The sequence below is a fragment of the Nocardia sp. Root136 genome (genome assembly GCF_001427185.1).
Classification (GTDB): domain Bacteria; phylum Actinomycetota; class Actinomycetes; order Mycobacteriales; family Mycobacteriaceae; genus Nocardia; species Nocardia salmonicida.
Map to the genome: position 1 here is coordinate 402,646 of NZ_LMFE01000007.1, position 57,671 is coordinate 460,316.

The window sequence follows — 57,671 nt, forward strand, 5'->3', positions numbered from 1 at the left end:
AGCCGGGCGACCCGCTCGACGCCACCGTGCTCGGCTCGGACTTCCAACTGCCCGAGCAGACACCCAGCGAGTACATCATCTTCGGCGATACCGCCTCCCTGCCTGCCATCAACTCGCTGCTCGACGCCATCGGCGACACCCCGGCGCGAGTCTGGCTGGAATGGCAGTACGAGTCCGACCAGACCATCCCGGTCAACAACAAGCCCCACCACACCCTCACCTGGGTCCAGCGCATCGACGACGGCCGCCTGCTGCGCGAGGCCGCTCAGGAAATCACCTGCGTACCGGGCACTTACGGATGGGTCACCTGCGACGGGCACACCACCCGCTCGATCGTGAAGACCCTCAAGACCCAGCACGCCCTGCCCAAGACCTCGATCAAGGCGCAGGCCTACTGGAAGTAAGCCCCGCGAGGCGGGTAGCGACGCGGCGGGATTTCGGCAAGGGTGGGCCGAAAGTTGTCCCCTGCCTGCGAGGAGAGCACCGTGTCCATTCTCGACGCCGCCACCCCCTTCGGCGAAGAAGTCGGCAAGCGGCTGGCTGAGGAACACGTGATCTGGTTGACCACCGTCGGTGCGGACAGCACTCCGCAGCCGAACCCGGTGTGGTTCCACTGGGAGAACGACGAGTTCCTCATCTTCACCATGCCCGCGGCGAAGAGGCTGCGCCACCTCGCACACAATCCGCGGGTCGCGCTGAATTTCAATGCCACCGAGTCCGGCGGCGAGGTGGCTGTCTTCACCGGCACGGCGCGAGTGGACGAACCTCCCACCGAGGACGAGATCGCTCACTACGCACGGAAATACACCAAGGGTTTCGTCGACATCAAGATGACCCGATCGGAATTCTTCGAGACCTACTCGGTGCCGATCCGCATCGCCCCGGACCGCCTGCGCGGCTTCTGAACTGCCGCGGTGCGTGCGCGGGATCCCGGCGAGTACTGTGGCGATCTCCGTCCGTATCACGGTGGGGAGCCGACATGCAGTTCAAACAGTCGAGCAAGCTCGCGAACGTTTCCTATGAAATCCGCGGCCCGATAGCCGAGCACGCCGCTCGACTAGAGGTCGAGGGACACCGGGTGATCAAACTCAATACCGGTAACCCGATGCAGTTCGGGTTCGACGCACCGTCGGAGCTGCTGCGCGACATCATCGCCAACCTGCCTGCGTCGGCGGGTTACGCGACCTCGAAGGGGTTGCTGCCCGCTCGGCGCGCGGTGGTGCAGTACTACGAGGACCGCGGCGTGGACGACCTCGATATCGAGAACGTCTTCCTCGGCAACGGCGCGTCCGAACTCATCATGATGGCGATGACCGCGCTCATCGAGAACGGCGACGAAGTCCTCGTCCCCGCACCGGATTTCCCGCTGTGGACCGCCGCGGTGCACCTCAACGGCGGCAGAGCGGTGCACTACCTCTGCGATGAGGGCGCCGACTGGTACCCCGACATCGCCGATATCGCGGCCAAGATCACCGACCGCACGCGGGCCATCGTGATCATCAACCCGAACAACCCGACCGGCGCGGTGTATCCGACCGAGGTGCTCGAGCAGATGCTCGAGCTCGCCCGCCAGCACAATCTGATCGTCTGTTCCGACGAGATCTACGACAAGATCCTCTACGACGACGTGGCCCACACCGTCACCGCCTCGCTCGCGCCCGACCTGCTGTGTCTGACGTTCAACGGCTTGTCCAAGGCCTATCGGCTCGCCGGGTTCCGGTCCGGCTGGCTCACCGTCTCCGGGCCGACGCGTCATGCCGAAAGTTACCTCGAGGGTCTGACGATGCTGTCCGGGTTGCGGCTGTGCGCGAATGTCCCAGCGCAGCAGGCTGTTCAGGCGGCGCTGGGCGGACATCAGAGCATCCACGAACTCACCCTGCCCGGCGGGCGACTACTCGAACAGCGTGACCGTGCGTGGTCGGCACTCAACGCGATTCCGGGTGTGTCGTGCGTGAAGCCCAAGGGCGCGCTGTACGCCTTCCCCAAGCTCGACCGCGCGACCTACCGGATCGACAACGACGAGAAGTTCGTCCTCGATCTGTTGCTGGCCACCAAGATTCACGTCGTCCAAGGCACCGGCTTCAACTGGCCCACACCCGACCACTTCCGCATCGTCACCCTGCCGCACGCCGACGAGCTCGACCAGATCATCGGCCGGATCGGCGAATTCCTCTCCACCTACCAGCAGTAATATCGGCGGCTGGCGCCGCGGTTCTCGGCGCTTGACTCCACCTCTTCCCTCCCTACGGGCACTCCTTCGTCGCACCCTTCGGTCAGTCCATCGGCGGAGGCGCGCCGAGAACACCTCGGCGGTCTCGCTGGACCGCCGAGGTGCTCCCGGTCAGGCGGAGACCGGCTCCAGGCGCCAGCCGGTTGCCCGCTCGCGCTCGTTCCAGAACGCGGCGTAGCGGCCGTTCAGTGCGAGAAGCTCGGCGTGCGTACCGCGTTCGGCGATGCGGCCCTTGTCCAGGAACAGGATCTGGTCGGCGTGGGCGATCGTCGAGAGACGGTGCGCGACGACGAGAACCGTTTTGTCCCTGGTGAGTTGGTGGATGCCACGGACCACGACGGCCTCGCTGTGCGGGTCGAGCGCGCTGGTGGCCTCGTCGAGCAGCACGATCGGGGCGTCCTTGAGCAGAGCGCGGGCGATCGAGACCCGTTGACGCTCACCGCCGGACAGCGAGGTGCCGCCTTCGCCGACGGTGGTGTCGAAGCCGTCCGGCAGCCGTTCGACGATCTCGTCGACCCTGGCGGCGACCGCCGCGCGGTGCAGGTCGTCGTCGGTGGCGTCGGGCTTGCCGATGCGGATGTTGTCGGCGACCGAGCGGTTGAACAGGTAGACGTTCTGGAAGACCAGCGAGAGCTGGTCGAGCAGGGTGTCGGAAGGCTGTTGGCGCACATCGTGTTCGCCCACCGAGACCGCGCCGGACTCGACGTCGTAGAAGCGGGCGGCGAGACGCAGCAGGGTGGTCTTGCCCGAACCGCTCGGCCCGACGATGGCGGTGGTGGTGCCGGCGGGGACGGTGAAGGTCAGGTCCGACAGCACCGGTTCGCCGGGGCGGTAGCCGAAGCTCACCTCGTCGAAGACCACCGCGGGCGCACCCGGGGTGACCGGTTCGGCGGCGGCGGGCAGCGGCGATTCGGCGAGCAGGTCGGTGATGCGATCGGCGGCCGCGGCGGCCGAACGCAGGGCCGTGCCCAACTGGGCGGCCTGGTTCACCGGTTCGATGAAGCGCGCGCTCACCGCGATCAGCGCGATCGCCGCGGCAGCCGAGATCGCGCCATCGGTCACCTGGACGACCGCGATATAGGCGAGCACCAGGAATACGGCCTGCACGAACAGCGCGAACACGGTCAGGCCCGGCACGGTCGCGACCATCATCTTCAGCACGGCCGAACGCTGCTGTACCAGCGCCGAATCCAGCTTCTTGTTGCCCGCGCCGACCGCGCCGAACGCGCGCAGTACCGGCTGGGCCTGCGCGAACTCCACCACCCGCGAGTCGGCTTCGGCCGCTGCGGCGTGCAGCCTGGCGTCGGCGCCGGTGTAGGCGCGATTGGCGAGATTGTTCACCAGGTAGAGCACCGGTGCGGCGAGCAACATCGCCACGCCGACGCGCCAGTCGATGAACAGCATCCCGATCGCGACCACCAGCGGCACGATGATGCCGGTGAGCACCTTGGTGAGCAGATAGGCGATCAGGCCCTGCATTTCACGCACCTGCTCGACCATCACCCGCGAGAGCGGGCCCGCGTCGCGATCTTCGAACCAGCCCAGCGGCAACGCGTTGAGCTGATCGCCGAGCCGGGTCTGTAGTCCGCGCTGCATGCCGAGGCCGATGCGCAGACCGATCACGGCCTGCAGGTAGCCGAAGACGACCACACCGGCCACGGCGGCGGCCATGCCGAGCGCCCACAGCCACGCGCCGCTCAGGTCGTCGTCGAACAGCGCTTCCAAGACAGGCACCAGCAGCAGATACGCGATGGCCTGGCACAGCGCCTGCACGACGATCACTCCGAGCAGCCGCGAGATCAGGGGGGCGAACTCGTCGGGGACGAGCCGGAAAACCTTGCGAATCATCGTGTTTCCTCCACCAGAGCGAGCGCGCCGAGGGCAGCTTCGTTGATCTCCCACAGCCGCTGATACAGGCCGCCCGCGGCCCGCAGTTGCTCATGCGTGCCCTGTTCGACGAGAGCTCCGTTGTCCAGCACCAGAATCCGGTCGACACCGGTGATGGTGTGCAGACGGTGCGCGATGACCAGCACCGTGCGCCCGGCGACGAGGGCGGCCAGCGCGTCCTGGACCGCGGCCTCCGACTCGGGGTCGGCGAACGCGGTCGCCTCGTCGAGGACGAGCACCGGGGTGTCGGCCAGCAGTGCGCGAGCGATCGACAGGCGCTGCGCCTCACCACCGGAGAGCGTGGCGTCGACGCCGATCTCGGAGTCGTAGCCGCGCGGCAGCGCCAGGATCCGGTCGTGGATCTGGGCGGCCCTCGTCGCGCGCTCGATGGCTTCGGCGTCCGCGTCAGGGCGGGCCAGCAGGAGGTTCTCGCGAATGCTGCCGCGGATCAGGCGCACATCCTGGAAGACGAATCCGACTGTGCGGTAGAGCTCTTCGCTGGTGAACTCGCGAATATCGCGGCCGTCGATGGTGATGCGGCCCGCGCCCACGTCGTAGAAGCGGGGCAGCAACTTGGCCAGGGTCGACTTGCCGGAACCGCTCGGGCCGACCAGGGCGGTGATGGTGCCGGGGGTCAGTTCGAGGTCGATGCCGCGCAGCACATCATGGCCGGTGCGGTAGGCGAACTCGACGCCGTCGAAGCGCACGATGCCGGTCTGAACGCCCGCCGGTGTTTCGGCGATCTCCAATTCCGGGGTCTGCAGCAGTTCGTGCAGTCGCAGGGCCGCGGCGCCACCGGCGCGCAGGGCCTGCGAGCCGTAGCCGAGGCCGAGCAGCGAACTGCCGATGCCGAGCCCGACCAGCAGGAACGGCAGCAGATCGAGCGGGTCCACCCAGCCGAGGCCGACCCCGGCGAGGCCACCGAGGACCACGACCAGCATGACGAACACGGGCATCACGACGATGTCGGAGGCCGCCTGCACGCGAATGATCGGCGTCTTCATCCGATGCGCCGCCTGAACCTGTCCTTCGACAGCGTCCTGGAACTCCTTGTGCGCTTTGCCCGCCTGACCGAACGCCCGCACCACCTGGATGCCGTCGACGAACTCGACCGTGGCGGCGGACAGGCGACGCTCCCACCGGGTGTACACCGCGAGGCGGTCGCGGCCGTCGCGGTCCATGATCTTGCTGAACAGGAACATGTAGGCGATCAGCGGAATCATCAGCACCAGCGTGAGTCGCCAGTCGACGGTGAACAGATAGCCGAGGGTGACCAGCGGGACCACCAGCGCGCCGATGAAATCGAGGCGGGCATGCGCGACCAGGAAGTGCAGGGCGTCGACATCGTCGCGCAGATAGCCCTTGACCTCACCGGAGCCGCGCTCACCGAACCAGCCGAGCGGCACCCGGGTGAGCTTGGCCGCGAGCAGCCTGCGCAGCGTGAGCTGGTAGCCGGCGTCGACGGCGTGCGACCAGCTGAGCGCGACGACCTGCAGGAAGGCCCGCACGACGAGCACGAGCACGGCAGCGCCGAACAGCCACCACACCCGGTCGGTGTCGGCCGGGGAGTTCAGCAGTTCGCGGCAGGCCGCGACGATCAGCAGGAACGGGACCACCGAGCACACCGAGGCGAGCGCCACGATCAGGCTCGCCACCGTCAGCATCCCCGATACCGGTGCCAGAATCTCCTTGCGCGCCAGCGCTTCCCGCTGCTTCTGCGCTTTCGCTGCCGCCTTGGGCAGCCGGTTCCCCGACTCCGCCCCCGGTGGCGGCGCTACCTGCACCGTCATATCGTTCTCGCCTCTCGACCTGTCCGCGGCAACTCCGCAGAAGGTAGGTTAGCCTAAGTTGATCGGTTGTGGCCGATCGGGGAAGGTTGTGTGAACTGCCAGTCAACCCGTCGGCACAGCGCAATTTCGCGCGTAATTTCCTCCCTACTTCTTGATTTCGCGTAGCGGTGGGAGAACGAAAATGTTTGTCACGTCAATCATTTCAGCCATTGCCGATTGCCATTCCGATCCGGGAAAGCTGTCGCCCGAACAGGCGCATCGGGCGATGCAGATACATCTGGAATGCAGCGTCGACCTGTGCCGGGTGCGACGGCGTGCGCGCCAAGTCCTCGTCGAAGCGAAACTGATGGTGCTCGATCAGCGGGCGGGCTAGCGATTGGGCGGCGGAATTCAGGGAATGCGTTGGCCATGTTCACTCCCCTGCCACCTTCGGCCGCCTGGTTGCATCGTGACGCGCGCACCGGATTCGAAGTGACATATTTCCGCGACGATGCGCGCGGACTTCTCGTCGAGGGGTGTGCGACGGCGGTCGAGGACGGGATCGTCTGGGCGATCGATTATCGGCTGCGGCTCGACGGGGGCTGGAATACCCGGTCGGCACAGATCGTCGGGCGCTATCCCGAGGGCAGGCGGTCGGTGCATGTGCAGTCCGATGGGTTGGGGCGCTGGCAGGTCGACGGCACGCTCGTGCCCGAGTTCGACGGGTGCCTCGATATCGATCTCGAGGCGTCGGCGTTCACGAACGCCTTGCCGGTGCATCGCCTCGGGCTCGTGGTCGGTGACGCGGCCGACGCGCCCGCGGTCTATCTCCGGGCCGCCGACCTCACCGCGGCCCGGCTACCGCAGCACTATCGCCGCATCGCCGACGGGGCCGGTCAGCGCTACGCCTACAGCGCTCCCGACTTCGACTTCGAGGCCACCCTGGACTACGACGAGTCGGGCCTGATCGTGGAGTATCCGGGAATCGCGACGCGCACCGCCTGAACCCCACGGCGGAGCGCGTTCACCGGACAGACCACACTTGCTTCATGCGACGTAGGCAGCAGCCGCCGCTGCCGAAACGGCACGGCCTCGATCCCGCCCGACTCCGGCTCCCGGAGGACGGGCAGTGGGCGACCGTGCGCGACCACCTCGTCGAGCGGTTGCCGCGGGTGGATCCGGCCAGGATCGACGCGATGCTGGTGGCGGGTGAGATCGTGGATCTGGAAGGTCCGCTGGCACCGGACGCGCCGTTCGTGCCGGGCGGCGCCGTGTGGTTCCACCGCGATCTGCCCGTCGAGACCACGGTGCCGTTCGACATCGGCATCGTGCACCGCGACGACGACATCCTCGTGATCGACAAACCGCATTTCTTGGCGACGATCCCGCGCGGCCAGCACATCCTGCAGACCGCGCTGGTGCGGTTGCGCAACGACCTCGAACTCCCCGACCTGATCCCCGCGCACCGACTGGACCGGGTCACCGCGGGCCTGCTGCTGTTCGTGGTGAATCCGGCGCGACGCGGGGCCTATCAGACGATGTTCCACCGTAAGACCGTGCGCAAGGAATACGAGGCCATCGCCCCCTACGATCCCGCGCTCGAACTGCCGCGGACCGTGCGCAGCCGGATCATCAAGGAGAAGCAGGTGCTCGCCGCGTATGAAGTGGACGGCGAACCCAATGCCGAGACCGAGGTGGAGTTGGTCGAGCACCGCGACGGGCTCGGACGCTACCGTCTTCGCCCGCACACCGGGCGAACCCATCAGCTGCGGATCCATATGAACGGGCTCGGCGTGCCGATTCTCGGCGACGATTTCTATCCGGTGATCACCGATAAATCGGTCGACGATTACACACGGCCGTTGCAATTGCTGGCGGCTTCGCTCGAATTCACGGATCCGGTCAGCGGTGCGCCGCGGCGGTTCGAGACCCAGCGCACGCTGCGGGCGTGGACCGATCCGGCCGGATGGTCCGGCTCGGCTGTCGAATAGCTCACAGCGCGGCGAATCCCGACGATCTTGATGGGCGCACTCCGGGCCGCTCGAGGCCGGAGTCGGCGCGTTGTCCCGCATTCACCGGACCGTTTTCCTTTCGTGATATTTCCGTACACTCGGTCGGGTGCCCGTACCCGCCATCGCCGATTCCCGGCCGAAGCTGCATGCCTACATCGACATCGCTGTTGTTGTCGTCGTGCTGGCCGGTACCAATCTGATCGCGCACTTCACGACGGCCTGGGCCAATATCGTCACCGTGCCCATCGCGGCGTTCGCGCTGTTGGCGCTGATGCGCAAGCGGGGGCTTGGCTGGGCTGAACTCGGACTGTCACCACGACACTGGAAGCGTGGGACGGTGTACGCCCTCGGCGCGGTCGGGATCGTGTTGACCGCGGTCGCGATCGGCGCTCTCCTACCGCTCACCAGGCCGTTCTTCCTCGCTGACCGGTACGCGACGATTTCCGGCGCCCTCATCGCGTCGATGATCGTCATCCCGTTGCAGACGGTGATCCCCGAAGAGCTCGCGTTCCGCGGCGTACTCCACGGCACGCTCGATCGGGTCCTCGGCGTCCGCGGGCTCTTCGCCGCGGGCTCGCTGATGTTCGGACTCTGGCATATCGCGTCCTCGTTCGGCCTCACCTCCGGCAACAAGGGACTGTCCAGCATCGTCGGTGGCGGCCTGCTCGGCCAACTGATCGGCATAGCGCTGGCCGTCGCTGCCACCGCCGCCGCTGGCGTCGTGTTCACCTGGCTGCGACGCCGTAGCGGTAGCCTCCTCGCGCCCATCGCCCTGCACTGGTCGCTCAACGGAGCGGGCGCGCTCGCCGCCGCCGTCGTCTGGCACGCCGCCCTGCGCTGAACTCACGCCAGGAAGTCGATCACCACGCTCTCAGCGGGAGTTGTTGTGTAAAAGTCGAACGCCGCGGACGCCTGGTGGTCGAGTGTCCAGAGGTTTGCCGCCGAGCCTATCGCCGCGTCGTGACCGCGTGGAATACTGGCGACCGATTTCTGGCATGACAGCATGCCAGATGTAGCGGTTTCCACCGAGAGGGCATTTTCGCCATGACACGTACGCACACCGGAAGGGTCGTCGCGGTGACCGGCGGTGCCGCCGGGATCGGGCTGGAGATCGCGCGGCAGTTCGCGGTCGCGGGAGCTCGGGTGTGCCTCGGCGATCTGTCGGGAAACGCGGCGCGCGAGGCCGCGGCCGGGCTGCCGGGAACGGTGCACGGGTGCGAACTCGATGTGACCGATGAGCGGTCGTTTCACGATTTCCTCGCCGTCACCGAGGCGATACTCGGGCCGGTCGATGTGCTCGTCAACAATGCCGGGGTGATGTGGGTCGGGCCGTTCGATACCGAACCCGACAGTGCGACGGCGCGGATGCTCGCGGTGAATCTGCACGGGGTGATCCGCGGGGTGCGATTGGCGGCCCCCGCGATGCGGACACGCGGGCGGGGGCACATCGTCACCATCGCGTCTCTCGCGTCCAAGGTCTCCCCCGCCGGTGAAGCGACGTACGCCGCGACCAAACACGGGGTCCTCGGCTATCTGACCGCGGTTCGTGAGGAATTGCGCGGCAGCGGCGTGCATCTGACGGCGATCATGCCGGGCGTGGTCGACACCGAGTTGGCAGCCGGAACCGCTACGGGCGCAGCACAATTACTCCAGCCCAGTGATGTCGCCGCCGCCGTTCTCGATGCCGTCGAACGGCCGCGATTCGAGGTGACATTGCCCGCGCATCTCGGACCGGTGGTCGGCCTCGTCGGCGTGCTGCCACAGTGGTTGCGCGACATCGTCTTGCGGCGGACCGTGCCGAATCAGGTTGTGGCGGTGGCCGGATCGTCGAACCGCTCCGCCTACGAGAAACGGCTGCTCCGCGGCGAAACCGATTCCTGAATCCCGGCGTGTCGCTACCGGGGATTCGACGGTATCGACTCGTTGTCGTTGACCGGGGCACGGTCGGCGTTTACGCTCTCTGGCAATCACACATATGTTCGATAGTCCATATGTTCGAGTGGCGGAAGGCGCGATATGTCCGACGATCGGTTGAGCGAGAATGCCGCCATCGCGCCGAACACCGAGATCACAGCGCTCGCCCAGCAGGTCGCGACAGCTCGCGACAAGCTCCCCCTGCAGCACGACACCGCCCTCTACGACGCGCTCTCCGACGACGAGATCCGCGCCGAACGGGAGTTGGCCGAATGGATTCGCACACAACGACGCAAACAACGTCGACGTGCCGTTGGTGACGAACTCGCCACCGAACAACGTGACCGCCGCACCAGCGCCCTCATCCGCCGCACCGACGAGGCCGACGCGCGCTGGCATCGCAAGGCGCTGGCCGCACGACGAAGAGTGTCTAGCGCCGACGCGCGCCTGGCCCAGCTGTACCGGCGGTCGGAATGGTCATCGCGTGCGTTGATCGCCGTCGTCGTTCTCGGCATGGTCTGGGCCGGGGTCAATGTGCAACGCAATCTCGTGCCGAGCGGCGACATGAGCGACCCGTTGTACTGGCTCAGCTATGGCATCGAGGCCATGATCTCGATCCCGATCATCGTCATCATGGTCACCGCGACCACCGCTGCCCGCTGGGGACGTGAGCTGGAACGCGGCAAGGTGATCGTGTTCGAACTAGCCCTGCTCGGCACCACCATCGCCTTGAACGCGGGTCCCCACCTGGCCGCCGGATCCTTCGGTCGCGCAGCCGAATTCGCTATCGCTCCGGTAATGGTGGGTGTGGTGATCTGGTTGCACGCGTGGGTCTCGGCTCGGTACGCGATGTTGATCGAGAGCGCCTCCGTCGAATTGCCCGGGGACGCCGGGTATGCCCATGTCGAACGGATCGTCGCGACCGCGTTTCCGCAAAAGGCGACCTCGCTGGGTGATGACAGGCAAGCGCTCGCGCACACCGTGATGAACGGCGTTGCGCCCGAGCTCCGATCGCCGCTGTCCGACCTCGCCGCTGTCGGCTCGACCGCTCCGGCTGCCGCCGAGGTGCACGACACCCAGTCCTGCGCGATGCCCGAGAAGGATTCCCGCGCAGCCGAAACGGTTCGCGAGACCATCGCGTCGTCCGAGCAGACGATCACCGCGGATCGCGAGGCGGTCGAATCACCTGTCTTGCCGGTAGTCCCGGAGCCGGTGGTCGGCGATGCTCCCGCACCGACCGTTGAACCTGTCGTCGCCGAAGCCGAAACCATCGCGGCATCGGCCGCCGAGCGCACCTACCCGCACAGCCTGCGCCGCCCCTCCGCCGACAAGCCGCACGCCCCCGGCACCCTCGAGCTGATCCACAAGGCCGCGGCCGACCATCGCCGCAACGGCTCCGAGCACTCGACCCGGACCAACGGCGCCGCCCCCACCTTGCGCCGAATACCGGTCACCACCGTCGCCCATGCCACCGCGGGCGACGCCACCGGTACCGATCCGGTTCCCGAGGCGACGATGCACGCCGGCACCGTCGCCCGTGACCCTGATGGCGACACTCCACCGATCACCGATCCGGTAGCGGTGCACAATGATCCACAGCCCTCCGCAGTGGAGCCGGAGCAGCTGACCCTCACCGCCGAACCTGCCGAGCAACTGGTCTTGCAACCGGAACCCTCGCCGGGTGCACCGGCAGCGCCCACGCAGACCTCCGAGCAGACAGCGCCCGAGCCCACAGAACCCGTGTCCCCCGAGCCGGTCGTATCCGCCGCCGACACCGTCCCGGCCGAGCCGGTCGATCAGGTCGATACGGACCTCGACGACGACGAAGACCTCCTCGCCCCGGACGATGTCGACTTCGACGAAGACACCGAGGTCCGCGCCCTTGCCCGCCGCATCGCCCACCGCAGCCCCCTGCGCCTGACTCTCGACCAGATCGAGGAGATCCTCGAGCTCACCGACCAGTCCTGGTCGGCCCGCAGCATCGGCAGCGAAGTCGGCGTCCCGAGCAGCACCGTCACCAACATCGTGGAATTCGCGCACAAGATCCGCCAGCCCTACGCCTTCACCGGCTGACCCACGAGACACAGCGAAGGCCCGCCCCCGGAAAATCGGGAGCGGGCCTTTTGCGATGCGGGTCGTCCAACGACGAAGGCCCGCTTCCCAGTAGGAAACGGGCCTTCGAAGAAACGATCTCGATGGATCGAGGAGGGACCTTACTTGGCCTTCTCCAGGACCTCGACCAGACGCCAGCGCTTGGTGGCCGACAGCGGACGGGTCTCCATCAGCTGAACGTGGTCGCCGACGTGGGCGATCTCGTTCTCGTCATGCGCCTTCACCTTGGAGGTGGTGCGAATGATCTTGCCGTAGAGCTTGTGCCGGTGACGGTCTTCCAGCTCGACGACGATCGTCTTGTTCATCTTGTCGGAGACAACGTAGCCGCTGCGTACCTTGCGGCTGTTGCGCTCTTCGGTGTTCTCGCTCATGCCGCATCTCCCTTGCCAGCGGGTGCCGTGGCCAGGCCGAGCTCGCGCTCACGCATGACCGTGTAGATGCGCGCGATCTCGTGGCGGACGACGCGCAGACGACGGTTGTTGTCGAGCTGACCCGTTGCCATCTGGAAGCGCAGATTGAACAGCTCTTCCTTCGACTCACGCAGGCGGGCGACGAGCTCCTCTTCGTTGAGCTCGCGGAGCTCTGCGGCCGGTGTTTCGGTAGCCATCAGAACTGCTCCTCCCTGGTCACGATCCTGCATTTCATCGGGAGCTTGTGCATCGCGCGGCGCAGGGCCTCACGAGCAGTCTCCTCGTTGGGGTAAGACATCTCGAACATGACCCGACCGGGCTTCACGTTCGCGACCCACCACTCCGGCGAACCCTTACCGGAACCCATGCGGGTTTCGGCCGGCTTCTTCGTGAGCGGACGATCGGGGTAGATGTTGATCCAGATCTTGCCGCCACGCTTGATGTGGCGGGTCATTGCGATACGCGCCGACTCGATCTGACGGTTGGTGACGTAGGCGGGCTCGAGAGCCTGGATGCCGTACTCACCGAAGGCCACCGCCGTGCCGCCCTTGGCCATGCCGGAGCGACCGGGGTGGTGCTGCTTGCGGTGCTTGACCCTACGGGGCATCAGCATGCGTCAGCCCTCCTTGTTCTCTGCCGGAGCCTCCGCCACTGCAGTGGCGGCGCGCCCGACCTCGGTGCTGGTCGCGGTGGTGCCAGTGGCGCCGGACCGACGAGGGCGGCTCGGACGCTCGCGGCGCGGGCGATCCGGAGCAGCGGCGGCGGCGGTCAGTTCACGACGACCACCGACGATGTCACCCTTGTAGATCCAGACCTTCACGCCGATGCGACCGAAGGTGGTCTTGGCCTCGTAGAGGCCGTAGTCGATGTCCGCACGCAGCGTGTGCAGCGGAACGCGACCTTCACGGTAGAACTCCGAGCGCGACATTTCGGCGCCACCGAGGCGGCCCGAGCACTGCACGCGGATGCCCTTGACGTTCGGCGAACGCATGGCCGACTGAATGGCCTTACGCATCGCACGACGGAACGCCACACGGTTGGACAGCTGCTCGGCAACACCCTGAGCAACCAGCTGCGCATCCGATTCGGGGTTCTTGACCTCGAGGATGTTCAGCTGAACCTGCTTCTTGGTGAGCTTCTCCAGCTCCGAGCGGATGCGGTCGGCTTCCGCTCCACGACGACCGATCACGATGCCGGGACGCGCGGTGAAGATATCCACACGGACGCGATCACGGGTGCGCTCGATCTCGACCTTCGAGATGCCTGCCCGCTCCATGCCTGTGGCGAGGAGCTTGCGGATCTGAACGTCTTCCTTCACGTATTCCGCGTACTGCTTGTCCGCGTACCAACGCGACTTCCAGTCGGTGGTGATACCGAGGCGGAAGCCATGGGGGTTAATTTTCTGTCCCATTTACTTTGCCCCTCCCTTCCGGCGGCTACGAGTGGCAGCGCCGGTGGTGGGCACGCTCTCGACCTCGATGGTGATGTGGCTGGTGCGCTTACGAATCCGGAACGCACGGCCCTGGGCCCGCGGCTGGAAACGCTTCATGGTGGCGCCCTCGTCGACAAAAGCAGTCGAGATGACCAGGGTGGCCGGGTTGAGGCCGAGGTTGTTCTCGGCGTTCGCCGCGGCCGAAGCCACGACCTTGGCCACGGGCTCGCTGGCAGCCTGCGGTGCGAACCGCAGAATGGCCAGCGCGTCCTCGACTCGCTTGCCGCGGACCAGGTCCACGACGCGACGGGCCTTCATCGGGGTGACCCGAACGTGCTTGGCGGTAGCGCGTGCAGTCGGGTTCTGAACCGTTTCGGTATTGGTTTCAGTCATCGCCGCTTGCTCTTCCGGTCGTCCTTGACGTGGCTCTTGAACGTCCTGGTCGGCGCGAACTCACCGAGCTTGTGGCCGACCATGTTGTCCGAGATGAACACCGGGACATGCTTGCGACCGTCGTGGACGGCGAAAGTGTGTCCGATGAAATCGGGGATGATGGTCGAGCGACGCGACCAGGTCTTGATGACCTGCTTCGTGCCCTTTTCGTTCTGCACGTCCACCTTCGCGAGGAGGTGGTCGTCGACGAACGGGCCCTTCTTGAGGCTGCGTGGCATTTCTTACCTCCTCCTTAGCGCTTCTTGCCGGTCTTACGACGGCGAACGATGAGCTTGTCGCTCGGGCGGTTGGGCTTGCGGGTACGGCCTTCAGGCTGACCCCACGGGGAGACCGGGTGGCGACCACCGGAGGTCTTACCCTCACCACCACCATGCGGGTGGTCGACCGGGTTCATGACGACACCACGGACGGTGGGACGACGGCCCTTCCAGCGCATACGGCCGGCCTTGCCCCAGTTGATGTTCGACTGCTCGGCGTTGCCGACCTCGCCGACGGTGGCGCGGCAGCGCACGTCGACACGGCGGATTTCACCCGAAGGCATACGAAGGGTCGCGTACGGCCCTTCCTTGCCCAGCAGCTGAATGCTCATTCCAGCGGAACGAGCCATCTTGGCGCCGCCGCCCGGACGCAGCTCCACGTTGTGAATCGTGGTACCGGTCGGGATGTTGCGCAGCGGCAGGTTGTTACCCGGCTTGATGTCGGCCGTGGGGCCGGACTCGATCGGGCTGCCCTGCTTGATGCCCTTCGGCGCGATGATGTAGCGCTTCTCGCCGTCGGCAAAGTGCAGCAGTGCGATGTTGGCGGTGCGGTTGGGGTCGTACTCGATGTGAGCGACCTTGGCCGGGATGCCGTCCTTGTCCAGTCGACGGAAGTCGATCAGACGGTAGGCACGCTTGTGACCGCCACCGCGGTGACGAGTGGTGATGCGACCGTGCGCGTTACGACCACCGGACTTGGTGAGCGGGCGCAGCAGCGACTTCTCCGGCGTCGACCGGGTGATCTCGGCGAAGTCCGAGACGCTGGAGCCACGACGGCCCGGCGTTGTCGGCTTGTACTTACGGATTGCCATGAGTTCTTCTCGCTTTCTGGAGTCCCAGGCGCTTACGCGACCGGTCCTCCGAAGATCTCGATGGGCTTGCTATCGGCCGAGAGGGTCACGAGTGCGCGCTTGGTGTCCTTGCGCTTTCCGTAACCGAATTTGGTCCGCTTGCGCTTGCCCTGACGGTTGGCGGTATTGACGCTGGTGACCGTGACGCCGAAAACCTTCTCGACGGCGATCTTGATCTGCGTCTTGTTCGAATCCGGGTGCACCAGGAAGGTGTAGGTGCCTTCCTCGATCAGCCCGTAGGACTTCTCCGAGATGACCGGTGCGAGCAGGATGTCGCGGGGGTCGGCGATGGTGCTCACTTGCTCTCCTCCTGGGCCGCCTCGGCGGGACCGTGAACGAAAGCGTTCAGGGCCTCGACGCTGAACACCACGTCGTCGCTGTTGAGCACGTCGTAGGTGTTGAGCTGATCCGGGGCGATCGGCAGCACGTTCTGCAGGTTCGCCACGCTCTTCCACGCGGCGACGTCCTCGCGGCCGACGACGACCAGGAACTTCTTGCGGCCCGAGAGCTCGGCCAGGAAGTCCTTGGCAATCTTGGTCGACGGGTTCTGACCCGAGACCAGTTCGGTGATCACGTGGATGCGCTCGTTGCGGGCCCGGTCGGAGAGGGCACCGCGCAGGGCGGCGGCCTTCATCTTCTTGGGGGTCCGCTGGCTGTAGTCACGCGGCTGCGGGCCGTGGACGGTGCCACCGCCGGCGAACTGCGGCGCACGGGTCGAGCCCTGACGGGCGCGGCCGGTGCCCTTCTGGCGGTACGGCTTCTTGCCGCCACCACGGACCTCGCCACGAGTCTTCGTGGAGTGGGTGCCCTGGCGAGCAGCGGCCAGCTGAGCGATAACGACCTGGTGCATCAGCGCGACGTTGGCGGTCACGTCGAAGATCTCCGAGGGGAGTTCGACGGTGCCTTCGGTCTTGCCGCCTGCGGCCTTAACGGTCAGCGTCAGGTTGGCCTTCTTGTCGAGGCTGGTCATGCGTGCGCACCACCCTTCACGGCGCTCTTGACGATCACGATGTTGCCCTTGCGGCCGGGGATAGCACCCTTGACCAGGAGCAAACCGTTCTCGGCATCGACCTTGTGAACCGAGAGGTTCTGCGTGGTGACGCGGTCGTTACCCATACGACCCGACATGCGCATGCCCTTGAACACGCGGCCGGGAGTGGCACAGCCACCGATGGAACCCGGGCGACGGTGCACAGCCTGCGCACCGTGCGAGGCGCCCTGGCCCTTGAAGCCGTGACGCTTCATGGTGCCGGCGAAGCCCTTGCCCTTGCTGATTCCGGTCACGTCGACGTAGGTGCCCTCTTCGAAGACATCAGCCGAGAGTTCCTGGCCGATCTCGAAGGTGGAGGCATCCGCGACGCGGATCTCGGTGACGTGGCGGCGCGGGGTGACACCGGCCTTGGCGAACTGGCCGGAGACCGGCTTGTTCACCTTGCGCGGGTCGATGGCGCCGAAAGCGATCTGAACGGCCGAATAGCCGTCGCGCTCCACGGTACGAATCTGGGTGACCACGTTCGGGCCCGCCTTGATGACGGTGACCGGGACGACGCGGTTCTTCTCGTCGAAGACCTGGGTCATGCCGAGCTTGGTGCCCAGGATTCCGGCCTGGGGCCGATTCTTGTTGTCAGTCATGTCTCGAGTCCCCGTCACTGAATGTTGACGTCGACGCTGGCCGGCAGGTCGATGCGCATCAGCGCGTCAACCGTCTTCGGCGTCGGGTCGAGGATGTCGATGAGGCGTTTGTGCGTGCGCATCTCGAAGTGTTCGCGCGAGTCCTTGTACTTGTGCGGCGAACGGATGACGCAGTAGATGTTCTTCTCGGTCGGCAACGGCACAGGCCCGACCACACGGGCGCCGGTGCGGGTCACCGTTTCCACGATCTTGCGCGCTGACGCGTCGATCGCCTCGTGGTCATAGGCCTTGAGCCTGATGCGGATCTTTTGTCCCGCCACGCTAAGTGTCCTTTTCTCCGCTTTCCTTCGTGGTCACAGGAGCTGGCTCCCGCACCACCCTCAATTTGCACAGCCCGAACACAGAAAGACGCCTCAGCGTGGTTTCCCACTAAAGACCCGCAACCAGGGCGCACCAAAAGGCACTACCTAGTCCTCGCCGCTGTTCATCTGTCATGGTTCTCCGGTCCACGCGGTCGGGCGTGTCGCCCTAACTCTTAATCTCCGACCCGGGTCAGTTACTCACCATGGGCCGGAAGTGCGTGGTTCCGAACGTATCCACACCGGCGAACCGGCGAGATACAAACTACTGCTCCCCTTGCTCAGGTCATCCGCTCCGAAGAGTTGGGGATCCTGCGCAAGGCAACCCGAACAGTATGCACCATGCCGACGACGTCCTTCAAATCGGGGGTCATGAGGTATCGATCACGCCACCACAGGGGCTACTACCTGGACCGCACCGCCGGCTGGGCTGTACCGAGCAATGGTAGCTGGCTCGTCGCCCCCGCTGGTCACCGGAGGGTTCCCCGCCACCTTACTTCTGAGTAAGATAGCAACCATGACACAGGAAACCGCGACCTTCCGCGGCTGGAAGAAGCTGCCCGACAACCGCATCGGACACGCGCTGTTCTCGCTCGGCATGGTCGCCCGGGTCCCCTACTTCGGCACCGTGCTCCCCCAGGTGGTTCGCCTCGAGCCCGGCGTCTGCGAGGTGACCTCCCCGAAGTGGTTCGGCATCCACAACCACCTCGGCACCTTCCACGCGATCGCGGCCTGCAACCTCGCCGAGGTGGCGATGGGCATGCTCAGCGAGGCCACCGTTCCCACGACCCATCGCTGGATCCCCAAGTCGATGAACGTCCAGTACCTGGCCAAGGCGGAATCGGGCCTGCGCGCGGTGGCGAAACTCGACGAGATCCCCGACTTCTCGGCGATCACCAAGGGCCAGGAACTCACAGTCCCCGTCTCGATCTACGACAAGAGCGGCATCGAGGTCGTGCACGCCGACATCACCACCTGGGTTTCGCCGCGCTGATCCCGGCGCGGGAACCATTGCATCGGTACGGTTGTGGCTCAGGCCACAAAAGACGGGGAGTCCGATGTTGGAAGTCGCCCATGTGACGCGCCGGTTCGGGGACAACGTCGCGGTCGATGATGTGTCGTTCGCGGTCCCGCCCGGCGCGCTGACCGGATTCGTCGGGGGCAACGGGGCGGGCAAGACCACCACGATGCGAATGATCATGGGCGTGTTGGCCGTTCAGTCCGGCGAGATCCGGTGGGCAGGCAGGCCGGTGACCGAGCTGGATCGGCGCTCGTTCGGATATATGCCCGAGGAGCGGGGGCTCTATCCCAAGCAGCCGGTGTTCGACCAGCTCGTGTACCTGGCCCGCTTGCGTGGGCTGCCCGCCGACGAGGCGAAGGCGCGCACCGAAACCCTGTTGGAGCGGTTCGATCTGGGCTCGCGCGGCAAGGACAAGCTCGAATCGTTGTCGCTGGGCAATCAGCAGCGCGTCCAGATCGCGGCGGCGGTGATCGCGCAGCCGACGGCGCTGATCCTGGACGAACCGTTCTCCGGGCTCGACCCCGTAGCCGTGGATTCGATGGTGGAGTTGCTGCGCGAGTACGCCGATCAGGGTGTGCCGGTGCTGTTCTCCTCGCATCAACTGGATCTGGTGGAGCAGCTGTGCGATCAGCTGGTGGTGCTCGCCTCGGGCCGGGTGGTCGGGCAGGGCTCGGTCGACGAGCTGCGGTCCAGCGGTGGCTCACGGTATCGGCTGGTGCTCGAGGGTGATGCGGGGTGGCTGCGGGACTATCCGGGGATTCGCGTGGTCGAGAGTGTCGGGCCGCGTGTGTTGTTCGAGATCGACGGCGGCGGCACCGACGGGGTGCTGAAGGAGGCGCTGTCGCGGGGGTCGGTGCGCGAGTTCACCGAGGCCAGGCCGACGGTCGCCGAAATCTACCGGGAGGTGACAGCGTGAACGGCGTGTGGCGGATCGTGGCCGCGAGGGAGATCGCGGTGAAGCTGCGTGACCGCAACTTCGTCATCTCGACTGTGGTGACGCTGGTGGTGATCCTCGCGTCGCTGGTTCTCACCGGGTACCTCAGCAGCAGGCCCGACAAGATCGACGTGGCGATCACCGGTACGGACACCTCGGTCGTGCTCGAGACGGCGAACACCCTGGCCTCGAACGCGGGGACCGACGTGAGCTTCATCGCGCGACCCGTCGCCGACCAGGCAGCGGTCGAGCAGTTGGTCCGCGAGGACGAGGTCGACGTGGGCCTTGTACCCGCCGACCCCAGCGGATGGCAGCTGATCGGCAAGACCGCCGAGGACGACAACGCCACCACCTACATCACCGCCGCCGCACAGCAGATCGCGTTGCAGCGCAATGCCGCTGTCGCGGGCGTCTCGCTCGACGAGCTGGCCCGCGGTGCGACCGTGACCTACGACCTGCTGGAGAAGGGCGCGATCGACCCGGGCCTGGCCAAGATCGTCTCGTTCGTCTTCGCGTTCCTCTTCTATCTGGCGTCGGTGCTGTTCGGCATGTCCATCGCGCAGAGTGTGGTCGAGGAGAAACAGAATCGCATCGTGGAGATCCTGGCCAGTGCGATGCCGTTGCGGCAGTTGCTGATCGGCAAGGTCGTGGGCAATGCGGCACTGGCGTTCGCGCAGTTGGCCCTGTTCGTCGGGGCGGGGTTGGTCGGGTTGGCGGCGACCGGCAAGGGTGCTCAGCTGGGCCAGATCGCCGGGGCCGCGGGCTGGTTCATCGTCTTCTTCCTCGTCGGCTTCCTCGCCCTGGCGAGCCTGTGGGCCGTCGCGGGCGCGCTCGCCACTCGCAGCGAAGACCTCCAGTCCACCTCGACTCCGCTCGGGCTGCTCATCATGATCGTGCTGTTCGCGGGCATCTTCCTCACCGGCACGGCCCGTGTCATCGGCTCCTATATCCCGATCATGTCCATCGTCGCCATGCCCGCCCGCCTGGCCGAGGGCACCGCCGCCTGGTGGGAACCCTTCATCGCCCTGGCCCTGATGGCGGTCGCCACCTACGCGATCGTCGTCGTCGCCGAGAAGATCTACCGCCGCTCGCTGATGCAGACCCAGGCTCGCCTGACGATGCGCCAGGCCCTGGCCTTGGAGGACTAGGGCAGCATCGGGGCGAGTGACGACCGGGTCACTGGTGCTTGCGTGGTGCCGGGTGGGGCCGATTGAATGCGGACGTGAGTGTTGTGCGGGAATTCGATATCTGCGTGGTCGGGCTGGGGCCGACCGGGCGGGGGTTGGCGCATCGAGCCGCGGTGGCCGGGTTGCGAGTGGCCGCGGTGGATCCGCGGCCGGAGCGGTTGTTCCCGCCGACCTTCTCCTGCTGGATCGACGAGTTGCCGGCGTGGTTGCCCGCGAGTGCGATCGCGCAGCGGATCGCGGCGCCGACGGTGTGGACCACAGGCGAACATCGGATCGAGCGGCCGTATTGCGTGCTCTCCAAAGCGGGGCTGCACGCGGCGTTGGCCTTGGACGACGCGACCGTCTTCGCGGATCGGGCGCGGCGAGTGGACGCCCACGAGGTGGAGCTGGCGGACGGGACGGTGATCTCGGCGGGGGCGGTGTTCGATACGCGGGGGCTGCCGACGTTGGGCAAGCGCAGGGCCGCCTCGGCCCACGGAATCTTCGTCGACGCCGAGACCGCGGCGCCGATGGTCGCGGAAGGCGAAGGGCTGCTGCTGGATTGGCGGCCGGAGAACGGCGCGGGCCCCGACGAGCCGCCGTCGTTCCTCTACGCGGTGCCGCTCGGGGACGGCACGGTGATCTTCGAAGAAACCAGCCTGGGATTGCGCGGTGGGATGCCGCAGCACGAGTTGCGCAAGCGCACCCTCACCAGGCTCGCGGCCCACGGGATCACCCTCACCGGCGACGAACCGCACGAGGCCGCCCACTACCCCCTGGATCAGCCACCGCCGAAGAAGGGCACCGCGGTGGCGGTGCCGTTCGGCTCGCGCGGCGGGATGATGCACCCGTGCACCGGCTACAGCGTGGCCGACTCACTCGCGCTGGCGGACACCGCGGTCGCCGCGGTGCAGCGCGGCGAGAATCCGATCGAAGCGCTGTGGCCGTGGCGGGCCAGGGCCGTGTACTGGATGCGGATGCGTGGCCTGTGGGGTCTGGGTCGACTCACCACCGACCAGTCCATCGCCATGTTCGACGCCTTCTTCACCGAATCCGAACGCCGCCAGCGCGCGCTGCTCTCGGCCCACGACGACTACTCCGCGCTCGGCGCCGCCCTGTTCAACACCGTCGCCCACACCTGGCCGTTCCGGTGGCGCTACGACCTCGTCGGCTGGACCAACCGCGACCGCTGGGTGGACTACCCCTTCGCACCCGCAGGCGCCGACTCACCCAGCCGATAACGCACGGATCGCCGCCACAGCGTTCGTGACGGCGATCAGCATGCGACGGTCTCAGGACGACTCGGCGGCCTTCTTGTAGCCGACGATCGCCGGGTAGGCGAAGACCACGACCATCCCCACCGTCCAGGCGACGGTCTTGAGCAGCGGTTCAGCGACCGGCCCACCGTAGGACAGCCCCTTCATCGCATCGATCGCACAGCTCATCGGCTGATTCGCGACCACGTCCTGCAACCAGGTGGGGTAGGCGAAGACCGGAACGAAGCCGGTGTTGAAGAACATCAGCAGCGTATTGAGAATGCCGATGAGGCTGATCAGCATGACGCCCTCGGTGATCGTGGCCAGGGCGGTCACCATCACCGCGAACCCGATGCCGAACAGCACCGGAACCAGGACCAGCGCGATATTGGCGAGCGGGTCCTCCATGAACAGGAAGCCGAGCGGCACCGCGACGAGCAACACGATCAACGTGGTGATCAGGATGCGCAGCATCTCGGCCAGCAGCCGACCGGTGAGCAGCGAAGCCTTGTTCAGCGGCATCGTGTAGAACCGGCTGAGCAGTCCCGATGCCTTCTCCCGTTTGAACCCGAGCGCACTCACCACCGCGCCGGTCATGGCCGCGACCAGGGTCAGCAGCGCGGCCTGGCCGTAGATGCTGGGAGCGCCGGTGGCCGCGGTGATGGAGTCACCGAGCACGATGCGGAACATCAGCAGGGTCACCGCCGGGTAGGCGATGGTCTGGATGGTCGTCGAGGGGTCACGCAACCACACCATCAGCAGCCGCTTGGTCTGGATGAGGCTGTGGGTGAACCACACCGACACCGAACTCTCCGGCTTGGGATGCACCACCGGCAGGTCGGCCGCGGCCTCCTCGACCGACGACTTCTCGATTGTTGTCATGATCGCCTCACACTCGCCCACACAGCCAGTGGGAGGAAGAAAACAGCCAGTCCGCCGAGCCACGCCAGCGACACCCACGTGCCTGCCCAGCTCAGATGGCCCGCGGCCATATCGCTGAGGGTCTGGGCGAACTGGGAGATCGGCTGGTTGCGCGCGAACGGCCGCACCCACGCCGGAAAGCTGGCCTCCGGCACGAACCCGGTCGACATCATGCCGAAGATCAGGATCGGCAGGGTGAGGGCCTGGCTGAGCGCCTCGGGGTTCTTGGTGAGGCTGCCGAGCGCGTCGGCGCCGAGCGTGAGCACCACGCCGACGGCCAGCGCGAATCCGCAGAACGCGAGCGCCTGCAACCAACCGCCGGTGAACCGGAAGCCGATCACATAGCCGTAGGCGACGGTCGCGATCAGCGAGACGATCGACCGCACCAGACCCGCGCAGATCCGCGACATCAGCGGAACCAGCGAACCGATCGGCATCGTCTGGAGTCGGGTGCTCAACCCGGTGAGCGCTTCGAACGCCGCGAGCTGTGCGTTCGACATCATCGTCATGGCCATCGTCTGCAGTACGACGATCGGCATCACGTACTGCGCGTAGTCGATGCCCTGGACCTGCATCACGTACTTCAACGGCAGGTAGAAGGCCACGGTGACCACGAGCGGGGTGAGCACCGCGACGATCAGCTCACCCTTGGTGGCCATGGTGCGCACGATGCGCCCGGTCAGCGCGCGCCACTGCGCGAAACTGCTGGGGTGCACAGCGGGTAGCTCGGCGAACAACGTGTTCGCCGCGGGGGTGGACACGCTCACTAGTGGCCGCCCGAGTGACCGGTGATCGACAGGAACACGTCGTCGAGCGAGGGCCTGCGCAGCGCGATGTCGGCGAGGTCGATGCCCGCGTTGTCGAGCCTGCGCAGCGCCTCGGCGAGGGTGGCGGCGCCGTCGGGGGCGGGGATGGACAGCTTGTCGGCGCCGTCGATATCGGCGGCGACGACGGCGGGCACCAGGTCGCCGAGGGCCCGCACGGTCGCCGGGAGGCGGCTCAGGTCCAGCGGGACGATCTCGCAGTAGCTGCCGCCGGTCTTGGCCTTGAGCTGGTCGGCGGTGCCTTCCGCGATGACGGTGCCCTTGTCGATGACGATGATGTTGTCGCTGAGGACGTCGGCCTCTTCGAGGTACTGCGTGGTGAGCAGCACCGTGATGCCCTGGTTCTTGAGCGCGGTGACCAGGTCCCACACGCCCTGCCTACTGCGCGGGTCGAGGCCGGTGGTGGGCTCGTCGAGGAACACCACCTCCGGTCGCACGACCAGTCCGCAGGCGATATCGACGCGACGGCGCATGCCGCCGGAGTAGTTGCGCACGGCTCGCTTACCCGCGCTGACCAGGTCGAACTCTTCGAGCAGCACCTCGGCGCGCTTGCGGGCGGCCGATTTGGTCAGGCCCATCAGGCGACCGAACAGCTCGAGGTTCTCCCGGCCGGTCAGGTTCTCGTCGAGGGCGGCGTACTGACCGGTCATCATGATCGAGCGACGCACGCCTGCGGCGTCGGTGAGCACGTCGTGCCCGGCGACAACGGCGGTGCCGGAGTCGGGGCGCAGCAGCGTCGACAAGACCTTGACCATGGTGGTCTTTCCCGCACCGTTGGGTCCGAGGATGCCCAGCACACTGGCCTTTTCGGCCTGGAAACTGATGCCCTGCAGGGCGTGCACGTCACCGAACGACTTGCGCACGTCGGACACCAGCACCGCGGGTTCACTGTCGCGCGACGCGACGCCACCTGCGGGCGAATCCACTGAGATCGAACTCGGCATCAACTCTCCACCATCGGCCGGGTGCGCACGGCCCTGAACGAGACGAGCGCACGCGGAAAAATTCTTCCCGGTAAGTGATCCATACCGTTCGGCGCGATGTTACCGGTCCGGCGGTTTTCCCGGCCCAGGTCCGCGTCGATGCGCCCAGTTTGCCGGGGCATCCTTCGCCTGCCCCAGTGGCGTTACTCACGTGGGCAGTGCAAGGGCAGTGCGTTGACCTTGTCGGCCGGGCCGCACACCCATACGCTGACAGCGGGGAAACACTCGTCTCACCGGCCCGCACGCGGGCGTGTTCGATCTTGTGGGGAGGTGACCATGGTCGAGTCGGCTTCCACTGCCGCGCCGATCGGTCGATCCGATGTGCTCACGGCCTTCGATCCGCGCACCGGTGAACAGCTCGCGCAGTATCCCGTCCACGGCACCGCCGAGGTCACCCGTGCGGTGCGCACCGCCCGGGCCACCCAGAACTGGTGGGGGGAACTGGAATTCGGTGAGCGCAAGCGCCTATTACTCGACTGGCGTCGTCAGATCGCCCGCAACGCAGGCGAATTGGTGGAGATCCTGCGCAGCGAGACCGGCAAGCCGGAGGCCGACGCCACCCTGGAAGTGATGCTGGCGGTGGAGAATCTGGACTGGGCCGCCCGCAACGCCGCGCGCACGCTGGGTCGCCGCCGCCTGTCCACCGGCTGGTTCACCCGCAATCAGCACGCCTCCGTCGGCTATCTGCCGCTGGGCGTGATCGGCGTGCTCGGCGCATGGAACAACCCGGTGTTCACGCCGATGGGTTCGATCGCCTACGCCATGGCCGCCGGTAACACGGTGGTGTTCAATCCGCACGAGCTCAGTACCGGTGTCGGCACCTGGCTGGCCGACAGCTGGGCCGCGGTCTCGCCCGAACAGCCCGTACTGCAGGCGGTTACCGGTAATTCGCGGACCGCGACCGCCCTGTGCAAAGCGGAGGTGGACAAGATCGCCTACGCCGGGCCCGAGGCCCGCGGACGCGAGGTGATCGCCCTGTGCGCCCAGTCGCTCACGCCGGTGGTGGTGGAGAACAGCGGCAAGGGCAGCATGATCGTGCACGTCGACGCGATGCTCGACGCGGCAGCGGAGGCTGCGGTGTTCGGCGCGATGGCCAACGCCGGGCAGAACTCCTCCGGCATCCAGCGCTGTTATGTCGCCGATTCGGTATTCGACGACTTCCTGGCCAAAGTGGCGGAGCGGGCGGCCAAGCTGCGTCCCGGCGCCGACAATCGCGCCTCCTACGGACCGATGATCAATGCCGCCCAGGTCGACGTGGTGCGCAGACAGGTTCGCGACGCGCTCGCCCACGGCGGGCACGCGGTGCTGGGCGGACTCGATTCGTTCCGCGACCCGTATGTGGAGCCGATCGTGCTGGCCGAGGTCCCCGAAGACAGCATCGCGATCACCGGCGAGGGCATCGGCCCGGTGCTCGTGGTGAACCGGGTCGCCGACCTGGCCGACGCGGTCACCCGGGTCAACGCGGCGGGCAACGGCATCGCCGTCACCATCTTCACCCTCGACATCCCCAGCGCCGAGTTCATCGCCGAACAGCTGAAAGTGGGTGTGGTGACCGTGAACTCGTCGACCGCGTTCACCGGCATCCCAGCCCTGCCGTTCGGCGGGGTCGGCGAATACGGCCAGGGCCACAGCCACGGTCAGCAGGGTCTGCACGAATACAGCCGCACGATGTCGATCGCCCGCAGGCGCTACCGGGCGCCGATCCGGCTGTCCACCTTCGACCGTCGCCCTGGGCACCTACAGACCGCGAGAGCGATCTTCCGCCTCCGCCACGGCCGCGGCTGACCTGCTAGTTCTCGTCCGCCGAGCCGCTGCCGAGCAACACCGCGTCGGTGAGCGCGGTGAGGCGGGCCAGTTGTTCGGGGCGCGAGTCGAAGCGCAGCAGGCGACCGACGTCGATGATCTGGCCGACGGCGGCGTGCACGCGGAAGCGCGCTTCGATCGGGTCGTCGTCGAGCAGGTTCGCCCATTCGAGGATGTTCTGTCGCTGGATGGCGCGCAGGCGGTGTTGCTCGGCCTGCGGGAGGTTGCTGAACTCCGCGTAGTAGACCGGCATGATCTCGGGCGTCGCGAAGGTGAGGCGAGCGTGCTGGTCGGCGATGCGGCGGGCAGCGTCGGCGCGGTCGTCGCTTTCGGCCAGCGCCTCGCCGATCGCGACCGCGAGTCGGTCGGCGGTGCGATGAAAGGCCGCCGCGAGCAGGTCGGCCTTGCTGTCGAAGTGGCGGTACACGCTCGAGGCGTTGATGCCGACGGCGGCGCCGATCTCCTCGATGCCCGATTCGTGATACCCGTTGCGACCGAAGATCCGGATCGCTTCGGTGAGCAGCTGTTCACGTTTCGACGTCACCGGCAGCCCACGGGTCTGCTTGTCGGGCTCGGCCTCCGCCGGCGTCGGCGGCAACTCGGCGCGCACGATCGCCCAGGCCATCTGGAGCTGCACCCCGAGCATGCGTCCGTGCGAGAGGGTGGTGCGGTGCGCGGCGATACTGGCCAGCGAACTCAGCGCGCCGACCGCGAGCAGGATCACGTCGTCGGCGCTCGCCTCCGGCCGCACCTCGGCGATCCGCGCGGCGACGTTCGACTCGAGTTCGCGATAGAACGCGCGAATGCGCACCCGGTCATCGGGCTCGAGGTAGCGGCGTTCCCAGCGGTAGAGCCCGGCCTCGCGACGGATGTCGATATTGCGTTCGGCGACGGCGGTGAGCACCGCGTTCAGCCTGGCCTCCGGGCTCAGCGACGGGTCGTCGGCCGCGGCGGCGACATCGCGCAAACCCCGAGCACCCTCCTCGGCGGCGGCCACGAGCAGCGCGTATTTGTTGGCGAAGTGGCGATACAGCGCGGGCCCGGAGATACCGACCTCGGCGGCGATCTCGTCCACGCCGACCGGGTAGTAACCCCGCGCGCTGAACGCACGGGCGGCGGCCCGCATGATCTGCATCTTGCGGTCCTTCGGTCTGCGGCGCACGACGCGGGCAGGTGCGGTCGTCGGCTCGCGGGCCTGTTCGGCCTCACTGCGATCGGCGACCATGCACTCACTTTCCGTTACGCGAACCAGGTTGGACCAGTCAACCTAAGTTAACCACAATTCGCAAACGTCGAGGGCAGGTCGAAGAAATGGAACCGCCCCGGCAGCGACGTACTCGCTACCGGGGCGGTTCGAGAGAAGATCCGTCTACAGGCCGAGTCCGCGAGCCAGCGTCGGCCACGACAGCTTCAGCTCGTCCTTCCAGTAGCCCCAGGAGTGGGTGCCGCTGGGGCGGAAGTTGAAGGTCGCCGGGATACCGAGTTCGTTGAGCCGGTTGGCCAGATTGTGCGTGCAGTAGTTGGTGCCCGCCTCGATGACGCCACCGATCACGATCTGGTTGGCCAGGCCGTAGGCCCCTGGCAGCGCGTACGGACCGTTGAGGGTGTCATACGGGCCGGGCAGACCGTTGCCGGTGGAGATGTAGAGATCGACGCCACGCAAACCTTCGGCATTCACGTACGGGTCGTTCTCGACCCATTCCGCCGAGCCCTCCGGACCCCACATGTTCAGGGTGTTGCCGCCGCCCCAGGTCTCGACCGTGAGCTTCACGAACTCCGAGCCGACGGGATCGGAGGTCTGCGCGCAACCGCTGTAGGCCGCGGCCGCCTTGTACAGGCCGGGCTTGGCGATCGGCAGCGCGAGCACAGTGGTGCCCGAGGTGGACAGGCCCGCGATCGCGTTGACGCCGTTGGTGCCCAGCGCGCCGTCGACCAGCGGGGGCAACTCCTCGGTGAAGAAGGTCTTCCACTTGTTGCGCCCGACGACCGGGTCGTCGTTGATCCAGTCGGTGTAGTAGCTCCAGGCGCCGCCGATCGGCTGGATGACGTTGACGTTCTTGTCGCCGAGGAACTCGAGCGCGTCGGTCTTGGCCACCCACGACGCCGAATCCTCGCCGCCGCCCGCACCATTGAGCAGGTACAGGGTGGGACGCGGGACCGAGGCGTCGGCGGGGCGCTGCACGTCGACGATGATGTTCTGGTCCATGGCCGCGGAGTACACGTGCAGTCGCAGACTGCGCGAGTCCTTCACTTCGGCCTTGACGATCTTGGAGCCGTCCTCGGAGACCGGGTTGGCGAGCAGGCTCTTGGAATCGATGATCGGGTCAGCTGATGCCGGGCTCGTACCGATGCCGGACATCAGTCCCGCCGCCACTGCCGTTGCCGCGATCATCGCCGCGGCCCGGGAGCCACGACGCCGGGTGTGCCGACGCATCAATTTCGCACCTTCGCTTCGTCTCGAATTCCGATTCGGTCCGTGCTCCCCTGCAGGGCACGAAGTTGCAACACGCCAGACCCTACGGGTTATCCGGTAGCTACAACAGGGGTAATCGTTACAACAGCGCGGTCACATCATGCCTCACCGGCACCACTGATGTCATCGCGCCCCGGCGTAAATGTCACCGCGCCCCCGCAGCACGGTCACCGGCGTCGAGCAACTCCGCCAACCGTGGCCCGATCTCGGCCAGCGCCTGCGGCGAAGTCATCTGATCATGCACCACCGCGACCGGCCGATCACGCACCGCGCCGTCGACATACGGGGCCCAATTCGCCGCTGCCGCCTCGTGTCCGAGCGCGCTGAAGTACTCGAGCCTGCCGCGGAACACCGCGGGCCGGTGCTCGGCGATCAATTCGGCCGAGCGCACCGCGCTGCGATAGATCCGGCGCACCCGTTCGGGGGTGAGCACGGCCATGTTGGCCGGGATGATCGCGTGCAGCGCGGCCAGTGCGTCCTCGCTGAGTTCACGCACGCCCGCGGCAGGCAGCGCCGCGCTGATGTCGACGCCGAGTTCGGCGAGCGCGTCGCGGACCGCGGTGTGGAAATCGGGCACGTCGATATCGGGATGCGAATCCAGCATCGCCAGCAGCGACACCTGCTCCCCCGCCGCCTGGAGTTCGGTCGCGACGGCGTGGGCGAGTACGCCGCCCAGCGACCAGCCCATCAGCCGGTACGGCCCGTGCGGCTGCTGGGTCCTGATCTCGGCGGCGTAGCGGCGCGCCATCTCGGCGAGCGTGCCCGGCAGGTAGCCCGCCTCGCTGAGCGCGGGCGACTGGAGGCCGAAGATCGGCCGCCGGGCCGGAATGTACTGCGCCAGACCGGCATAGCACCAGGACAACCCGTACATCGGGTGGATACAGAACAGCGCGCCGCCCGCCTCGGTGCCGTGCGGCACCCGGTTGCGGATGGCCAGCAGGACACCGAGGGCGTCGTCGGATTCGAGGTCGGAGGTGAGATCGTGTTCGCCGCCGGCGGACTGGGTGGCGTCGATCCGCTCGGCCAGCGCGGCGACGGTGGCGTCGGTGAAGAACCACTGCACCCGCACCTCGGCGCCGACCCTGGTGCGCAATCGGCTGATCGCCTTGGTGGCGACCAGGGAGTTGCCACCGAGTTCGAAGAAGTCGTCGTCGAGACCGACCTTGCCCGCGCCGAGCACCTCCGCGTAGACCTCGGCGACCGCACGCTGCAACGGCGTGGTCGGGGGTCGGTAGGCGCGGGTGGTGAAGGCGGGGACGGGCAGGGCTTTGCGGTCGAGCTTGCCGCTGGCGTTGAGCGGCAGGGAAGGCAGCAGCACCAGGCTGGCCGGAACCATGTACGACGGGAGCGCCGCCCTGGCATGGGAGAGCAACGCGGACTGATCGAAACCGACAGTGGTGGCGCCGCTTTCGATCGAGTAGCCCTCGGGGCGAGCCGCCGCGCGAGCTTCCTCGACCTGCGCCTCCGCGGGCACGATGTAGCCGACCAGTCGGTCGCCCGTCGGGCCGTGCACGAGCGCGACCGCGGCGTGCCGGACGCTGTGGTGGTCGCGCAGCACGGCCTCGACCTCGCCGAGTTCGATCCGCTGTCCGCGCAGCTTCACCTGGAAGTCACTGCGGCCCAGGTATTCCAGGCTCTCGTCGGAGGTCAAGCGCACGACGTCGCCGGTGCGATAGAGCCTGCCGCCGCCCGGACGGGCGACGAAGCGTTCGGCGGTGAGCGTGGGAGCGCCGAGGTAGCCGCGGGCCAACTGCACGCCTTCCAGGTACAGCTCCCCCGCGGTCCCGGGCGGGACCGGTCGCAGTTGACGATCGAGCACGTGGACGCGGGTGTTCGCGACCGGCGTGCCGATCGGAATACCCACGGCGGGACCGGCTTCGACCTGCGCCGCGGTGACCACGGTGGCTTCGGCGGGTCCGTACCAGTTGACCAGCGTCGCCTCGGGCACCACCTGAGCGAACCGGCGGGCGGTCGAGGACGACAGCGCTTCACCCGCCGCGAAGACCCAGCGCAGCGAGGGGAATTCGCCGCTGTCGCGATCGGTGAGGAACGCGTCCAGCATCGACGGCACGAAATGCACGGTGGTGACGGCGCGTTCGGCGATCACCTCGGCCAGGTAGGCCGGATCACGGTGCCCGTCGGGGGCGGCGATCACCACGGTGGCGCCGGTGTGCAACGGCCACAACAACTCCCAGGTGGCGATGTCGAAGGTGACCGGGGTCTTGTGCAGCACCACGTCGCCGGGGCCGTGCGGGTAGGTGCGCTGTGCCCAGCGGAACTGGTTGACCAGCTGCCGGTGCGTCAGCATGACGCCCTTGGGCGTTCCGGTGGACCCGGACGTGTGGATGACGTAGGCGAGATTGTCCGCCTTCGGCATCTCCAGATCAGCCACTTCACCACTGAGAGCGTCGATCTCGATGACGGGAATGCCCGAGGTGGTCGTGAATCCGCCGCTGGCGAGTACGCAGATCGGCGCGGCGGCGGCCAGCACCCGCTCGGTCCGCTCGGCCGGATGGTCCGGATCGACCGGCACATACGCCGCCCCGGTCCGCAGCACCGCGTAGATCGCGGTCACCAGGTCGATCCCGCGCCGCATCGCGACCGCGACGAGCGTCTCCGGCCGGGCTCCCTCGGCTCGAAGCCCGGCGGCGAGCGCGCGCACGCGGTCGTCGAATTCCGCGTAGGTGTAGACGGTTTCACCGTCGATCAGCGCGGTGGCGTCCGGTGTGCGCTTGACCTGCGCGTCGAACAACGACAGCAGGGTGGCCTCGTCGAGCAGTTCGGGTGCGTCGGTGGCATTGACCGCCGCCAGCGTCGCGCGCTCCTCCGCGAGCAGCACGTCTATCTCGGCGATCCTGGCCTGCGGGCCGGCGGTGAACCTCGCCAGCAGCATCGAGAAGCGCTGCGCCATGGCATTCGCGGTGTCCTCACCGAACACATCGCGCAGGTACTTCACCGATACCCGGAGCTGGGAGTCGGCGACGATCTGCACGGTGAGCGGATAGTGGGTGCCGTTGGCGGCGTCCATCCCGGTGACGGCGGCCGACCCGGACGCGGCCTGCGCGAGCCCCTCGCGGTCGACCGGGAACGATTCGAACACGACGAGCGAATCGAACAGCGCGTCGATGCCCGCGATCTCCTGGATCTCACCGAGGCCGAGGTAGTGATGATCGAGCAGCGCGGCCTGATCGTCCTGCAGCTTGCGCAGCAACTCGGCGACGGTATCGCCGGGACGCACCCGCACCCGCACGGGAATCGCGTTGAGGAACAGCCCGACCATCCGCTCCACACCCGCGAGCTGGGCGGGCCTGCCGGAGACGGTGGCGCCGAACACCACGTCGTCGCGATCCACCAGCCGGGCGATGAGCAGACCCCACGCCGCCTGGACCACGGTGTTCACCGTGACGCCGAGGCTCGCGGCGAGCTCGCTCAGCGCGGTGGTGTCGGAGGGCGAGAGCGCGAAGCCGGTCTCCCCCGTGCCCGTGGCGATCTCGCGGCCCTGATCGACGGGCGCGAGCGGAGTGGGCTCGGCCAGGCCCGTGAGCGCGGTGCGCCACGCCGTCCTGGCGGCTTCGAGATCCTGGTCGACGAGCCAGGCCAGGTAGTCGCGGTAGGGCGCGACCTTCTGCAGACGCCTGCTCCGGCCGCCGATCATGTACGCGGTGAGCAGTTCCTGCAGCAGCAGCGGCGTCGACCAGCCGTCGATCAGGATGTGATGGCTGGTGACGAGCAGATGCGCGGTCCCCTCGGTGCGCACCAGGGTGAACCGCAGCAGCGGCGCGGCGGCCATGTCGAAATGCGTGGCCAGGTCGGCGGCGCGAATGCGCTGGTAGGCGGCGTCGTCGGCATCTATGACCTGCCACGGCACGTCGATGTCGTCGAGCACCACCTGCAGCGGGGTGCCCGCGGCATCGGTGGCGAACGCGACGCGCAGGTTGTCGTGCCGGTCGAGCACGGCCTGAGCCGCCTCGTGCAGTCGTTCGGCATCCACCGACGGGTCGAGGTCGAGGACGAACTGCGTGATGTAGGGGTCGACCGAGTTCTCCGCGAGCAGCGCGTGGAACAGCATCCCCGACTGCAGCGGGGTCACCGGCCAGACGTCACTGAGCAGCGGGTAGCGCCGGACCAGGCGCGTCAGCTCGGTCTGGCCCAGACGCACCAGCGGGAAGTCCGACGGCGTGAATCCGCCCGCGCCGGGCCGCAATCCGTGCTCGGCGAGTCCACCGAGCGCGCGGATCCAGTGTTCGGCGAAGGTCTTGACCGCGTCCGCGGTGAGTACGGCGGTGGCGTAGTCGAATCGGGCGACCAATCCGTCGTCGGTGGCGTCGACGGTGAGCACCAGCGCCAGGTCGTCGGTGGCGACGTCGGTGTGCACACGCGCCGGGCGCAGATCGCGCATGCGCACCGCGAATCGGCCGCGGTCCAGCGTGCGGACACTGTCGGAGGTCTCGGCGTCGAGGTAGCGGAGCAGGCCGAAACCGGCGCCGTGGGCGGGGACCGCGCGGCGCAGTTCCTTGATCTGGGCCAGGGCCGTCCCCGCGGCCGGACCGCCGACGAGCGCGTCGGCGACGTCGATCCCGTCCAGGCGCAGTGCCAGCGGGTAGTCGGTGGTGAACCCGCCGACCACGTCCTCGGCGTCGGGCCGACCGAGCAGGCGCTGGTCGGCGCGCAGCCGCACCACCGTGCCGATCACCCGTGCCGCGGTGGTCTCGGCCCCGGTGTGCAGTGCCAGCGCGGCGGCGGTGAGCAGCACCTCGTCCACGGTGGCGCGGTAGGCGTCGGCGACCGTGCGCACCGCGGTGGTGCCCTCACCGGTGATGCTCAGCGAGACCCGGTTGCGCTGGTGCAGATCGACGGATTCGCCTGCCCTGGAACGGATCGCGCGGTGCCAGTACTCACGTTCGACGCGCGCCGCGGGGGTGGACGGGTACTCGGCGAGTCGGCGTACCAGATCGCCGAGTCCGGCATCGGGCGCGGCGGGCGCGGCGTGCCGGCCGCGACTCCATGCGGATGTCAGCTGGTCGATCACCGCGCGCCACGAATTCTCGTCGAGGACAAGGGCATTCGCGACGACGACCAGGGTGGCCGAGCTACCGGCGTCGCCGGTGAGCACGAAGTGGATATTGCGCCCCTCGTCCGGGTCGAGCGCCGCGGCGGCCGCGGCGACGATGTCGTCGACGGGCAGCGAGGACTCACCGTCTTCGGTGTCGAGCCTGCGGAAGGCGCCGCCGGTGCGCTCGTCGGGCGGCGGGATGCGCAGCACCGGGATGTCGCCGGTGCGGTCGAGCAGCGCCCACAGCATCGGATGCTGGCTCATCACCGCGGCCGCGGCGGCCGCGACGGCCTGGTCCGGGCAGTCGGCCGGGACCTCGAGCAGTACCGCACGGGGTTCGACGACGCTCGCTCCCGCTTCGATGAGCTGGGCGGCGGTCGCGGTGAGCGGGAGCGTGGCGGACGGAGCGCTCGGTTCGACAGTGACGTCGGCGCGTCCGGCCAGCGCGGCGACGGTGCGCGCGTCGAACAGATCACGCGGGCGCAGCACCACGCCGGCCGTCGTGGCCCGCGACACCACCTGGATGGCGGTGATGCTGTCGCCGCCGAGGGCGAAGAAGTCGTCGTCGAGACCGACCCGGTCGTGGCCGAGAACGTCGCCGATCACGCGGGCGATGGTCTTCTCGGCGGCGGTGCGTGGCGGGCGGTATTCGCCGCGAACGGCGGCCGGGTCCGGCAGCGCTCGCCGATCCAGCTTGCCGACGGGGGTCAGCGGAATTTCGTCGAGGACGACGATCGCGGCAGGCACCATGTAGTCGGGCAGCACCTGCGCGGCGAGCGCGGTGAGCTCGGCGGTGTCGAGAGCCCGGCCCTGATCGGCCATGACGTAGGACACCAGCATGGTCGAGCCGCTGCCGTTGTCGCGGCCGAGCGTGGTGACCCAGGCGACGCCGGGTGCGGCGGCCAGCACGGCGTCGATCTCACCGAGCTCGATGCGCAGACCACGGATCTTGACCTGGAAGTCGTTGCGGCCCATGAACTCGAGAACATCGCCGCGTCGGCGGACGAGGTCGCCGGTGCGATAGAGGCGTGCGCCCGCGGGGGCACCGGGCCGATCGCCGAAGGGGTCGGCGACGAAGCGCGACGCTGTCAGAGCCGGACGCCGGTGGTAGCCGCGGGCCAGTTGGACACCGCCGAGATAGAGCTCGCCGGTGACGCCTTCGGGGACCGGACGCAGGCGCTCGTCGAGGATCAGGGCTCGGGTGCCACGGATCGGGCCGCCCATGTGGACGGCGTCGCCAGGACACAGCGCGTCGCTGATGGCGGTCATGACGGTGGTTTCGGTGGGTCCGTACCCGTTGTGGAAATGCCGCTTGGGCAGCATGTTCCAGCGTGCGGCCAGGTCGGCGGGCACGTGCTCGCCGCCGACGATCAGGGCGCGCAGACCGGGGAGGCCGTCGGGGTCGAGGGTGGCCAGAACCGAGGGGGTCAGGAAGGTGTGGGTGACGCCCTCGGTGCGGATCAGCTCGGCGAGTTCGGTGCCTCCGACGGATCCGGCGGGAGCGACCACGAGGGTGCCCGCCCCACCGATGGCGAGCAGCAGTTCCAGCATGGACGCGTCGAACGACGGTGAGGCGAAAGCCAGTGCACGCGTAGCGGAGTCGAGGAGGTAGCGCTGCTTCTGCTCGGCGCAGAAGTTGGCGAGGCCGGCGTGGGTGACGACGACGCCCTTGGGCAGACCGGTCGAGCCGGAGGTGTAGATCATGTACGCGGCATTGCCGGTGTTCGGCGGCGCGAGCAGTTCGATCTCGCGCAGGCCGACGGTCGCGCAACCGGCGATCTCGGCGGTGAACGCCCGATCGTCGAGCGCGACCCAGCCGCCGTCGCCGGGCAGCGCGGGCAATTCGGCGAGTTCGGCGGCGAGGGTGATGCCGAAGACGGCGCCGGAGTCGGAGACCATGTGGCTGATCCGCTCGGCGGGGTAGCCGGGGTCGATCGGCACGATCACCGCGCCGGTCCGCGCGATCGCCCACACCGCGAGCACCGATTCGACCGAACGCCGAATCGCCACGGCGACAGCGGCTTCCGGACCGGCGCCGCGCGCGATGAGACCGCGCGCGAGCTGGTTGGCGGCGGCGTCGAGTTCGGTGTAGGTGAATCCGCGACCGTCGCCGCGCAGGGCGATGCCGCTCGGATTGGCGCGTACCGCGTCGTTCATCAACTGCGCGAGGGTGCGCTCCGGCTCGGCCGCCGGGCCCGCGAACGTGATCTGCGCGCGGAATTCGGTGGGATCGAGCAGGTCGATATCGCCCACGGCCAGGTCGGGGTCCGCGGCCACGGCGGCGAGCAGACGGACGAAGCGCTGACCGAAGCTCGCTACCGTCTCCGCGTCGAACAAGTCTGTCGCGTAGCCGAATTCGGCGAACATGCCGCCGTTGTCCTGCTGCTCACGCACGGTGAGCAACAGATCGAACTTGGCCTCGGCGGTGCGGGCGTCCAGCGCCCCCACCGTGATCCCCGGCAGCTCGAAGGCCACCGGCGCGAGGTTCTCGAACGACAGCGCCACCTGGAACAGCGGGTGCCTGCCCGCCGAGCGCGCGGGCTGGATCGCCTCGACCACCCGCTCGAACGGGACGTCGGCGTGGGCGAAGGCGCGCAGGTCGGTGTCGCGGGTCTGTGTGAGCAGCGCGGTGAACGGATCGCTCTCGGTGATCCGGCTGCGCAGCACCAAGGTGTTGACGAACATGCCGACCAGATCGTCGAGCTCACGCGCGCCACGGCCCGCGATCGGGGTGCCGATGGCGACGTCGTCGGTGCCGCTGAGCCTGGCGAGCAGCACGGCCAGCGCGGCCTGCACGACCATGAACACCGTGACGCCGTGCGCGCGGGCCAGTCCGGCGAGTTCGGCGTGGAGTGCGGCGTCGATCTCGAAGGTGCTGGTGGCGCCCGCGAACGACTGGACCGCCGGACGTGGCCGGTCGGCGGGCAGCGCGATTTCCTCGGGCAGCCCGGCGAGCTCGTCGTGCCAGTAGGCCAGCTGGGCGGCGGCCGTGGAGGTGGGGTCCGCTTCGTCGCCGAGTGCGTCTCGTTGCCACACCGCGTAATCGGCGTATTGCAGCGGCAGCGGCGACCACGCGGGCGGCGAGCCCGCCGTGCGCGCGGTGTAGGCGAGGACGAGGTCGCGGGTGAGCGGGCCCATGGAGAACCCGTCCGCGCTGATGTGGTGGGCGACGAACACCAGGACGTGGTCGTCGGCGCCGAGGCGCAGCAGCCGCAACCGGACCGGCGGCGCGGCGGTGACGTCGAATCCGGTGGCGACGGTCCGGCGCACCTCGTCGGCGAGCTCATCGTCCGCGACCTCGACCGGCGTCAGGTCCACGCGCACCGCATCGGGCGCGAGCACATCCTGGATCGGCACGTCCCCGCGCGCCGGATAGCGGGTGCGCAGGACCTCGTGCCGGGCGAACAGGTCGGCGACGGCGAGGCTGAGGGCGGGCAGGTCGAGCGCGCCGGTGAGGCGGATCGCGGCCGGGATGTTGTAGACGGTCGCGTCGGGATCGAGCCGGTTGAGCAACCACATCCGCTGCTGCGCCAGCGACAACGGCACCCGCTGCGGGCGCGGTCCGGCGAGCAGTCGCGGCGCGGTCGCTTCGTCCGATCGGTGCACGCGCAGTGCGAGATCGGCGACCCTCGGCGCTTCGAACAGCAGCCGGACCCCGATCGAGCGATCGAGCGCCGTCCCGATCCGCGCCGCGGCCCTGGTGGCGAGGAGCGAGTTGCCGCCGAGGGCGAAGAAGTCGTCGTCGGCGCCGACGGAGGCGACGCCGAGGATCTCGCCGTAGACCTCGGCGACCAGCTGTTCGGTGTGGGTCGCGGGGGCACGGAAGGCGGCGGCCTCGAAGACCGGCGCGGGCAGCGCCTTTCGATCCAGCTTGCCGTTGACGGTGTAGGGCAGCTCCTCGAGCGCGACGAAGGCATCGGGCACCAGATAGGTCGGCAGCTTGTCCCGCAGCGTGGACTTCAGCTGCGCGACATCGAGATCCGCGCCGACCACGTAGGCGACCAGCCGATCACCGAAGTGCGGGTCGGTTCGGGCCAGCACCGCGGCCTGAGTCACCTCGGGCAGTCCGAGCAGGACGGCTTCCACCTCACCGGGCTCCACCCGGAATCCACGGACCTTCACCTGGAAGTCACTGCGGCCCAGATAGATCAGCTCGCCACCCCCCGCGCGGGCGACGAGGTCGCCGGTGCGGTACATGCGCGCGCCGGGCTCGAACGGGTCGGCGACGAAGCGTTCGGCGGTCAGGGCCGCCTTGCGCAGGTAGCCGCGAGCCAGCTGGATACCGCCGAGGTACAGCTCGCCCCTGATGCCGGGGGCGACGGGGCGTAGGCGCTCGTCGAGGACGTAGACGCGGCTGTTCCATTCGGGACCGCCGATCGGAACGGTCAGCACGTCGGCGGTGCTGACCCGGTGATCGGTGATCGAGACAGCAGCCTCGGTGGGGCCGTACAGGTTGTCGATCCTGGTGCCCGGCAGGGCCTTCAGCAGGCGCTGGGCCAGTGTGGCGGGCAGGGATTCGCCGATCGCGAGGATGCGGGTCAACGGACCGACGCGGCCCGAACCCGTCAGCCCGGCGCCGTTCTCGTCGTGCGAGTGCGACTCCCAGTAGCCCGACAGCGCCTCGAGCAGGGAGGGCACGGCGGTCAGGGTGGTGACGCCCGCGTCGGTGATCAGGGCATCCAGGTAGGCGGGATCGCGGTGGCCGTCGGGGGCGGCGATCACCAGGCGGCCGCCACAGACGGCAGCGGACCAGAATTCCCAGACCGACAGGTCGAAGGTGGCGGGGGTCTTCAGCAGGAAGGCATCGGCGGCGGTCGTACCGAATTCACCACGGAGCCACTGCAACTGATTGACCACCGCAGCGTGCGGCACCGCCACACCCTTGGGGCGACCGGTGGAGCCGGAGGTGAAGATGACGTAGGCGGTGTTCTCCGGGTGCAGCGGTGCACGGCGGTCGGCGTCGGTGATCGGGCGCGGATCAGCGGAGGCGATCACCGGGTGGTCGACCCGCACCACCGGCGCGGCGTCGGTACGGAAGCCCTTGGTGAGCACGCAGATCGGGGCGGCGGTGTGCAGGATGTAGTCGGTGCGATCGGCGGGCTGATCGGGGTCGATGGGCACGTAGGCGCCGCCGGATCTGGTCACCGCGTACATCGCGACCACGAGATCGATCGAACGCGGCAGGGCGAGGGCGACCAGCGACTCCGGGCCGACTCCGATCGAGATCAGGTGGCGCGCGAGCCTGTTCACCCGTGATTCGAACTCGGCGTAGGTGAGCTCGAGGCGACCCTCGGGCAGATCGGCCACGAGCGCGACGGCTTCGGGCCGGGCCACCATCGGCAGGTCGGCGAGCGTGCCGCCGGGCACAGCGAGATCGGCTGCCCCGCTGACTGTTTCAGAGGCCAGCTCGGCGGCGGTCCGTAGCTCGATATCGCCCACCACCACGGCGGGTTCGTGCACCACGGCGTCGAGTACCAGCGCGAGCCGGTCGGCGAAGGCTGTCACCGTCGCCGCGTCGAAGAGATCGGTGGCGTAGGTGAAGAAGCCCTCGATGCCGGTGGGCGCCCCGTCCGCGTCGTACCCGTCACCGACGATCAGATGCAGATCGAATTGCGACACAGCCAGTTCCGCGGACACCGGCGCGATCCGCAATCCAGGCAGTTCCAGTTCGGCCCGGTCCACGTTCTGGAAGGAAAGCCCCACCTGGAACAGCGGATGACGTGCGGTGGAGCGCGGCGGATCGAGCACCTCGACCAGCCGCTCGAACGGAATATCAGCGGCGGCGAACGCGGCGAGATCGCGCGCGCGCTGGGCGGCGAGCAGTTCGGCGAAGGTGGCGCCACCGTCGTAGCGGGTGCGCAACACGACGGTGTTGACGAACATGCCGATCAGATCATCGAGTTCACGCTCACCGCGTCCGGCGACGGGAGTCCCCACCGCGACATCGGCGGCGCCTGCCAACCGCGCCAGCAGCACCGCGAAGGCGGTGTGCAACACCATGAACACGGTCGCGCCACTCTCCCGCGCGATCCGGGTGAGCGCGGCGTGTGTCTCGGCGCCGATGCGCACCGGCACCCGGCCGCCCACGAGCGAGGCGACCGCGGGCCGTGGGTAGTCGGCGGGCAGTTCCAGCAGATCCGGCAGGTCGGCTAGTTCGGAACGCCAGAACGAGAGCTGCTCGGCGCCGGCGGAATCCGCGTCGTCCTCGGCGCCGAGCCGGTCCAACTGCCACAGCGCGTAGTCGGCGTACTGCACCGGCAGCGGCGCCCGATCCGGGGCATGGCCCGCGGCGCGGGCGAGGTAGGCGGTGGTCACGTCGCGCACGAGCGGCACCATCGATGAGGCATCGGCGGCGATGTGGTGCACCACCACGGCGAGCACGTGCTCGGTGGGCGCGTCGGGTCCGCTGCCGGTGATGTCGAGCAGCCTGACCCGCAGCGGAACCTCGGTCGTCACGTCGAACGCGGTCGACGCGAGTGCGGCCACCTGCGCTGTCGCGTGGTCCGCATCGATCCGGTGCACGGTGACGTCGAGGTCCACCGCGTCGACCGGCAGGATCTGCTGGATCGGTCCGTCGGCGGTGTCGGGGTAGATCGTGCGCAGCACCTCGTGGCGGGCCAATACGTCGTGCAGGGCGTCGGTGAGGGCGGGCACATCGAGGGTGCCGGTGAGGCGTAGCGCGAAGGGGAGGTTGTAGGCGGCGGCTCCGTCGTCGGCGCCCTGGTCGAAGCGGTTGAGGAACCACATGCGGCGCTGGGCGGGCGAGAGGGGCAGCACGTCGGGTCGGGGCAAAGTGCCCAGTCCAGAGGTCGGTTCCGCCACCACATCGGAGCCGAGAACAGCGGCGAGCGCGGCGACCGTGGGGGTTTCGAAGAGCGTGCGCACGGCGACGCGGCCACCGGTGGCGGCGCCGAGCCGGGCGACCAGGCGGGTGGCGATCAGCGAGTTGCCGCCGAGCGCGAAGAAGTCGTCGTCGGCGCCGATATCGGTACGGCCGAGGACTTCTCCGAACAGACCGGCGACGAGCCGCTCCTGGGTGGTGCTCGGTGCGCGGAACGCCCGCGCGGTGAAGCTCGGCGCGGGCAGCGCCTTGCGGTCGAGCTTGCCGCTGGGGTTGAGCGGCAGCTCGCCGAGCACGGTGATCGACGCCGGAACCATATAGACCGGAAGGGTTTTGGAGACAGCGGCCCGAAGCCGGTCCGGCTCGGTGCCGTGGCCGTGGGCGGGCACCACGTAGGCGACCAGCTGGTCACCCAGCTCGGTCGCGACGACCAATGCCACTGCCTGGCTCACGGATTCGTGCGCCAACAGCGCGGTCTCGATCTCGCCGAGCTCGATCCGCTGACCACGGAACTTCACCTGGAAATCGATACGCCCCAGGTAGTCCAGTCGATGCGGGGCGTTCGAGGTGGGCCGTCGCCACACCACCAGGTCGCCGGTCCGGTACATCCGCGCGCCCCGCACGGGGCCTGGAGTGCGCGCCCCTTCGGACCCGCTGCCGGACACCGAGGCGAAGGGATCGGCGACGAAGCGATCGGCGGTCAGGCCGGGCCGCGCGAGGTACCCACGGGCGAGCTGATCCCCCGCGAGATAGAGCTCTCCCGCGATGCCGGGGGGCACCGGCCGCAGCCGCTCGTCGAGGACATAGACACGGGAGTTCCACTGCGGCAGCCCGATCGGCACCGAGCGCTCGCCCGGACGGGCGGGCCAGTAGGTCACCGAGACAGCGGCTTCGGTCGGACCGTACAGATTGTGCAACCTGGCCGAGCTGACCGCGGCCATGGCATCGACGGTCTCCGCGGGGAGCGCCTCACCGATGACGAAGATCTCGCGCAGCGACTCCAGGTCGGCGTGGCCCGCCTGCCCGGAGTCCTCGGCCGCTGCCTGGGCGGCGAACATCGTGAGCATCGACGGGACGAAGTCGGTGACGGTGACCTGGTGCTTGCCGATCAGGTCGATCAGATAAGCGGGGTCGCGATGGCCGTCCGGAGTGGCCAGCACCAGTTTCGCGCCGACGCGCAGCGGCATGAAATAGCCCCACAGCGACACGTCGAAGGTGGTCGCGGTCTTCTGCAGGTACACATCACCCAGCGCGAGCGGGTACTTCGCCAGCATCCACACCAGCTGGTTGTGGATGGCGGCGTGCGAGATCGCGACACCCTTGGGCTTGCCGGTCGAACCCGAGGTGAAGATGACGTAGGCCGGGTTCTCGGGACGCAGCGGCGCGCGCAATTCCGAGGGCAGGACCGGATCACCGGGTACTCCGACGACATCGAGATCGTCGAGCAACAGCGACGAGGTGCCGTCCGGGACCGCGATGGCATCGGCGCGGGTGCTCAGCACACACGCGGGCCGGGCGGTGTCGAGGATGTAAGCGATGCGCTCGGCCGGGTGGTCGGGGTCGAGCGGCACATACGCGCCGCCCGCGGTGAGCACCGCGTACATGCCGATCACCAGTTCCGGTGAGCGGCGGATAGCCAGGCCGACCAAGCTTTCGGGACCGACGCCCTGCTCGATCAGTACCCGGGCGAGGGCGTTCACGCGCTCGTCGAACTGCCGGTAGGTCAGCTCCGTGTCCGCGTAGACGAGCGCGGTGGCGTCCGGATGTATCTGCACCGCACGGCGATACGCGTCGAGCATCGGCTCCGGCGGCACCGGATGACGGGTGTCGTTCCAGCTCACCAGGGTCTGCTCACGCTCGGCCTCGGTGAGCAGATCGATGTCGGCGATCGCGATATCGGCGTCGGTGGCGACCGCGTCGAGCAGATGGGTGAACCTGGCCGCCAGCGATTCGATGGTGTCGGCATCGAACAGATCGGTGGCGTAGTTGAACGACGCGGCCATCGGCTCGGTCGGATCGGCGCCGGGCACGATGGTGAGCTGCAGGTCGAAACGCGCCACCGCACCACCGAATTCGACCGGTGTGGCCTCGAGGCCGGGTAGTCGCAGGTTCGGCAGGTCGAGGTTCTGGAAGAACAGGGCGACCTGGAACAGCGGGTGATGGGCCTGCGAGCGAACCGGATCGAGCAATTCGACCAGGCGCTCGAACGGCAGGTCAGCGTGGGCGAAAGCGGCGAGGTCGGCGCGTTTGGTCGCGCGCAGCAGTTCGGCGAAACTCGCTCGCGGGTCGAGGTGCGAACGCAGCACCAGCGTGTTGACGAACATACCGATCAGGTCGTCGAGTTCGCGGGCGCCGCGCCCGGCCACCGGGGTACCGATGGCGATGTCGTCGGTGTGCGCGACGCGACCGAGCAGCACCGCGAAAGCCGCATGCACGACCATGAATTCGGAGGCGCCGCTGCGCTGGGCGAGCGCGGCGAGCGCGGTGTGCACCGTCGCCGGGATCTGGAAACCGAATTCGGCGCCGCGGCCGGTGAATACGGGCGGGCGAGGACGATCGGTGGGCAGGTCGAGGCGGTCGGGCAGGCCCGCGAGCGCGCTGCGCCAGTGCGAGATCTGGGCGGTGGCAACCGAATCCGGGTCCGCTTCGGAGCCGAGCAACTCGCGATGCCAGAGCGTGTAGTCGGCGTACTGCACCGGCAGCGGCTGCCACCTGGGTCGCGAGCGGTTGCGACGGGCGAGGTAGGCGCCGAGCAGATCACGCAGCAGCGGCGCCACCGAGGCGCCGTCGGCGGTGATGTGGTGCAGGGCCACGGCGAGCACATGGTCGTGCGGCCCGAGCTCGGCCAACGCCACCCGGAACGGCACACCAGCGGCGACGTCGAACCCGGTACCGGCGAATTCCGCCAGCCACAGCGGCAAGTCGTCCTCGGTGAGCGAGTCGACCAGCACATCGGGGACAGCCTCGGACATCGGCAGCACGACCTGGTGGCCGACACCGTCGACCACAGCACCGTCTTCGCCCGCGCGCGCACCACGCTCACGCTCGTCGGCGTTGTAGACCGGGTACCACGTGCGCAGCGATTCGTGCCGACCGACCAGGTCCGTCAGCGCCGCGTGCAGCGCGCGAGGGTCGAACGGTCCGGACAGGCGCAGCGCGAACGGGATCGTCTCGGCCGTGGAATTCGGATCGAATTGGTTGAGGAACCACATCCGCTGTTGCGCGGGCGAGAGCGGGATCAGTTCGGGACGCCCGCGCGGCGCCAGCGGCGCGTGCCCGCCCGCGCCCTTCAGCGGCTCCAGCAGCGTGGCGAGTCCTGCGACAGTGGGGCTTTCGAAGACGTGACCCGCGGGTACCCGCGCCGAGAGCTCTGCCCCGAGGCGCGCCGCCGCCCGCGTGGCGAGCAGCGAATTGCCGCCGAGCGCGAAGAAGTCGTCATCGGCGCCCACCGGGTTCTCCGGCGCGAGCAACTCGGTGAAGATGTGCGCCACCAGCTCTTCCATCGCGCCCGAGGGCGCACGGAATTCCTCGGCCCGCAGGGTCGGTGCGGGCAGCGCGGCCCGATCGAGTTTGCCGACGGGAGTCAAGGGGATGGCGTCGAGCACGGTGAGCGCGGTCGGCACCATATGCGCGGGCAGACCGGTCCTCGCGTGCTCGAACAGCTGGTCGGTGTCGATTCGCGCGCCGGGTGCGGCATGCACGTAGGCGGCGAGAATCGTGGTGCCGTTGTCGAGTTCGTGCCCGATGGTCACGGCGAAGTCGACGGTGTCGTGCGCGGTCAGCACGGTATCGATCTCACCGAGCTCGATCCGGAACCCGCGCACCTTCACCTGGAAGTCGTTGCGCCCCACGAACTCGATCGCACCGTCCACCCGGCGACGCACCAGGTCGCCGGTGCGATACATCCGCCCGTCGGCCCCGGCGAAAGGGTCGACCACGAAGCGCGACGCGGTCAATCCAGGCTGACGGTGATAGCCACGCGCCAACCCGTTGCCCGCGATGTACAGCTCGCCGATCATCCCGTCGGGCACCCGAACCAGGCGCTCGTCGAGCACGTACTCGGTCACCCCACGCAGCGGCGCACCGATGTTCATCGTGTCGCCCACCACCAGCGGCGCGCTGATATTCGTCACGATGGTGGTCTCGGTCGGCCCGTAACAATCGTGGAACCGGCGCGAATCCGTGGCCCAGCGTCGGATCAGGTCCGGCGGGCAGGCCTCGCCACCGGTCGTGACCACGGCCAGCGCGTCCAGCCCGGCCGGATCGAGCGAGGCCAGCGCGGCAGTGGTGATGAACATGTGCGTGACGGCCTCGCGACGCAACACATCGGCCAGCTCTGCGCCGCCGAGAATGCCTGCGGGTACGAGCACCATCGCGGCCCCGGCGCCCACCGCCATCAGCAGTTCGAGCACCGCCGCGTCGAACGAGGGCGACGCGAAGTGCAGGGTGCGTGAGGTCGGCTCGATCGCGTAATGCGCGCGCTGCTCGGCGCAGTACCCGGCCAGCCCGGCGTGCGTCACCACAACGCCCTTGGGCAGGCCGGTGGAACCAGAGGTGTACACCACGTAGGCGGGGTGCTGCAGCCGCAGCGGGCGCACCCGGTCGGCGAAGGTCACCGGATCGCCGGACTGATCGTCGGTGGCGCGACGCACGCCGTCGTCGTCTAGACACAGCCAGTCGAGCGCACCCGGCAACCGGTCCACCGCCGCACCGACCGCGACGCCGAGCACAGCACCGGAATCGCCGAGCATGTGGCTCACGCGGGCGGGCGGGTAGTTCGGGTCCACCGGCAGGAACGCCGCACCGGTCTTGGTCACCGCCCACATCGCCAGCACCGATTCCGGCGAGCGCGGAATGCCGACGGCAACCACGTCCTCGGGACCGACGCCGCGGGCGATCAGCAGCCGCGCCAGGCGGTTGGAACGTTCGTCGAGCTCGGCGTAGGTCCAGCGCACCGGCGCCGAGACGCCGTCGTCCCAGGAGAGCGCGAGCCCACTCGGGTTCGACTCCACGGCCACGGACAGCAGTTGCGGCAGCGACTTCCCGCGCTGCCGGGCGCGGGCGCCAGACGCCCGGTTCGCCCGGGTCACGACAGTTCCGTCCGATCGACGGAGTCGACTTGCCGTTGCCCGGTCATGCACACCTCGTACCGATATCGACGCGCACTGCCACTCATCCGCACCGCGCGCGGACCAGCCAGTGTTCGTTCCACCTATCCATCCATCCCGACTACCGTGCGCCGCTCGTGCGGCTGCCCGGCGTTGCCGATCATCTCACTGAGCGCGACAATCCTCGCACCGGTCCCGTCGCCGGGCTCGGCGACGGCCACCGCGGCCTCGGTGAACACGTGGCTCACCTCGTCCGCACCCCCCTGGTCTGCCCCCATCACCAGCGTCGCACCCGCGATCGCGGCCGCGACGATCTCGAGCACGCCCGCCACCGAATCCGGTCGACCAGCCGCTCGCGTCCGCGATTCGAAGTTGAGCCCGGTGCGCTCGGCGACCTGCTCGGCCGCGGTCGCCAACTCGTCGTAGCTCAGCGTGCGGCCGCCGCCGACGAAAGCCACGTCGTCGCCGCGCAGCGCGCGGGTGCGATGGGCGTAGCCGATCGGGCGCGGCGATTCCGCGGCCAGTTCGGCGCGCAGTGCCGGGTCGGCGAGGTCGTACCAGTCCAGGCCGTCGGGTGCGTCGAGGATGTCGATGGTCAGGCCGAGCTTCACCTCGAGGCTGCCCGGCAGTCGCGCGTTCATCGTCATCAGCGGCACCACCGCGGCGCCGGCCTTGAGCACCGCCCAGGTCGCGATCGCCGCATCCACCCCGCGGTCGAGGCGCACCGCGACTCCGGTGCCCGGCCCGGCGCCGCGGGCGATCAGCGAGCGAGCCAATTGCGAAGAACGGGCATCGAATTCGGCGTAGACGATCTCTGATTCGCCCAGATCGAGAGCGGGCGCGTCCGGGTCCTCCTCCACCGCCGAGGCCAGTTCCTGCGCCAGCGCTGCGCCGTTGGCCGACGGCGCGGGCGCATAGGCCGCGGCGGTCAGTTCGCGTTCGCGTTCTCTGGCATCACGCAGGTCGATGTCGCCGACTCGCACCGTGGGATCGGCGGCGACCGCGGTGACGATCTCGGTGAGCCCGCGTGCGAAAGCCGCGACGGTGTGCTCGTCGAAAAGGTCGGTGGCGTAGGTGAAGACGACGCCGATCTCGTCGGGTTCGCCGGTCGCGGACAGACGCGGTTCGACATTGACCTGGAGGTCGAACTTGGCGGGCCGGGCCGCGAGGTCCATCGCCTCGATGGTGAGGCCGGGCAGGCGGAGCACGGGCGTCTCGTTGTTGTGGAACGAGAGCACCACCTGGAACAGCGGGTTGTGCGACACGGTGCCGGTCGGGGCCACCTCCTCGACGACTCGCTCGAACGGCAGGTCGGCGTTGGCGAACGCGGCGAGGCCGACTTCACGCGCGGCGCTGACCAATTCGTCGAATCCGCGGCGCGGGTCGACTTCGGTGCGCAGGGTCAAGGTGTTGACGAACATGCCGACCAGGTCGTCGAGTTCGGGTTCGCCGCGTCCGGCGATCGGGGTGCCGATCGCGATATCGGTGCTGCCGGAGATCCGCGCGAGCAACACCGCGAGTGCCGCGTGCACGACCATGAACAGCGAGGCGTTGTGCCTGCGGGCGATCTCGGCGAGGCCGACATGGACGTCGGTGGGCAGCGTGGCGCTCACGTCGGCGCCGCGCAGCGAGGCGTGCGAGGGGCGGGGATGGTCGTGCGGGAGTTCCACCGTGCCGAGATGTCCCGCCAGGGTGTGCCGCCAGAATTCCAGCTGCCTCGCGGCGGTGGAGTTCTCATCGGATTCCGCGCCGAGAACCTCGCGCTGCCACAGCGCGTAGTCGGCGTACTGCACGGGCAGTGGCGCCCAGGCGGGCGAGCGGCCTTCGACGCGGGCCCGGTAGGCGATCACGAGGTCACGCGCCAGCGGAGCCAGGGAGGCGCCGTCGGCGATGATGTGCTGCACCACCACGGCGAGCACGTACTCCTCCTCCGCGAGCGGATCGTCGGCGCGGGCCGTGAACAGCCCGGCGCGCAGGGGAACTCGCTCGGCGACGTCGAAACCACCGGAGAGCAAGCGGATTACCCGTTCGCGCGGATCGTCGCACTCCTCGAGCGCGAGGCCGGTGGGCAACACCGCGCTCACGGGCAGGATCTCCTGGTACGGAACAGCTTCGGCGTCATCGGCCGGGAAGCGGGTACGCAGCGCCTCGTGCCGTTCGAGCACGTCGGCGACGGCGTAGCGCAATGCCGAGGTGTCGAGCGCGCCGCGCAGCCGCAGGACCAGCGGGATGTTGTACGCCGGTGAGTCGGGATCGATGCGGTTGAGCAACCACATCCGCTGCTGCGCGGGCGAGAGCGGAATGACGCCTCGATCCTGCGCCGGGATCAGCGGCGGTCGTGGCGCGGTCACCGAACCCGGGCGCACGCGCGCGGCGAGTGAGCCGACGGTCGGCGCCTCGAACAGGTCGCGCACCACCAGGTCGGTACTGAGTGCCTGGTCGATGCGGGCGATGGCCCTGGTGGCGAGCAGCGAGTTGCCGCCGCGGTCGAAGAAGTTGTCGTCGAGACCGATCTCGGGCACGCCGAGCAGGGACGCGAACACCTCGGCAACGCTGAGTTCGATGGGTGTGGTCGGCGCGCGGAAGGTGGTGGCGGCGGTGAACTCCGGTGCGGGCAGGGCCGCCCGGTCGAGCTTGCCGTTGGTGGTCATCGGCAGTTCGGGGACCACCACGACAGCGTCGGGAACCATATAGCCGGTGAGGAATTCGGCGACGGCGGCGCGCACCTGCACCGGGTCAAGTGCCGTGGCCACGCGCACACCGGAGTCTTCGTCGGCGAAGCCCGCGCCGCCACGTTCGAAGCGTGCCCCTACCGGGCTCTTCGGACCGGCAATCTCGGGCTCGACCACATCTGTCGCCGCGACGACGTAGGCGATCAGACGGTCACCGGCGTGCTCGTCGGCGCGCACGATGACCGCCGACTGACCGACGCCGGGCACCCGGAGCAGGGCGGCCTCGATCTCACCCGGTTCGATGCGGAAACCACGCAATTGGACCTGTTGGTCGCCGCGGCCGCCGTATTCGAGGGTGGGGGTGCCGCGGAAACCGATCCAGCGGCCGAGATCACCGGAGCGGTAGCGGCGCGCGCCGGGTTCGCCGAACGGGTCGGCGACGAAGCGGGTGGCGGTGAGGCCCGGCTTGCCGAGGTAGCCGCGCGAGAGTTGGTTGCCCGCGATGTAGAGCTCACCCGCGACGCCGAAGGGCACCGGGCGCAGCCGATCGTCGAGGACCACCACCGACAGCCCTGGCAGTGCGCGGCCGATGAGGCTGCCGGGCAGTTCGGCGGCATCCTCACGCCGCTCCACCGCCGCATCCGCTCCCCCGACGTCCGCCCGCTCGGCCACGATCTCCGCCGTCCGCGAAGTCAGGACCTGGTGGGAGACATGGACCGTCGTCTCGGTGATGCCGTACATGTTGACGAGTTCCGGCGCGCCATGACCGTTGCCGTACCGGTCATACCAGCGGTTGAGCTTGCGTGGGTCGAGGGCCTCGCCACCGAAGACCACGTAGCGCAGTGGCAGCGGGGTGGCGCCCGCGGCCTGTGCGGCGCGGTCGGCTTCGTCCAGTTGCGCGAAGGCGGTGGGGGTCTGACTCAGCACCGTCACGTGTTCGGTGGCCAGCAGCTCGCGGAATTCGATCGGCGAACGGGAGGTCAGGTGGTCGACGACGACGACCGACGAGCCGCCTGCCAGCGCGCACCACAGTTCCCAGATCGAGAAGTCGAAGGCGAAGGAGTGGAACACCGTCCACACGTCGTCCTCGTCGAAGGTGAACAGCAACTGGGTGTTGGCGAACAGCTCGAGCACATTGCGATGGGTCACGCCGACGCCCTTGGGCAGGCCGGTGGAACCCGAGGTGTAGATGACGTACGCCAGGTGATCGGGGTACAACCCGGCGCGGCGTTCGCCGGGATGCAGCGGGGCCTCGGAGTAGACGGGCTGCTCGTCGAGCAACACCACGGGCAGATTCGCGAGGGAGGTCAGCAGGTCGTACTCCGCCGAGGTCGACAGCAGCACAGCGGGTTTCGCGTCGGCGAGGATGTAGCCGAGGCGCTGCGCCGGGTATCCGGAATCGATCGGCAGATAGCCCGCACCCGACAACAGCACCGCGAGCAACGCGACCGGCAATTCCTCGGTGCGCGGAACAGCAACGGCCACCAGGGTTTCCGGGCCCGCGCCCTGCGCGATGAGCGCACGCGCCAGCGCCGACGCCCGGCCGAGGAGATCGGCGAACGTGATAGATCGCTCCCCCGCTCTGATCGCGATCGCATCGGGTCGCTGTCGCGCCTGGGCGGTGATCAGATCGGCGAGGGTCACCTCGGGAACCGCGATGCCGGGCGAATTGCCCTCGCGCAGCACGAGTTCACGCTCACCGGGCGCGAGCACGTCGATGTCGCCCACAGGCTTGGCCGGATCGGCCACCACCGCGGCGAGGACCCGCGTCCAGCGGTCGGCGAAGTCGGCGACCGTGCCGCGATCGAAAAGATCTGTGGCATAGACGAACGTGGCCGCCATGCCCTGCGGTGCGCCGTCGACGCCGATGTGTTCGGTGAGCTCCACCTGCAGATCGAACTTCGCCAGCGGCACCGCGAAATCGGCGGACGACACGGCGAGGCCGGGCAGGGCGAGATCGGAACGGGCCAGGTTCTGGAAGGTCAGCATCACCTGGAACAGCGGGTGCCGTGCCGTCGAACGCACCGGCTCCAGCAGTTCGACGAGACGCTCGAACGGCACGTCGGCATGTCCGAAGGCCGCGAGATCACGCGATCGAACTTCGGTGAGCAACTCGGCGAAGTTCGCCGCCGGATTCACCTCGGTGCGCAGGACCAGGGTGTTGACGAACATGCCGATCAGCTCGTCGAGCGCCTGCTCACCACGGCCGGCGACCGGGGTGCCGATCGCGATGTCGCGGGTGCCGGTGAGCCGGGCCAGCAGCATGGCCAGCGCGGTGTGCACGACCATGAACAGCGTGGCGTTGTGCTCGCGGGCCAGCGCGGACAGGCCGGCATGGACCGAGGCGGGCACCTGGATGCTCAGCGAGCCGCCCGCCCGGCTCGAGACCGCCGGACGGGGGCGGTCGGTGGGCAGTTCGAGCTGTTCGGGCAGGCCGGACAGGGTCTGTCGCCAGAAGGCCAGTTGCGCGGCGAGCAGTGAACTCGGGTCGTTCTCGACGCCGAGCAGTTCGCGCTGCCACAGCGTGTAGTCGACGTACTGCACCGGCAGCGGCGGCCACTGCGGCGCGCCGCCACCGCGTCGTTCGGCGTAGGCGGTGAGCAGATCCCTGGTCAGCGGCGCGAAGGAGAATCCGTCGGCGGCGATGTGGTGCACCACGCACACCACGACGTGCTCGCTGTCCGAGATCGCCAGCACCCGAACCCGCACCGGCGGACCGGCCGTGACGTCGAAGCCGGTCAGCGCCGCGGCGCCGATCGCCTCGGTCAGCTCGTCCTCGGCCACCTCGACGACGTCGAACTCGGGCATCGCGGCCGGGTCGCCCGCCGCCAGCACCAGCTGGTGACCTTCGCCGTCGAGCACGGCGCCGTAGCTCTCGGAACCGACGCCGCCGGACACCGGATAGACCGTGCGAAGAACTTCGTGGCGGGCGATCAGGTCGGCGATCGCGGCGCGAAGGGCGGGTAGGTCGAGGCGACCGGAGAGCCGGACCGCGACCGGGATGTTGTCCACCGCCGACGCGGGGTCGAAGCGGTTGAGGAACCACATCCGCTGCTGGGCGTAGGACAGCGGGATCAGTTCGGGGCGCGGACGGGGCGTCAACGGGAGCGCGTGCGCCGACAGTCGTTGCTGCTCGGCGCGATTGGCGAGACCGGCGACTGTCGGCGCCTCGAAGACCGCCTGCACCGGCACCCGCACATCCAGCGCGGCACCGATGCGGGCCACCGCCTGGGCGGCGAGCAGCGAGTCGCCACCCAATTCGAAGAAGTCGTCGTCGGCGCCGACCCGGCCCGCGCCGTCACGCAGCAACAGCGCCGCGAACACATCGGCCACCACCTGCTCGGCCGGGGTGGCGGGCGCGCGGAAGCCGCGCACGGTGAACACCGGCGTCGGCAGCGCGGCGCGATCGAGCTTGCCGACCGGGGTCAGCGGCACCGCGTCGAGCACCATGATGACCGACGGAATCATGTACGCGGGCAACGTTTCCGCGAGGAACTCCGCCAGCGCCCCGGTGTCGACCGTGTGGCCGACGCGCGGCAGCACATAGGCGACCAGTGCCGTCGCACCCGATGACATCGTCTTGCCCAGCGTCACCGCGTAGTCGAGGTCGGGGTGCGCGGTGAGCGCGTTGTCGATCTCGCCCAGCTCGATCCGGAAGCCGCGCACCTTCACCTGGAAATCGGTGCGGCCGAGGTATTCCAGCGTGCCGTCGTGTTCGTAGCGGCGGACCAGATCGCCGGTGCGGTACAGCCTGCCCGGCCCGAACGGCGAGGCGACGAAACGTTCGGCGGTGAGCCCCGGCCTGCCCAGATACCCCTGTGCCAGCGCGGGGCCGGACAGGTACAGCTCGCCGACCACCCCGGCGGGCACCGGCCGCAGCCGCGCGTCGAGCACGTACAGACCCATGCCGGGCACCGCGGTGCCGATGGTGATCGGCGCGTGCGCCCGCAGCGCCGTGGTGCTGGTGGCCAGGATCGTGGCCTCGGTGGGCCCGTAGCCGTTGTAGAACGCGCGCCCACCGGTCGCCCAGCGGCCGACGAGCTCAGGACCGAACCGGTCGCCCGCGACGATCACGGTCGCCAGATCCGGCAGCCCGGCCGGATCGACGGACTCGAGCGCGCCCGGGGTGATCAGCAGGTGGGTGATGCGCTCGCGACGCAGCAGGTCCGACAGTTCGAAACCGCCGAACACCCGTGGCGGCGAGATCACCAGGGTGGCACCGACGCCGAACGGCAGCAGCAGCTCGAGCACCGACACGTCGAAGTTCGGCGAGCAAACATGCAGCACGCGCGAATCGGGTTCCACGCCATAGTGTTCGCGCTCGGCGGCCACCAGCGTGGCCAGCCCGGCATGGGTCACCTCGACGCCCTTGGGCTTGCCGGTGGAGCCGGAGGTGTAGATGACGTAGGCGGGATGCCGTTCGTCGATCGGGCGGACCCGGTCGGCGTAGCTCACCGCGTGCGCGGGCCGTACGGCGATGCGTTCGGCGACCACCGGGTCGTCGAGTTCGATCCAATACGCGGTGGTGCCGAGGCAGGCGCGATGGGCCGCGGTGGTCAGGCCGATGGTCGCGCCGGAGTCGGCCACGATGTGGGCGATTCGGTCGGCCGGGTAGGCCGGGTCGACCGGCACGTACGCGGCACCGGTCTTGGCGATGGCCCACACGGCGAGCACGGATTCGATCGATCGAGCGATCGCGATCGCGACGACATCGCCCGCGCCCATGCCACGATCGATGAGTTCACGAGCCAAACGCGAGGATCGCTCGTCGAGCTCACGATAAGTGAGCTGGAGTTCCGCACCGGGCATCCCGGTCGGGTTGTAGCGCAGCGCGATCGAATCGGCCGCGGATTCGACGGCGGCCGTGAGTAGCTGACCGAACAACGGAACGCCGGTAGCACGTCGGCGACCGGCACGGCCCGTGCGGCGGGGGGTTTCCACAGACCAATACACCTCTCGCGTCCGGCGGCCGAGTCGGACACAGCATAGCCACACCTACATAGCCGCTGCCGACCGTCGCCGAGGTGTGCGCCACGACACACCAACTCTATCGCAACGGAATCGTAATGCCCATCGAGCCCGTTACGGACACATATCGACGGATCCGTGCGCACCCGCGACGACCTGGGCAATTGCCGCTGCGAACGTGGCTACCGCCACAGTCGAGAGCATCTGCTGGTGAGTGGCCTGGACCGGGTGGTCAGCAATGATTCCGCTGACGAACGGCCGCCATCGCGAGGCGCCGTCCCCCAGCTTTTGGGGGGTCCGCACGGCGGTGAAATAGGTGAGATCACCCTCGAATCCGGTGTGTTCGAGCTCGGTGAGCAACGCCACCGAGTGCAGCGCGCCGCGGTACATGCCGACGAATTGCGCACGCGAGATCGGCGCGTCGCCCGCCAGCGCGTCGTGCAGCGATTCGAGCGCCTCCTCGCCCAGCTCGGTGAGCCGGTCGGGTAGCTGGTGCTCGGGGATGCCGAGTTCGACGAGCACGTGCCGCAATTCGGTACCGAAATCGGCGAGTGCGGCGCCGGGGAGGCTGTCGAGCATCGTCAGCGATGCCACCGTTTCACCCTCGGCCTGTAAACGGGTCGCGACAGCCTGTGCGAGCACGCCGCCGAGCGACCAGCCGAGCAGCTGATAAGGGCCGTGCGGTTGGACGCCACGGATTTCGGCCAGGTAGCGATCGACCAGTTCTTCGGCCGACGTGGGCCGGAATTCCGGATCGCTCAGCGCGGGCGACTGGATGCCGACCACGGGCAGATCGTCGGGCAGATACGGCACCAGGCTCGCGTAGGCCCATGCCAGACCGGAGACCGGGTGCACACAGATCAGCGGCGGGCGGGTGCCGCGGCGCGCGATCGGGAGCACGACCGAGAGAGCGGCTTCGAGGTCGGCGGCGCCTGCCGGTCCGTCGCTGATTCTCGCGGCGAGACCGGCGACGGTCGGGTCGGCGAAGAACGCCGCGACGGTGAGTTCGACGCCGGTGTGCTCGCGTAGGTGGTGCACGACGCGGGTGGCCAGCAGCGAGTTACCGCCGAGGGCGAAGAAGTCGTCGTCGAGGCCGGGGGTTCGCGCGCCGAGGACCTCGGTGAAGACGGCGGCTACGGCGATCTCGTGATCGGTCTCGGGTGCGCGATAGCGGCGCGGTTCGAGGACCGGCGCCGGGAGGGCGGCTCTGTCGAGTTTGCCGTTGGCGTTCAGCGGGAGGTCGTCGAGGACGACGAAGGCGGCGGGGACCATGTAGGACGGGAGCACCTGCGCTACGGCGGCTTTGGCTTCCGTGGCGGTGAGCGAGGTTCCGGACGCGGGGACGACGTAGGCCACGAGCCGGTCGCCGAGTTGCGGATCCGTCGACGCGATGACCGCTGCCTTGGCGATCCGCGGCGCGGCGAGCAGGGCGGCTTCGATCTCGCCGAGCTCGATGCGGAATCCGCGGATCTTCACCTGGAAGTCGGTGCGACCGCGGTAGTCGAGCTCGCCGTCAGCCGTCCAGGCGACGAGGTCGCCGGTGCGGTACATGCGCGCCCCGCCGGGTCCGGCGAAGGGGTCGGCGACGAAGCGGTCGGCGGTGAGGTCGGGGCGGGCGTAGTAGCCGCGAGCGAGCTGCGTGCCCGCTAGATACAGCTCACCTGCGACACCGGGCGGGACCGGGCGGAGCCGGGCATCGAGGACGTAGGCGCCGCTGTTCCACACCGGTCGACCGATCGGGACCGTGGCGCGATCGTCGGTGGTGACGCGGTGGTCGGTGATGGAGACCGACGCTTCGGTTGGGCCGTACAGGTTGTGCAGTGCCGCCGAGGTCGTCGCCAGGAAACGCTGGGCGGTAGCGGCGGGCAGGGCCTCGCCGATGGCGAGTACGCGGCGCAGTGAACGCGGGAGCGCGCCGCCGGATTCGGTGAGCAACGCGTCGAGCATCGAGGGCACCACGTGCAGGGTTGTCACCGATTGCGTGGCGAGCACCCGCAGCAGATAGGCGGGGTCGCGGTGGCCGTCGGCGGCCGTGATCACCAGGCGGCCACCACAGCTCGCGGCCGACCAGAACTCCCAGACCGAGAGGTCGAAGGTAGCGGCGGTCTTCAACAGGACCGAGTCGTCGCGGCCGAGTCCGAAAGCGGCTGTCTTCCAGAGCAACTGATTGACGATCGCGCCGTGCGAGACCGCCACACCCTTCGGCTTGCCGGTCGATCCGGAGGTGAAGATGATGTAGGCGGTGTTGTCCGGACGCAGCACGCCGACGCGCTCGCTCGCTACGATCGGCGCGGTCGAGACCGCGGAAGTATCGATCGTGTCGATGGCGATCACCGGCGCCGACACAGCCGCGAATCCGTCACGCGTGGTGGTCAATACGCAGGCAGGCGCCGCCGTATCGAGGACGTGAGCGACGCGGTCGGCGGGCTGATCCGGGTCGACGGGGACGTAGGCCGCGCCGGTCTGCGTCACCGCGTACATCGCGACGACGAGGTCGGTGGAGCGCCGGATCGCCAGCGCCACGCGGTCCTCTACTCCCACGCCCCGCGTGATCAGATGTCGCGCAAGCTGATTCACCCGCGCGGCGAAATCACGATAGGTGAGCTGCGTGCCGTCGGGATCGACGAGCGCCACACCATCGGGGTCGGCTGCCGCGCTGTCAGCGAACAGCGAGGCCAGCGTCGCGGACGGGCACGAGTGGTCGGTTGCGTTCCAGTCGTGCAGGATTCGTTCCCGTTCGGCATCGGAGAGCAGTTCCAGCTCGTCGACCGGACGTTCGGGCGCGGTGGCGATCGCGGTGAGGACTCGCACGAATCGGTCGGCGTAGGTCTGGGCGGTCGACGCGTCGAACAGGTCTGTGGCATAGGTGAATACGCCACTGATCCCCTGCGCGACGCCGTCGCTGTCGTAGGCGTCGGCGACGATGGCGTGCAGATCGAACTGGGAGACCGCGAGGTCCACGTCGACGCCCTCGACCGCGGTCTCGCCGAGTTCGAGGCCGGTGCGGCTGAGGTTCTGGAAGGACAGGCCGACCTGGAACAGCGGATGGCGGGCCGTGGAGCGGGCGGGGTTGATCGCCTCGACGAGGCGCTCGAACGGGAGGTCCGCGTTCGCGAACACCTGGAGGTCGCTGTCCCGTTGGCGGGCGAGGAGTTCGGTGAACGACTCGCCGGAGGTGAGGGTGGTGCGGAAGACCAGGGTGTTGACGAACATGCCGATCAGGTCGTCGAGCGCGGCCTCACCGCGGCCGGCGACGGGAGTACCGACCGCCAGATCGTCGGTGCCCGCCAGCCTCGCCAAGGTCACCGCGAGGGCGGTGTGCACGACCATGAACAGCGTGGCGCCCTGCCTGCGCGCCAAAGCCAGCAGAGCGCGGTGGGTTTCGGCGTCGACCTCGATCGGTACGCGACCACCGGCGAAGGTCTGCACGGCCGGACGCGGCCGGTCGGCGGGCAGGTCGAGCTGGTCGGGCAGCCCGGCCAGCGCCGCGCGCCAGTAGGCGAGCTGAGCCGAGGCCAGCGACTGCGGATCGTCCTCGCTGCCGAGCAGGTCTCGCTGCCACAGCGCGTAATCGGCGTACTGCACGGTCAGCGGCGCCCACTCAGGCGCGCTACCGGCCGAACGCGCCGCATAGGCCAGCATGAGGTCCCTGGTCAGCGGCGCGAGCGAAGAGCCGTCACCGGCGATGTGGTGCACCACCACCGCCAGCACCGAGGCGTCGGCGTCGAGCTCGAACAGCGCGACTCGCAACGGCACCTGGGCGCGCACATCGAACCCGGACGAACCGAACTCGTGCATGGCGGCGGTGAGCTGATCGGGCGCGATCGAGCGCACCTCGAGCCGGGGCGTCGCCTCGGTCTCGGCCAGGATCTGCTGGATCGGCCCGTCGTCGGTCTCGGGGTAGATCGTGCGCAGGGTTTCGTGCCGGGCGACGAGGTCGGCCACGGCAGCGCGCAGTGCCTCGACATCGATCGCGCCGTGCAGCCGCACCGCCATGGGGATGTTGTAGGCGACCGATCCGGGGTCGAACTGATTGAGGAACCACATCCGCTGCTGGGCCAGCGACAGCGGAATCCGCGCGGGCCGCTCCCCCGCCGCCAGTGCCGGACGAGCACCCGCTCCGGCGGATTCGGCGAGTCGACGTGCCAGCGTTTCCACCGTCGACGCCTCGAACAGCAGTCGGACCGGGAAGTCGGTGTCCAGCGCGGCGCCGAGTCGGGCGGCCACCTGGGTGGCCATCAGCGAGTTGCCGCCGAGGGCGAAGAAGTCGTCGTCGAGGCCGAGCTGGGTGTCGCCGAGGTCGAGCACCTGGGCGAAGGTGCCCGCCACG

At 68.6% G+C, this 57,671-nt stretch carries 33 protein-coding genes and 1 pseudogene (2 of these 34 only partly in view); 13 read left to right on the plus strand and 21 right to left on the minus strand.

Annotation, left to right across the window (positions count from 1 at the left end):
- The 3 genes from ASD42_RS18935 to ASD42_RS18945 form a co-directional block, all read left to right on the plus strand.
- Positions 1-404: the 3' portion of a siderophore-interacting protein gene (locus tag ASD42_RS18935; protein ID WP_056818448.1), read on the plus strand. Its footprint begins 304 nt before the window's first position; only the last 404 of its 708 coding nucleotides appear in the window; its start codon lies beyond the left edge, outside the window; its stop codon occupies positions 402-404.
- A gap of 81 nt (positions 405-485) precedes the next feature.
- Positions 486-905: a TIGR03667 family PPOX class F420-dependent oxidoreductase gene (locus ASD42_RS18940; RefSeq protein ID WP_056818450.1), complete on the plus strand. Its 420-nt coding sequence runs from the start codon at positions 486-488 to the stop codon at positions 903-905.
- A gap of 74 nt (positions 906-979) precedes the next feature.
- On the plus strand, positions 980-2,191 hold the full coding sequence (locus ASD42_RS18945; RefSeq protein ID WP_056818451.1) for a pyridoxal phosphate-dependent aminotransferase: 1,212 nt from the start codon (positions 980-982) through the stop codon (positions 2,189-2,191).
- A 150-nt stretch (positions 2,192-2,341) separates the two neighbouring features.
- Here the strand turns inward: ASD42_RS18945 and ASD42_RS18950 are convergent, their stop codons facing one another.
- Positions 2,342-4,078 (minus strand): ABC transporter ATP-binding protein, encoded by a 1,737-nt coding sequence (locus ASD42_RS18950; protein ID WP_056818453.1) that lies wholly within the window; start codon positions 4,076-4,078, stop codon positions 2,342-2,344.
- Positions 4,075-5,907 carry an ABC transporter ATP-binding protein gene (locus ASD42_RS18955; protein ID WP_056818455.1) on the minus strand — a complete coding sequence of 611 codons (1,833 nt, stop codon included), beginning with the start codon at positions 5,905-5,907 and terminating at the stop codon, positions 4,075-4,077. Before ASD42_RS18955 ends, ASD42_RS18950 begins: the two co-directional genes overlap by 4 nt.
- A 408-nt stretch (positions 5,908-6,315) precedes the next feature.
- Between ASD42_RS18955 and ASD42_RS18965 the strand changes: the two genes are divergently transcribed.
- From ASD42_RS18965 to ASD42_RS18985, 5 genes are all read left to right on the plus strand, one after another.
- Complete coding sequence (locus ASD42_RS18965; protein WP_056818459.1) at positions 6,316-6,891, plus strand: putative glycolipid-binding domain-containing protein; 576 nt, start codon at positions 6,316-6,318, stop codon at positions 6,889-6,891.
- A 44-nt stretch (positions 6,892-6,935) separates the two neighbouring features.
- Positions 6,936-7,877: an RluA family pseudouridine synthase gene (locus ASD42_RS18970; protein WP_056818462.1), complete on the plus strand. Its 942-nt coding sequence runs from the start codon at positions 6,936-6,938 to the stop codon at positions 7,875-7,877.
- A 127-nt stretch (positions 7,878-8,004) separates the two neighbouring features.
- Complete coding sequence (locus tag ASD42_RS18975) at positions 8,005-8,739, plus strand: CPBP family intramembrane glutamic endopeptidase (RefSeq protein ID WP_056818464.1); 735 nt, start codon at positions 8,005-8,007, stop codon at positions 8,737-8,739.
- A gap of 203 nt (positions 8,740-8,942) precedes the next feature.
- Complete coding sequence (locus tag ASD42_RS18980) at positions 8,943-9,779, plus strand: SDR family oxidoreductase (RefSeq protein WP_056818466.1); 837 nt, start codon at positions 8,943-8,945, stop codon at positions 9,777-9,779.
- 135 nt (positions 9,780-9,914) lie between these two features.
- A complete protein-coding gene (locus ASD42_RS18985; protein ID WP_056818468.1) occupies positions 9,915-11,885 on the plus strand; it encodes a helix-turn-helix domain-containing protein in 1,971 nt (656 codons plus the stop codon).
- Between the two features lie 140 nt (positions 11,886-12,025).
- Here ASD42_RS18985 and rpsQ read toward each other — a convergent pair whose 3' ends face one another.
- From rpsQ to rpsJ, 11 genes are read right to left on the minus strand one after another with little or no spacing between them, the layout of a single operon-like run.
- On the minus strand, positions 12,026-12,295 hold the full coding sequence (gene rpsQ / locus ASD42_RS18990; RefSeq protein ID WP_056818470.1) for a 30S ribosomal protein S17: 270 nt from the start codon (positions 12,293-12,295) through the stop codon (positions 12,026-12,028).
- Positions 12,292-12,531 (minus strand): 50S ribosomal protein L29, encoded by a 240-nt coding sequence (gene rpmC, locus ASD42_RS18995; protein WP_056818473.1) that lies wholly within the window; start codon positions 12,529-12,531, stop codon positions 12,292-12,294. The genes rpsQ and rpmC overlap by 4 nt, the downstream gene beginning before the upstream one ends.
- Positions 12,531-12,947 (minus strand): 50S ribosomal protein L16, encoded by a 417-nt coding sequence (gene rplP / locus ASD42_RS19000; RefSeq protein WP_056818475.1) that lies wholly within the window; start codon positions 12,945-12,947, stop codon positions 12,531-12,533. The genes rpmC and rplP overlap by 1 nt, the downstream gene beginning before the upstream one ends.
- Positions 12,948-12,950: 3 nt before the next feature.
- Positions 12,951-13,745, minus strand: coding sequence for a 30S ribosomal protein S3 (gene rpsC / locus ASD42_RS19005; protein ID WP_056818477.1), 795 nt, complete (start codon positions 13,743-13,745; stop codon positions 12,951-12,953).
- A complete protein-coding gene (rplV, locus tag ASD42_RS19010) occupies positions 13,746-14,159 on the minus strand; it encodes a 50S ribosomal protein L22 (protein ID WP_056818479.1) in 414 nt (137 codons plus the stop codon). It lies immediately after the preceding gene.
- A complete protein-coding gene (gene rpsS / locus ASD42_RS19015) occupies positions 14,156-14,437 on the minus strand; it encodes a 30S ribosomal protein S19 (protein ID WP_056818481.1) in 282 nt (93 codons plus the stop codon). Before rpsS ends, rplV begins: the two co-directional genes overlap by 4 nt.
- 14 nt (positions 14,438-14,451) lie before the next feature.
- Complete coding sequence (gene rplB / locus ASD42_RS19020) at positions 14,452-15,288, minus strand: 50S ribosomal protein L2 (protein WP_056818484.1); 837 nt, start codon at positions 15,286-15,288, stop codon at positions 14,452-14,454.
- A 32-nt stretch (positions 15,289-15,320) separates the two neighbouring features.
- Positions 15,321-15,626 carry a 50S ribosomal protein L23 gene (gene rplW, locus ASD42_RS19025; RefSeq protein ID WP_056818486.1) on the minus strand — a complete coding sequence of 102 codons (306 nt, stop codon included), beginning with the start codon at positions 15,624-15,626 and terminating at the stop codon, positions 15,321-15,323.
- Positions 15,623-16,297 (minus strand): 50S ribosomal protein L4, encoded by a 675-nt coding sequence (rplD, locus tag ASD42_RS19030; protein ID WP_056818488.1) that lies wholly within the window; start codon positions 16,295-16,297, stop codon positions 15,623-15,625. Before rplD ends, rplW begins: the two co-directional genes overlap by 4 nt.
- Positions 16,294-16,959: a 50S ribosomal protein L3 gene (gene rplC, locus ASD42_RS19035; protein ID WP_056818490.1), complete on the minus strand. Its 666-nt coding sequence runs from the start codon at positions 16,957-16,959 to the stop codon at positions 16,294-16,296. The genes rplD and rplC overlap by 4 nt, the downstream gene beginning before the upstream one ends.
- 14 nt (positions 16,960-16,973) lie before the next feature.
- Positions 16,974-17,279 carry a 30S ribosomal protein S10 gene (gene rpsJ, locus ASD42_RS19040; RefSeq protein WP_040804197.1) on the minus strand — a complete coding sequence of 102 codons (306 nt, stop codon included), beginning with the start codon at positions 17,277-17,279 and terminating at the stop codon, positions 16,974-16,976.
- A 556-nt stretch (positions 17,280-17,835) separates the two neighbouring features.
- Between rpsJ and ASD42_RS19045 the strand changes: the two genes are divergently transcribed.
- From ASD42_RS19045 to ASD42_RS19060, 4 genes are all read left to right on the plus strand, one after another.
- Positions 17,836-18,312 carry a hotdog fold domain-containing protein gene (locus tag ASD42_RS19045; protein WP_056818492.1) on the plus strand — a complete coding sequence of 159 codons (477 nt, stop codon included), beginning with the start codon at positions 17,836-17,838 and terminating at the stop codon, positions 18,310-18,312.
- Positions 18,313-18,376: 64 nt separating this feature from the next.
- Entirely contained in the window at positions 18,377-19,255 is an 879-nt protein-coding gene (locus ASD42_RS19050) for an ABC transporter ATP-binding protein (RefSeq protein WP_056818494.1), read from the plus strand.
- Positions 19,252-20,421, plus strand: a complete 1,170-nt coding sequence (locus ASD42_RS19055) for an ABC transporter permease (RefSeq protein ID WP_056818497.1) — start codon at positions 19,252-19,254, stop codon at positions 20,419-20,421. Before ASD42_RS19050 ends, ASD42_RS19055 begins: the two co-directional genes overlap by 4 nt.
- 74 nt (positions 20,422-20,495) lie before the next feature.
- Positions 20,496-21,680 carry a lycopene cyclase family protein gene (locus ASD42_RS19060; RefSeq protein WP_056818498.1) on the plus strand — a complete coding sequence of 395 codons (1,185 nt, stop codon included), beginning with the start codon at positions 20,496-20,498 and terminating at the stop codon, positions 21,678-21,680.
- A gap of 51 nt (positions 21,681-21,731) precedes the next feature.
- Here ASD42_RS19060 and ASD42_RS19065 read toward each other — a convergent pair whose 3' ends face one another.
- Genes ASD42_RS19065 through ASD42_RS19075 form a run of 3 tightly spaced genes read right to left on the minus strand, consistent with a single transcriptional unit; the run spans position 21,732 to position 24,384 of the window.
- Positions 21,732-22,577 (minus strand): ABC transporter permease, encoded by an 846-nt coding sequence (locus tag ASD42_RS19065; protein WP_056819265.1) that lies wholly within the window; start codon positions 22,575-22,577, stop codon positions 21,732-21,734.
- Positions 22,574-23,383, minus strand: a complete 810-nt coding sequence (locus ASD42_RS19070; RefSeq protein WP_056818500.1) for an ABC transporter permease — start codon at positions 23,381-23,383, stop codon at positions 22,574-22,576. Before ASD42_RS19070 ends, ASD42_RS19065 begins: the two co-directional genes overlap by 4 nt.
- Complete coding sequence (locus ASD42_RS19075) at positions 23,383-24,384, minus strand: daunorubicin/doxorubicin resistance ABC transporter ATP-binding protein DrrA (RefSeq protein ID WP_056818502.1); 1,002 nt, start codon at positions 24,382-24,384, stop codon at positions 23,383-23,385. Before ASD42_RS19075 ends, ASD42_RS19070 begins: the two co-directional genes overlap by 1 nt.
- 315 nt (positions 24,385-24,699) lie before the next feature.
- Between ASD42_RS19075 and ASD42_RS19080 the strand changes: the two genes are divergently transcribed.
- On the plus strand, positions 24,700-26,208 hold the full coding sequence (locus tag ASD42_RS19080) for an aldehyde dehydrogenase family protein (RefSeq protein ID WP_056819267.1): 1,509 nt from the start codon (positions 24,700-24,702) through the stop codon (positions 26,206-26,208).
- A 4-nt stretch (positions 26,209-26,212) separates the two neighbouring features.
- Here the strand turns inward: ASD42_RS19080 and ASD42_RS19085 are convergent, their stop codons facing one another.
- From ASD42_RS19085 to ASD42_RS19105, 5 genes and pseudogenes are all read right to left on the minus strand, one after another.
- The gene (locus ASD42_RS19085; protein ID WP_056818503.1) at positions 26,213-27,451 is read right to left on the minus strand and encodes a TetR/AcrR family transcriptional regulator; all 1,239 of its coding nucleotides are present in this window, start codon (positions 27,449-27,451) and stop codon (positions 26,213-26,215) included.
- 144 nt (positions 27,452-27,595) lie between these two features.
- Positions 27,596-28,618, minus strand: coding sequence for an alpha/beta hydrolase (locus ASD42_RS19090; protein WP_056819268.1), 1,023 nt, complete (start codon positions 28,616-28,618; stop codon positions 27,596-27,598).
- Between the two features lie 226 nt (positions 28,619-28,844).
- Positions 28,845-45,683, minus strand: a pseudogene (locus ASD42_RS19095) (amino acid adenylation domain-containing protein); the annotation flags it as partial.
- A 122-nt stretch (positions 45,684-45,805) separates the two neighbouring features.
- On the minus strand, positions 45,806-53,314 hold the full coding sequence (locus ASD42_RS19100; protein ID WP_084787199.1) for a non-ribosomal peptide synthetase: 7,509 nt from the start codon (positions 53,312-53,314) through the stop codon (positions 45,806-45,808).
- Positions 53,315-53,455: 141 nt separating this feature from the next.
- Positions 53,456-57,671 carry the 3' portion of an amino acid adenylation domain-containing protein gene (locus ASD42_RS19105; RefSeq protein WP_442938659.1) on the minus strand. 1,580 nt of this gene lie beyond the right edge of the window, so only the last 4,216 of its 5,796 coding nucleotides appear in the window; the start codon falls outside the window, past its right edge; the stop codon is at positions 53,456-53,458.

Excerpts from the sequence above, each read along its gene's own strand:
- ASD42_RS18945 (WP_056818451.1), top strand. The coding sequence starts at position 980 with ATGCAGTTCAAACAGTCGAGCAAGCTCGCGAACGTTTCCTATGAAATC.
- rplD (WP_056818488.1), bottom strand. The coding sequence starts at position 16,297 with ATGACCAGCCTCGACAAGAAGGCCAACCTGACGCTGACCGTTAAGGCC.
- ASD42_RS18965 (WP_056818459.1), top strand. The coding sequence starts at position 6,316 with ATGTTCACTCCCCTGCCACCTTCGGCCGCCTGGTTGCATCGTGACGCG.
- rpsS (WP_056818481.1), bottom strand. The coding sequence starts at position 14,437 with ATGCCACGCAGCCTCAAGAAGGGCCCGTTCGTCGACGACCACCTCCTC.
- rpsC (WP_056818477.1), bottom strand. The coding sequence starts at position 13,745 with ATGGGACAGAAAATTAACCCCCATGGCTTCCGCCTCGGTATCACCACC.
- rpmC (WP_056818473.1), bottom strand. The coding sequence starts at position 12,531 with ATGGCTACCGAAACACCGGCCGCAGAGCTCCGCGAGCTCAACGAAGAG.
- ASD42_RS18970 (WP_056818462.1), top strand. The coding sequence starts at position 6,936 with ATGCGACGTAGGCAGCAGCCGCCGCTGCCGAAACGGCACGGCCTCGAT.
- ASD42_RS19080 (WP_056819267.1), top strand. The coding sequence starts at position 24,700 with ATGGTCGAGTCGGCTTCCACTGCCGCGCCGATCGGTCGATCCGATGTG.
- ASD42_RS18955 (WP_056818455.1), bottom strand. The coding sequence starts at position 5,907 with ATGACGGTGCAGGTAGCGCCGCCACCGGGGGCGGAGTCGGGGAACCGG.
- ASD42_RS19075 (WP_056818502.1), bottom strand. The coding sequence starts at position 24,384 with ATGCCGAGTTCGATCTCAGTGGATTCGCCCGCAGGTGGCGTCGCGTCG.
- ASD42_RS18980 (WP_056818466.1), top strand. The coding sequence starts at position 8,943 with ATGACACGTACGCACACCGGAAGGGTCGTCGCGGTGACCGGCGGTGCC.
- ASD42_RS19090 (WP_056819268.1), bottom strand. The coding sequence starts at position 28,618 with ATGATCGCGGCAACGGCAGTGGCGGCGGGACTGATGTCCGGCATCGGT.
- ASD42_RS18950 (WP_056818453.1), bottom strand. The coding sequence starts at position 4,078 with ATGATTCGCAAGGTTTTCCGGCTCGTCCCCGACGAGTTCGCCCCCCTG.
- ASD42_RS19045 (WP_056818492.1), top strand. The coding sequence starts at position 17,836 with ATGACACAGGAAACCGCGACCTTCCGCGGCTGGAAGAAGCTGCCCGAC.
- rpsQ (WP_056818470.1), bottom strand. The coding sequence starts at position 12,295 with ATGAGCGAGAACACCGAAGAGCGCAACAGCCGCAAGGTACGCAGCGGC.
- rplB (WP_056818484.1), bottom strand. The coding sequence starts at position 15,288 with ATGGCAATCCGTAAGTACAAGCCGACAACGCCGGGCCGTCGTGGCTCC.
- ASD42_RS18985 (WP_056818468.1), top strand. The coding sequence starts at position 9,915 with ATGTCCGACGATCGGTTGAGCGAGAATGCCGCCATCGCGCCGAACACC.
- rplC (WP_056818490.1), bottom strand. The coding sequence starts at position 16,959 with ATGACTGACAACAAGAATCGGCCCCAGGCCGGAATCCTGGGCACCAAG.
- ASD42_RS19085 (WP_056818503.1), bottom strand. The coding sequence starts at position 27,451 with ATGGTCGCCGATCGCAGTGAGGCCGAACAGGCCCGCGAGCCGACGACC.
- rplP (WP_056818475.1), bottom strand. The coding sequence starts at position 12,947 with ATGCTGATGCCCCGTAGGGTCAAGCACCGCAAGCAGCACCACCCCGGT.
- ASD42_RS19065 (WP_056819265.1), bottom strand. The coding sequence starts at position 22,577 with ATGACAACAATCGAGAAGTCGTCGGTCGAGGAGGCCGCGGCCGACCTG.
- ASD42_RS19050 (WP_056818494.1), top strand. The coding sequence starts at position 18,377 with ATGTTGGAAGTCGCCCATGTGACGCGCCGGTTCGGGGACAACGTCGCG.
- rplV (WP_056818479.1), bottom strand. The coding sequence starts at position 14,159 with ATGACTGAAACCAATACCGAAACGGTTCAGAACCCGACTGCACGCGCT.